Genomic DNA, 56832 nt, shown 5'->3' on the forward strand with positions numbered 1-56832 from the left:
GGTGTGGGGAGGGTGTGTCCGGCTCGCGGGGGTGGGGGGTTCGCGGGGGTGCCCGGCTCCCGGGGGTGGGAGTTCGCGGGGGTGCCCGGCTCGCGGGGGTGCCGGGTGGTTCGGGTGCGCCGGGTGGTTCGGGTGTGCCGTGGTGGGGGAGGGGCCGGGGTCAGGGGGCGAAGCGGTGGCGGTAGGCCGAAGGGGTCAGGCCGGTCTCGCGGCGGAGGCGGGCGCGAAGGTTGGCCGCCGTACCAAGGCCACTGCGGTGCGCGACAACATCGAGCCGCCCCTCACCACGCTCGATCAGCCGACAGGCCAACGCGGTGCGCTCCCCGTTCAACCACGCCAACGGCGTCGTACCGAGCTGCGCACGGAACCGCCGATGCAGCGTCGCCGGACTGACCGCCGCCCGCGCGGCGAGCCCCGCGACCGTGAGCGGCTCCCCGAGCCGCTCAAGCGCCCAGGCGAGCAGCGGCCCGAGCGACTCGTCCGGCACCTCGGGCACCGGGCGTTCCACGAACTGCCGCTGCCCGCCGTCCCGGTGCGCGGCGAACACAAGCCGCCGCGAGACCGAGTTGGCGACCTCCGCCCCGAAGTCACGGCGCACGATGTGCAGCCCGAGATCGAGCGCGGCAGCGCTCCCCGCGGCGGTGAGAATGTCACCGTCGTCGACGAAGAGGACGTCCGGCTCAAGGCGGACCGCGGGAAAGCGGCGCCGGAAGTCACCCGCCCACTGCCAGTGCGCGGTCGCCCTGCGCCCGTCGAGCACCCCCGCCTCTGCGAGCGTGAACGCACCGCTGCAGAAGCCGACGAGCCGGGCGTCGCGCGCATGGGCCCGGCGCACCGCGTCAAGCACGGCCCGGCGGCGCGGCACCTCCGTATCGGGCCGGTTCGGCACGATCAGTGTGTCCGCCGCCTCGGCCGCCGCCAGCGGCGCGACCCCGGTGAGGGTGAAGAAGCCGTCCCGCATCAGGGTGCGCGGCTCGGGCGAGCACAGCGTGAAGTCGTAGAGGTCCCGGCCGAGTTCGGGCCTGCGCAGGCCGAAGATCTCGATGGCGCAGCCGATCTCGAAGGGGTTGGAGTTCGCATCGACGAGGGCGACGACACGGTGGGGCCGCACCCCGTGCGAGTTTTCTTGCGCCATATGCGATTTCTAGCACTCGTGGCGCACCCGGCCAAGAACCACGATGAGCCCATGACCCACGACGACGATCAGCCCATGACCCACCACGACGATCAGCCCATGACCCGCCACGATCAGCCCACGACCCACCACGATGAACCCACGACCCCCAAGACCCCCGCCCACAGGCCCGCACCCATCGACCTGAGCGAGGCCCTCGCCTCCTTCGACGCCGTGTGGAGCCCTCGCATCGTCACCCACGTCAACGATTACGACGTCCGCGTCGCCAAGTTCAAGGGCGAGTACATCTGGCACGTCCACGACGACACCGACGAGTTCTTCCTCGTCCTGGACGGAGAGCTGGACATCGCCCTGCGCGACGCCTCGGGCGAACGCACCGTCACGCTGTCCAAAGGCTCCGTCTTCACGGTGCCGCGCGGCACCGAGCACAAGCCGGTCGCGCACTCCGGCGCCTCGGCCCTGCTCTTCGAGCCCACGGGAACACTGACGGTGGGGGACCGGCACGACGAGGTCCCGGACCGCGTGGACGCGACGACGGGCCACGCACTGGACCTCTGAGCCTCCGGCCCCCCAACCGGTCAGTGCAGGCAGAACTCGTTCCCCTCCGGGTCCGCAAGGACCACCCAGCCCGTGCCCGCCTCTTCCACATGGCGAAGGGCGGTCGCACCGAGCGCCTCCAGGCGGGCCAGTTCCTCGTCACGGGTGCCGGGCGTGGAGTGCACGTCGATGTGCAGCCGGTTCTTGCCGGACTTCGTCTCCGGGACGCGCTGGAAGAGCAGCCGCCGGCCGAGGCCCGTGCCGTTCTCCTCGTCGTACGGATCGTCGGGATGCCGTACGGCGATGAGATCGCGGAAGCTGCGCCGCCCCCGGAAGTCGACGGTCTCCGCCTCGCTCACGGCGCCGAAGCCGAGCAGCCGCTCGATCAGGGCGCTGTTGTCCTCGACCTCGTACCCCAGCGTCTCGCCCCAGAAGGCGGCCTGGGCATGCGGGTCCCGCGCGTCGATGACGAGTTTCCAGTGCAGGGTCATGATGTCATCGTAACCAGTTATAGTGGTTACGTGGCAACAGGAGGAGCGGACGGCGCGGCGAAAGCCGGTGCCGGTGCCGGTGCCGGTGCCGGTGCCGGTGCCGGTGCGGACACGGACGCGGGCGTGATCATGCGTCCGCCGGACGGGCAGGTCTACCGGTTCGACCCGGGAGCCCTGTGCCTGGAGCTGCTCGCCACGGGAGGCCCCGGCGCCTTCGCCCGCTTCGAGACGCTGCACGCTCCGGCGGACCTGCTGGCGTGGACGGCGCAGAGCCGCATCGGGCCCTGCCCCGGACTGACCGCCACCGAGCGGGAGCTGGCGGCCGTCCGGGAGCTGCGTGACGCCCTGTTCCTGTTCACGGCCGACCACGCCCACGGCCGCCCCTGGGACCCCCGGCACCTGGAACTGCTCAACGACGCGGCGGCCGCGCCCCCGCTCGCCGCCCGCATCGAGGCGGACGGCAGCCGCGCCTGGGCGCCGGGCGCCACCGCCACCGGGCTCCTCTCGACGGTCGCCCGCGACGCCGTCGACCTCTTCACCGGCCCGCACGCCTCCCGCGTACGCGAATGCGCCGCGCACGACTGCTTCCTGCTCTTCGTGGACACCTCGCGCCCCGGACGGCGGCGCTGGTGCGCGATGGAGCGCTGCGGGAACAGGGCGAAGGCCCGCACACACCGGGCCACCAAGGCGTAACCACCCCGGCCTCCCGCCCCCGGGTGCCTTACCCGGCCCTGTCCCCGCCTGCCCCTACGCCTGCGTGCCGGTGGCCGACTCCTCCGCGGCGACCCGCGCGTCGTACGCCGACCGTGCCGCCGCCACCTCGTACTGGTGCTCCTCCGTCCAGGTGACCAGGGCCCGGATGGTGTGGTGCAACGTGCCGCCGAGCGGCGTGAGTTCATAGTCGACGCGCGGCGGCACCACCGGATGCACCGTGCGCCGCACCAGGCCGTCGCGCTCCAGTTGGCGCAGCGTGACCGTCAGCATGCGCTGGCTGATGCCGTCGATCTCGCGCCGCAGCTCCGTGAAGCGCAGGCGGCGCCGCTCCAGGAGCGCGATGACGAGCAGTGACCACTTGTCGGCCACGCGGTCCAGGATCTGCCGCACCTGACAGTCCTCACGGGTGTCCCACTGAAAGGGATCGTTATCCCCGTAGCCCTGGGTCTCCCCATAGTCCTGGCCCTCCACGCTGCCCTGGCCCTCCACGGTGCCCTCGGTCTCCACGGTGCCCTCGCAGTGCCTCGGTGACTTCAAAGTGCCTTCTTCCACCTCTGTCGATGCTGCCGCAGGATGCCAATGGTTACAAGAAGGAACCGGCCGTCGTCGGAGTAACCACGACCCCGGCCCTCATCCCCATCGCCACCGCCGAAGGAGTCGTCATGGGCGCCCGCGCCAGGACATTGCTGCTGGTTCTCTGCGGAACGGTCTTCCTGGAGGGCGCCGACATCGCCATGCTCGCCGTGGCCGTTCCCAGCATCCGGTCCGACCTGGGCCTGTCGACCGGCACCTCGGCCTGGGTGATCAGCGCGTACGTCCTCGGGTACGCGGGCTTCACGCTGCTCGGCGGCCGCGCCGCCGACCTGCTCGGCAGGCGGCGGATGTTCCTCACCTGGCTCGGGGTCTTCATCGCCTTCTCCGGGCTCGGCGGGTTCGCCACCGAGGGCTGGATGCTGCTCGTGGCGCGGTTCGTGACGGGGGTGTCCGCGGCGTTCATGACACCGGCCGCGATGTCGATCATCACTACCTCGTACGCGGAGGGGCCCGAGCGCGACCGGGCGCTGCTGATCTTCGCCGGGACGTCCGCGGGCGGTTTCTCGCTCGGCCTGGTCGTCGGCGGGCTGCTCACCGAACTCGACTGGCGGTGGGTGTTCTTCGCACCGGTGCTCGTCGCGGCCGTGATCCTCGCGGGGGCGCTCCGCCTCATCCCGAAGGCGAAGGCGAAGGCGAAGGCGACGGCGACCGCGGCAGAGGCGACGCAGTCACCGCGGACACCGGAGACGAGCGTCCTCAAGGGCTTCGACCTGCCGGGCGCAACCGCGGCCGCTGGCGCCATGCTGCTCCTCGCCCTCGGCATCGTCCGGCTCGAACACGGCCTCGCCGACTGGCCGTTCACGGCCGCCGCCCTGACCGCGGGCCTGCTGCTCGTCGCCGCCTTCGTGGGGATCGAGCGGCGCGCGGCACAGCCACTCGTGCGGCTCGGGATATTCCGTACGGGGTCGGTGGTGCGGGCCGGGCTCGGGGCGCTGCTGTACCTCGGGGCCTTCATGGGCTTCCAGCTCGTCCTGACGCTCTACCTCCAGGACCTGCGGGGCTGGTCGTCCTGGCAGACCGCCGTCGCCATGGTCGTCCTTGGCTGCGACGTGTTCCTGTCGCCGACGCTCACACCGCGCCTGGTGCGGCGGTACGGCAACACACGCGTGATCCTCGGCGGCTTCGTACTGGCACTCCTGGCGTACGTCATGTTCCTGCCGGTCGGCATGGACTGGCCGTATCTGCTGATGTTCCCCACGCTGCTCCTGGCCGGGATCGGCTTCGCGCTCACGCTCGGGCCGCAGATGATCGCGGCGACGGACGGTGTGGCCGAGCATGAGCAGGGTCTGGCGAGCGGTCTTCTGCAGACGGCCACGCAGTTCGGCGCCGCGATCGGGATATCCGCGGTGACGGCCGTCATCGGCCTGGTCTCGGCGGGCTCGCACACGGGGGGCTCGCACACGGGCGCGGGGCCGGGCGCCGGAGCGGACCCGGCGGATCTGTCGGCGTTCCGCTGGGCCCTTGTCGTCCCGGTGGTCATGGCGGCCCTCGGCGTCATCGTCGCGGCGGTCGGCGTACGCGGGGGGACGGGCAGGGACGGAACGGGCGGGGGCGGTTCCGGCAGGGGTGGAACGGGCGCGGGCGGGGCGCGCACGGGCGGCAGGGGTTCCCTGCCGGTCGCGGGCGGCGCTCAGCCCACCGCCCCGAGCGAGCCGGTGGACGTACGCGCGGCGGCCAGCGAGGCGCGGTAGCCGCTCGGCGCGATGCCCCGGATCCGTTTGAAGGCGTCGCTGAAGCCGTACCCGTCGGCGTACCCCACCTGCCCCGCCACCGCGGCGACCGTCGCGCCCGGCTCGGCGAGCAGCTCGGCGGCGAGCGCCATGCGCCACTCGGTGAGGTACGCCATCGGGGGCCTGCCGACCAGTTCGCTGAAGTTCCTGGCGAACGCCGCGCGCGAGACCTGGGCGCGCGCGGCGAGCGTCGCCACCGTCCAGGGCCTGGCCGGCTCGTCGTGCATGGCCCGCAGGGCGGGACCCACCACCTCGTCACCGAGCGCGCGGTACCAGGCGGGCGGACGGGCGTCGGGCAGGTCGAACCACCCGCTCAGGGTGCAGGCCAGCATCCAGTCGAACATCCGGTCCCGCACGAACTGGCGCCCCGGTTTGCCGGAGGCCACCTCGGCGGCGATCAGCTCCACGACGGGCACGTTCTCCGCGCCGGTCGGTACGACGAGCAGCGGCGGCAGCGCGCCGATCAGGCGTCGGCCCACGGAGCCGTCCAGCCGGTAGGCCCCGGCGATCAGTTCGCTCTCGCCCGCGGCCGGATCCGCGGCGCACACCGTGAACGGCACGGTGGTGCAGACGACCGCGGCGTCACGCTCGCGCAGGACCCGCGATTCACCCGACGACATCACGATCCGCGCCGTGCCGCGCACCACCACCACCAGTTCGAGCGCCGCGCCACCTGCGCACGCCACCTCCCACGGGCCGACCTGGACGGCGCGTTCGAACAGCGCGCCGTCCGCGCGTACCCCTCGCAGCAGGTCCCCCAGAGCGTCCATCTCCCCACGGTAGACGGACACCCATCCGATGGAGACGGATTCCCATGTACTCCGTGCGACAGAGGAAGTTGGCTTGCCCCATGACGATCGCAGAGCAGACCGCAGAGCAGACCGCAGGACGCATCAGCGAGCAGACCGCAGGACGCATCAGCGAGCTGAACGCCGTCGGTCCCGTCCTCGTCCTCGGTGCCACCGGCAAGACGGGGCGCCGCGTCGTGGCCAGGCTCCGTGACGCGGGGCGCACCGTGCGCGCCGCCTCCCGCGGCGCCGAGACCCGCTTCGACTGGATGGACCGCGCCACGTGGGCGTCCGCCCTCGACGGCATGCGGGCCCTCTGTCTGGTCGCCCCGCCCGATCCGGAACCGATCGCCGACTTCGTCGCCGAGGCCAAGGCGGCGGGCGTGCGGCGCTTCGTGGTCCTTTCGGGCCGCGGCGTGCACCGGTACGGGATGGCCTTCGAGCCTTCCCTGGCCGAGGCGGAGCGCGCGGTCCGTGAGGCCGACGTCGACTGGACGCTGATCAGGCCCAACAGCTTCGCGCAGAACTTCGCCGAGGACCTCTACGCGGTGCCCCTGCGCGCGGGCCTGCTGGCCCTGCCGGTGGGTGCCGTCGCGGAGCCGTTCATCGACATGGAGGACGTCGCGGAGGTGGCGGTCGCCCTGCTCACCGAGGAGGGCCACTCGTACCGTACGTACGAACTCTCCGGGCCCCGCGCGCTCACCTTCGCCGAGGTGACGGCGGAGATCTCGGCGGTGTCCGGGCGGCCGATGCGCTTCGAGGCGGTCACGGCGGAGCGGTACGTGGCGGACCTGACCGCGCGCGGCATGACCGAGGAGGAAGCCCGCTCACTCGCCTACGTCCACGTCTTCCTCTCCGAGGGGCACAACACCGAGCCCACGACGGACGTCCGGTACATCCTCGGCCGTGAGCCCCGCGACTTCTCGGAGTACGTGAAGTCGGTGGCGGCAGCGGGCATCTGGACCTGAGCCGCCGGTCAGCCCACGCGACATGCCGGTCAGCCCACGCGTCACGCAGGTCAGCCCGCGCGTGACGCCGGTCACCCGCGCGTCAGGCCGCGGGTTCCCGCTTCGGGCGCGCGGGCGGCGCGGCGTCCTGCGTGGCGTCCTGCGTGGCGGCGGCCGCCGCCACCCGCGCGGCAGCCAGCTTCACCGCGTTCCGCCGTGCCGTCCGCAGCGCGTCCCAGGTGAGCAGCGCGAGCGCCAGCCACACGAGGGCGAAACCGGCCCACCGCTCGGGCGGCATCTCCTCGTGGAAGTACAGGATTCCGCACAGGAACTGGAAGACGGGCGCCAGGTACTGGAGCAGCCCCAGCGTCGACAGCGGCACCCGGATCGCGGCGGCACCGAAGCAGACCATCGGCGCCGCCGTCACCACGCCGGTCGCGGCGAGCAGCGCACCGTGCCCGAACCCCTCCGCGGCGAAGGTCCCCTGCCCCTGGGTGCCGAGCCACAGCAGAAAGCCGACCGCGGGCAGGAACTGCACGGCGGTCTCGGCGGCGAGCGACTCCAGGCCGCCGAGGTTGACCTTCTTCTTGACCAGGCCGTACGTCGCGAAGGAGAAGGCGAGGCAGAGGGAGATCCAGGGCGGGCGGCCGTAGCCGACGGTGAGGACGATGACGGAGGCGGCGCCGATGCCGACCGCGGCCCACTGCACGGGGCGCAGCCGCTCGCCGAGCAGCAGGACGCCGATCGCGATGGTGACCAGCGGGTTGACGAAGTAGCCGAGGGACGCCTCGACGACGTGGCCCGCGTTCACGGCCCAGATGTAGACGCCCCAGTTGATGGTGATCACCACGGCGGCGATCGTCACCAGGCCCAGCTTGCGCGGCTGGCGCAGCAGCTCGCCCGCCCACGCCCAGCGCCGCACGACGAGCAGCGCGATGCCGACCACCACGAGGGACCAGGCCATCCGGTGCGCCAGGATCTCGCCCGCGCTCGCCGGCTTGAGGAGCGGCCAGAACAGGGGGACGAGCCCCCACATGCCGTACGCCGCGAAGCCGTTCAGGAGTCCTGTGCGTGCCTCGGCCCTCGCCTGCGCTGGGGTCACGGCTCCTCCTTGGTACTGGGCTGCCCGACGCTGCCGAGCACGAAGGTAGCGCCCCCACACGACCGCTGTCATGTCCGTATCGCCATACGGTCATGACACCCGCTGGTCGCGGGGGCCCGGACACGCGGCGAGGCCCGGACATGCGGCGAGGCCCGGTCCTGACGGAGCAGGACCGGGCCTCGGACGTGGGGGCGGGCGGCCGGCGGCTAGCCGACGACCGTCCAGGTGTCGCCGCCCGCGAGGAGCGCCGCGAGGTCGCCCTTGCCGTGCTGCTCGATGGCCGTGTCGAGCTGGTCGGCCATCAGCGTGTCGTACACCGGCCGGTCCACGTCGCGGAAGACGCCGATGGGCGTGTGGTGCAGCGTGTCCGGGTCGGCGAGCCGGGACAGGGCGAAGGCCGTCGTCGGGGACGCGGCGCGGGAGTCGTGGATCAGGAGGTCCGCCTCGTTCTCCGGTGTGACCGCGACGACCTTCAGGTCGCCGGTGGCCGGATCGCGGACGACGCCCTTGGAGCCGTCGGTGCCGAAGCGGATCGGCGCGCCGTGCTCCAGGCGGATCACGGCCTCCTCCGCCTGCTGCTTGTCCTTGAGGACCTCGAAGGCGCCGTCGTTGAAGATGTTGCAGTTCTGGTAGATCTCCACCAGGGCCGTGCCGTTGTGGTCGGCGGCCTGGCGCAGGACCTCCGTGAGGTGCTTGCGGTCGGAGTCGACCGTGCGGGCCACGAACGAGGCCTCCGCGCCGATCGCGAGGGACACCGGGTTGAAGGGCGCGTCGAGGGAGCCCATCGGCGTCGACTTCGTGATCTTGCCGACCTCGGACGTCGGGGAGTACTGACCCTTGGTGAGGCCGTAGATCCGGTTGTTGAACAGCAGGATCTTCAGGTTCACATTGCGGCGCAGGGCGTGGATGAGGTGGTTGCCGCCGATGGAGAGCGCGTCGCCGTCGCCGGTGACGACCCAGACGCTCAGGTCGCGCCTGCTGGAGGCCAGGCCGGTGGCGATGGCCGGGGCGCGGCCGTGGATGGAGTGCATCCCGTACGTGTTCATGTAGTACGGGAAGCGCGATGAGCAGCCGATGCCGGAGACGAAGACGATGTTCTCCTTGGCCAGGCCGAGTTCGGGCATGAAGCCCTGCACGGCGGCCAGGACCGCGTAGTCGCCGCAGCCGGGGCACCAGCGCACTTCCTGGTCGGACTTGAAGTCCTTCATCGACTGCTTGCCCTCGGCCTTGGGCACGAGCTTCAGGAGCGTGTCGGAGCCGGTGGGCCCTTCGAGCGTGGTGTCAGCCATCGATGGCCTCCTTGAGAGCCGTGGCGAGCTGCTCGGCCTTGAACGGCATGCCGTTGACCTGGTTGTACGAGACCGCGTCCACGAGGTGTTCGGCGCGGATCAGCGTGGCGAGCTGACCGAGGTTCATCTCGGGGATCACCACCTTGTCGTAACGCTTCAGGACCTCACCCAGGTTCCGCGGGAACGGGTTGAGGTGGCGCAGATGCGCCTGCGCGATGCTCTGCCCGGCGGCCCGCAGCCGCCGCACCGCCGCCGTGATCGGCCCGTACGTCGAGCCCCAGCCGAGGACGAGCAGGCGGGCGTCGCCGTTCGCGTCGTCGACCTCCAGGTCGGGCACCTCGATGCCGTCGACCTTGGCCTGGCGGGTGCGGACCATGAAGTCGTGGTTGGCCGGGTCGTAGGAGATGTTGCCCGTGCCGTCCTGCTTCTCGATGCCGCCGATGCGGTGTTCCAGGCCCGGCGTGCCCGGGACCGCCCAGGGCCGGGCCAGGGTCCCCGGGTCACGCTTGAACGGCCAGAAAACCTCGGTGCCGTCATCGAGCGTGTGGTTGGTGCCGGAGGCGAACTGCGTGCGCAGGTCGGGAAGTTCGTCGGTCTCCGGGATCCGCCACGGCTCGGACCCGTTGGCCAGATAGCCGTCGGACAGCAGGAAGACCGGCGTGCGGTACGTGACCGCGATCCGGGCCGCCTCCAGGGCCACGTCGAAGCAGTCCGCCGGGGTGCGCGGCGCGACGATCGGCACCGGGGCCTCGCCGTTGCGCCCGTACATCGCCTGCAGCAGGTCCGCCTGCTCGGTCTTGGTCGGCAGGCCCGTGGAGGGGCCGCCGCGCTGGATGTCGACGATCAGGAGCGGCAGCTCCAGGGACACCGCGAGCCCGATGGTCTCGCTCTTGAGCGCCACGCCGGGGCCCGAGGTGGTCGTGACCGCCAGCGAACCGCCGAAAGCGGCGCCGAGGGCCGCGCCGATCCCGGCGATCTCGTCCTCGGCCTGGAAGGTGCGCACACCGAAGTTCTTGTGCTTGGACAGCTCGTGCAGGATGTCCGAGGCCGGCGTGATCGGGTACGAGCCCAGGTAGAGCGGCAGGTCCGCCTGGCGCGCGGCCGCGATCAGGCCGTACGACAGGGCGAGGTTGCCGGAGATGTTGCGGTACGTGCCTGGGGGGAACGCCGTGGCGGCCGGGGCCACCTCGTAGCTGACCGCGAAGTCCTCGGTGGTCTCGCCGAAGTTCCAGCCCGCCCGGAACGCCGCGATGTTCGCCGCCGCGATCTCCGGCTTCTTGGCGAACTTCGTCTTCAGGAACCGCTCGGTGCCCTCGGTCGGCCGGTGGTACATCCACGACAGGAGGCCGAGCGCGAACATGTTCTTCGAGCGGCCCGCGTCCTTGCGCGACAGGTCGAATTCCTTCAGCGCCTCGACTGTCAGCGTCGTCAGCGGCACCGGGTGCACCTGGAAGCCGTCCAGCGAACCGTCCTCCAGGGGCGAGGTCTCGTACCCCACCTTCTGCATGGCGCGCTTGGTGAACTCGTCCGTGTTGACGATCACCTCGGCGCCGCGCGGCACGTCCCCGATGTTCGCCTTCAGGGCCGCCGGGTTCATCGCGACGAGGACGCTCGGCGCGTCGCCCGGGGTCAGGATGTCGTGGTCGGCGAAGTGCAACTGGAAGGAGGAGACGCCCGGCAGGGTGCCGGCGGGCGCGCGGATCTCCGCGGGGAAGTTCGGCAGCGTCGACAGGTCGTTGCCGAAGGTCGCCGTCTCGGAGGTGAACCGGTCACCCGTGAGCTGCATGCCGTCACCGGAGTCACCCGCGAACCGGATGATCACCCGGTCGACGCGGCGCACATCCTTCCCGCCCGCCGCGGGCCTGCGCTGCCCTCCGACGACTGCTCCGTCGGCTTCGTCGTTCTGCTCGGCCGGGCTACTGACCTGGCTGGTCACTGAACTGGACCTCCCTCGAGGCGGCGACTCGGGAGCGGCAGGCCGCCCTGCGCTCCCAAGGCCCACCCTACGTCTGTAAGGGTCACGTTCTTAGGGCCGCTCGTATGGTGGACGTCCCTTTGAGACAGTGGGATGCCCCGATTTGTCATGTTGTGCCTCGCCCCCCGGCCTTCCATGAAGGCGCTCTCCGCTCATCCTTTAGTTCTAGGACTGAGTCCTCCTAGAACCTTGCTGCGGTGCGGTGTCGTGTCCCGGTGGCGGGACGGCGGCCGACGGGGTCCGGGTCGGCCGGGGCGGGCACGGCGCCGGGGCGGACCCGGCCGGGCCCGCCCGGTCCCGGTCAGGAATTGAGGTACCGCAGGACCGCGAGTACCCGTCGATGGTCCCCGTCGCTCGGCGAGAGACCGAGCTTGAGGAAGATGTTGCTGACGTGCTTCTCTACGGCGCCGTCGCTGACCACGAGCTGCCGCGCGATCGCCGAGTTCGTGCGCCCCTCGGCCATGAGCCCGAGGACCTCGCGCTCGCGCGGGGTGAGGTTCGCGAGGACGTCCTGCCTGCGGCTGCGCCCGAGCAACTGGGCCACGACCTCCGGGTCGAGCGCGGTGCCGCCCTGCGCGACCCGCACCACCGCGTCCACGAACTCCCGCACCTCGGCGACCCGGTCCTTCAGCAGATACCCCACACCCCGGCTGGACCCGGCGAGCAGCTCCGTCGCGTACTGCTCCTCCACATACTGGGACAGCACGAGCACCCCGAGCCCGGGATGCCGCGCCCGCAGCTTCACGGCCGCGCGCACTCCCTCGTCCGTGTGCGTCGGCGGCATCCGCACATCCGCGACCACCACGTCCGGCAGCATCTCCTGCGCCGCCAGCTCGGTGATCGTCTTCATCAGCGCCTCCGCGTCGCCCACCCCCGCGACGACATCATGCCCACGGTCGGTCAGCAGCCGGGTCAGGCCCTCCCTGAGCAGCACTGAATCCTCGGCGATGACCACCCGCACCTTGTCCTCCACGATGTTCCGGCCCCCATGCCCTGTTCCCGCCCCGTTGACAGGAACCAGCATCCCAGCATTCGGACGAGGCTGCGCCGTGGTGACGTGAACAGTGGTGTGCGCCTCGGGGCGCACGGGCATTTTCAGCCTGCGCGGCAGTCTTTCGGCCCATGGGGCGAGCTTCCAGCCCGTGCCGGTGCACTTTCTGCCCGTGCCGGCGGAGTTTCAGCCCGTGCCGGTGCAGTTTCAGCCCGTGCCGGTGCAGTTTCAGCCCGTCCGGCGCTTGAGGACGAGGCGCGGAGCGCCGATAAGGGGGGTCCAGGGGGGCACAGCCCCCTGGTTACGGTGAAGGGGCGGGCCTGGGGCGCCCCGCGAGGGCTCAACCCCGCCAGGGCAACTCCGCGGTGATCACCGTGGGCCCACCCACGGGCGACTCGACGACCAGGATCCCGTCCACCGCGTCCAGCCGCTCCGCGAGCCCCGCAAGCCCCGACCCGGACGACACATCGGCCCCACCCCGCCCATCGTCGATGACCTGAAGCATCAGCCGCCCGTCGACCTTCCACACATCCACGGAGGCCCGCCGCGCCCCACTGTGCTTGCTGATGTTCTGCAGCAGCTCGGACACGGTGAAGTAGGCGATCCCCTCGATGGCCGCCGCGGGCCGCGCGGGCAGGTCCACCTCGACGTCCACCGGCACCGTGCACCGCGCGGACAGCGCGGAGAGCGCGGCGTCGAGCCCGCGGTCGGTGAGCACCGCCGGATGGATGCCCCGTGCCAGGTCCCGCAGCTCCTGGAGGGCCACCTTCACCTCGCCGTGCGCCTCGTCGACCATGCGGGCCGCCGCCTCCGGGTCCTCGGCCAGCTTCTCCTTGGCGAGGCCGAGGTCCATGGCGAGGGCGACCAGCCGTGCCTGCGCGCCGTCGTGCAGGTCCCGCTCGATGCGCCGCAGGTCGGCCGCCGCGGTGTCCACGACCACGCCCCGGTCGGATTCCAGCTCGACGACACGTGACACAAGGCGGGAGGGGCCGAGCAGACCGAGGACCATGACCCGGTCGACGGTCGTCAGGGCGCGGATGATCCAGGGCGTGGCCAGCGTGACGAGCAGACCCGTGGCCGAGGTGAGCCCGATTTCGAAGGGGTTGTCCAGGTAGATCCGATGGCCTTCGTCGCCGTAGATCTGAATACCGTCCTGCCCCGCGTGCATCGGGAAGACCCAGAACCACAGCGGGTACGTCAGCATCGCCCAGCCGTACGTCCAGAAGACCACCGACACCGCGAACGAGAAGACCGCCCACGGCATGTGAAGGACCGCGTACACGACGTGCCGCCAGGAGACGCCGCTCTTGAGGACCGCCCCCATCCACGCCATGAAGCCGCCGCGGGCCTGCAACGGGTGCGGGTTCTTGACGTCCACACCGAGCAGCGTCCGCGCCCGGATCCGCTCCAGCGCACCGAATCCGCGCAGCGAGGCCAGGCCGAGGGCGAGCACCGGGACACCCACGAACGTGACCAGCAGGCCCGCGCCGAGCGACAGCATCGTCACCGCGAACACGAAGCCCGCGATGCTGAGCGGCAGCGAGAGGAGCACGTACAGGAACTCACACCACGTACGTCCCTCCAGGGGCGCCCGCAGCGCGGCAGGCAGGCGCCGCAATCCCCCGCGACCGCGCTCGGCGCCCCCGAGGGGGTATCCCTGTCCGTAATCCGTGGCCATCTGTGCCGTCCGTTTCTCCTCGTGCTGATCACCCTGTACGTCCAGGATGCGCGCCCCCGTCCACCGGAACCATGGAGCACGTCGGCCTCTTCGACCGGGGGTTTTCCCTACCTCGCGCATGGGCCTGACCGGCCCGGGAAGGGGCGCGGGGAACTGCGCGCTCAGCGCACGAAGAGCCGCAGACGCCTCTGCCGCGTTGCCCCGCGGACGCGTCTGCGGCCTTTACCTGGTTGCGCGCGCAGTTCCCCGCGCCCCTGGCGCGGGGCCCGGATCAGGACCCGGCTCGGGTCTGATCCGGCTCGCGGTCCCGCCACGGCAGCTCGGCCGTGATGGTCGTCGGCCCGCCCTGCGGGGAGTCGATGACGAACAGGCCGTCCACCGCGCCGAGCCGGTCCGCGAGGCCCGCCATGCCCGTGCCGCCGTCCAGGCTCGCGCCGCCGTGGCCGTCGTCCCACACCTGTATGAGCAGCCGCTGGTCGGAGCGCCACACCTCGACGCTCGCCGTCCGGGCACCGCTGTGCTTGCTCACGTTCTGCAGGAGCTCGGAGACGGTGAAGTAGGCGATGCCCTCGATCGCGGCCGCCGGGCGGGTCGCCAGGTCGGCGGTCACCTTCACCGGCACCGTGCAGCGCGAGGCGACCGACGAGAGCGCCGCGTCGAGCCCCCGGTCGGTGAGCACCGCCGGATGGATGCCGCGCGCCAGGTCCCGCAGCTCCTGAAGCGCCAGCTTCACCTCGCCGTGCGCCTCGTCGACCATCGCCGCCGCGGTGTCCGGATCCTCCAGGAGCTTCTCCTTGGCGAGGCCGAGGCCCATGGCGAGGGCGACCAGGCGGGCCTGCGCGCCGTCGTGCAGGTCCCGCTCGATGCGCCGCAGGTCGGCCGCCGCGGTGTCCACGACGATGCCCCGGTCCGACTCCAGTTCGGCGATGCGGCGCTCCAACTCGTCCGAGCGCGACAGCAGACCGCGCACCATCGCACGGTCGGCGTTGGCGAGGCCCCGCGCGATGAACGGAAGAACCGGCCACAGCACGAAAAGACCCACGGCCATCACCGTGAACGTCACTACGCCCCACGGCAGTCGGATGAAGAAGTAGAGCATCGTCCGCCAGCCGACGGGGTCCTTGAGGCTCGACCACAGCCAGGGGAGGAAGCTCCCGGACCGCTTCGACGGGCCCGGCATCGGGCTCGGCTCGTCGATCCGCACCCCGAGCAGCGCCCGCGCCCGCGCCCGCTCCCCCCTGCCGAGCAGCCGCGCCCCGAAAAGCCCGAGCGCGAGCAGCGGCAGACCGACCGCCGTGACGGACAGGAGCGTGCCGACGAACAGCGCCGTCACCACGTAGACGAACCCGACGAGGGCGATCGGCAGGTTCACCAGAAGGTGCGCGATCTCCTTCCAGGTGTGCGCGTCGAAGGCGAAACGGGCAGGCGGCGGGCCCTGCGGCGCGCCGTGAGCGCGCGTGGTGCTTGCGGTCATACGGGACAGAGTGCCCGGCGCGTCGACCCGGCGCCATGAGGGGGGCCGCCCGATCGCACTGGGGATAACCCCACCCGGCGCCTGCGGGATCCCGTCCGGCGGCCTGCGGGATCTCGTCCGGCGGCCTGCGGGGTCTCGTCCGGCGGCCTGCGAATCCCCGTCCGGCGCCTGCTCGGTCCCGCAGGCCACCGGGCCGAGCGGTCGGCCGACCCACGGTTGTGCGCCATCGTCCCCGCAGACTGCTTACCTCGCCTTTAGCAGGCCCTAGACTCCCGTGCGTACAGATCGTCCGCACAGAGCGTCGAACAGACGAGCCGGAAGCCGGGCGAGCCGGACGAGACGGCAACGCGAGTTTCGGAAGTTTCGGAAGTGAGGGGCCGACGTGCCAGTGACGAGCCAGTGACGACGTACCGTACGGACGTCGCGGCGAGCTACTTCGAGTCGTACTCCGTCGTCGGGCTGCTCGCCGTCGTAGGGGTCCTGTTCGTCGCCGTGGCCTTCGGCGCGAGCCGCCTGCTGCGGCCCGTCGTGCCGACCCCGGAGAAGCTGCTCACCTACGAGTGCGGCGTCGACCCGGTCGGCGAGGGCTGGGCACACACCCAGGTCCGCTACTACGTCTACGCGTTCCTCTACGTCATCTTCGCCGTCGACTCGATCTTCCTCTTCCCGTGGGCGACGGTCTTCGCCGCGCCGGGCTACGGCGCCGCGACCCTCGTCGAGATGTTCATCTTCCTCGGCTTCCTCGCCGTGGGCCTGCTGTACGCATACAAGAAGGGCGTCCTCACATGGGCGTGAACCAGGAGCCCGCGCCGGCGGCCGAGCCCGTGCTGCTGCCGGAGCCGAAGCGGCTCGGCGTCCTCTCCCGCCTCGCCCCCGAGCCGATGAAGGTCGTCCTCAACTGGGGCCGCCGCTACAGCCTGTGGGTCTTCAACTTCGGGCTCGCCTGCTGCGCCATCGAGTTCATCGCCGCCTCCATGGCGCGGCACGACTTCATCCGCCTCGGCGTGATCCCGTTCGCGCCGGGTCCGCGCCAGGCCGACCTGATGATCGTCTCCGGCACCGTCACCGACAAGATGGCGCCCGCCGTGAAGCGTCTCTACGAGCAGATGCCCGAGCCCAAGTACGTCATCTCGTTCGGCGCCTGCTCCAACTGCGGCGGCCCCTACTGGGACTCGTACTCCGTCACCAAGGGCGTGGACCAGATCATCCCCGTCGATGTGTACGTGCCCGGGTGCCCGCCGCGCCCCGAAGCCCTGCTCCAGGGCATCATCAAGCTCCAGGAGAAGATCGCGCGGGAGTCGCTCGGCGAGCGGTACGCGGGAGGCGGCTCGCGGCCGTCGACAGCGGCGCTGCGCAGCGGGCTCGTCGCGCCGCCCGCCCCGGGGGCCGCTGTAGCCCCGGGGGCCGCTGGAGGCCCGGAGGCCGCTGGAGGCCCGGGGGCGGCTGGAGGCCCGGGGGTCCCTGGAGTCTCTGGGACCTCTGGAGTTTCGGGGGTGGACGCCGGATGACCGGCTGGCTGCCCGCTCCCGCCGAGGAGTTGTTCGGCCCGGAGGCCACTGCCGAGGAGGCGTACGAGGTCCTGACGGTGGACGTCCCCGCGGCCTCCTGGCCCGACGCCCTGCGCACCGCCCGCGACACGCTCGGCTGCACCTACTTCGACTGGCTCAGCGCCGTCGACGAACCCGGCACCGGATTCCGGGTGTCCGCCCACGTCGTGGCCCTCGCCCCGGTGCGGCGCCTGCTCGTCCGCACGACGGTGCCGCACGACGCCCCGGCGCTGCCCACCGCCGTCGACGTGTACGCGGGCGCCGCCTGGCACGAGCGCGAGACCCACGAGATGTTCGGCGTCCGCTTCGACGGCCACCCCCACCTCGTACCGCTGCTCCTTCCCGAGGGCTTCGAAGGCCACCCGCTGCGCAAGGACTTCGTGCTCGCCGCGCGGGTCGCCAAGGCGTGGCCGGGCGCGAAGGAGCCGGGGGAATCCGAACACGGCGGCCCGAAGCGCCGCCAGATGCTCCCGCCCGGTGTGCCCGACCCGAACGAGTGGGGCCCCCTGAAGGGACAGCTCCCGGCTGCTCCGGCGCGGCCCGCACGGGGCGCCGGCCGCGCGGCGGGGGCTGGCCGTGCGGCGGGGGCTGGCCGTGCGGCGGGGGCTGGCCGTGCGGCGGGGGCCGGACGAGCTGCCGGTGCAGGTCCCGCGGCCGGGGAGCGCCCGGTCCGGCGTACCCGCTCCGCGAGCGAGGGGTCGGCCAGCCAGACAGGCTCCGCCCCTACGGGTCCGGCGCCCACGGAACCCGCCACCCCGGACGCCGCCCCCGAGACACCCGCCACCCCGGACGCTGCCCCCGAGACGCCCGCCGCCTCCGAGACGCCCGCCGCCCCGGCCAGGCCACGGCGTGCACGCAGCGCGAGCGCGGGTTCCGTCTCGCAGCGGGACGCGGGCGAGCCCTCCGCGACGGGCGGCCCGGCGGACACCCCGGCACCGGCCACCCCGCCGCCTGGCAAGCCGCAGCGCCCCTCCGGCAGCTCCGACGCCCCGTGGCACCACGCCCGCCCGGCCTTCGACGACACGACTGGCACGACGCCCGCCGCCCCCGGGCCCGGGACCGACCCTGAGCCCGCGGTCGATCCCGCCCCCGAGCCCGCAGCCGCCCCTGAGCCCGCGGGCGCGCCTGAACCCACAGTCGACTCCGCCCCCGAGCCGGAAGCCGCCGAGAACCCCGAAGCCGCCGAAAACCCGGAAGCCTCCGAAAACCGCCAAGGAGAAACGCAGTGAACGACGCCCTCGACGTCGCCCTGCGACTCCTCGTCGTCTTCGTCGTCTTCCTCGCCCTGCCCCTGGTCATCGGCCAGACCGAGCACAAGGTCATGGCACACATGCAGGGCCGTCTCGGCCCCATGTACGCGGGCGGCTTCCACGGCTGGGCCCAGCTCGTCGCCGACGGCGTCAAGTTCGCCCAGAAGGAAGACATCGTCCCGGCCGACGCCGACCGGCGGGTCTTCCAGCTCGCCCCGGCCGTGGCGCTCCTGCCGTACCTGCTCGTCCTGCTCGCCATCCCGATCGGCCCGGGCGAGGGCGCCGTCGGCGAGGTCGTCGACGCGGGCATCTTCTTCGTCCTCGCCGTCATGGGCGTCTCAGTACTCGGCTCCCTGATGGCGGGCTGGGCGTCGGCCAACAAGTTCTCCCTGCTCGGCGGCCTGCGCACGGCCGCGCAACTGCTCGCCTACGAACTCCCGATGCTCCTCGCCGCCGCCTCCGTGGCGATGGCCGCGGGCACGGTCTCGCTGCCCGGCATCGTGCACGCCTTCGAGTGGTGGTGGCTGCCCTGGCAGATCGTCGGCGCCCTCGTCTTCTTCGTCGCGGGCCTCGCCGAACTCCAGCGCCCTCCCTTCGACATGCCGGTCGCCGACTCCGAGATCATCTTCGGCGCGTACACCGAGTACACGGGCCTGCGCTTCGCCCTCTTCCTGCTCGCCGAGTACGCCGGGATCGTCGTCCTGTGCGGACTGACCACCGTCCTGTTCCTCGGCGGCTGGCACGGACCCTGGGGTGCCGACGGGCTCGGCTGGGTGTGGACCCTGCTGAAGACCGCCGTCCTCGCGTTCGTCGTCATCTGGCTGCGCGTCAGCTACCCCCGGCTCCGTGAGGACCAGTTGCAGAAGCTCGCCTGGACCCTCCTCGTCCCGCTCGCCCTCGCGCAGATCGCGCTCACCGGAATCGTGAAGGTGGCGATCAACTAGTGCCCCCGATCCCAGGAAGCGGCCTCGCCAAGGGCCTCGCCGTCACCCTGCGCACCATGACGAAGAAGACCGTCACCGAGCAGTACCCCGACGTCCAGCCCGAACTGCCGCCCCGCACCCGCGGCGTCATCGGCCTGTTCGAGGAGAACTGCACGGTCTGCATGCTCTGCGCCCGCGAGTGCCCGGACTGGTGCATCTACATCGACTCCCACAAGGAGACGGTCCCGGCCGCCGCGCCCGGCGGCCGCGAGCGCAGCCGCAACGTCCTCGACCGCTTCGCCATCGACTTCTCCCTGTGCATGTACTGCGGCATCTGCATCGAGGTGTGCCCCTTCGACGCCCTGTTCTGGTCCCCGGAGTTCGAGTACGCCGAGACCGACATCCGCGAACTCACCCACGAACGCGACAAGCTCCGCGACTGGATGTGGACCGTCCCCGCCCCGCCCGCCCTCGACCCCGCCGCCGAGGAACCCAAGGAACTCGCCGCCGCCCGCAAGGCCGCCGAGAAACTGGCCGCCGCGCAGGAGGCACCCGCGGCCCCCGGTCCGGCATCCGGGCCCGCACCCGAGGGGGACGCGTGAACGTCGCCGCAACCGCCCCCCAGGGCTTCCTCTCCCCGACGGGCGTCGAGATCGCCTTCGTCCTCGTCGGCCTCGTCACCCTCGGCGCAGCCGTCGTCACCGTCACCACCCGGCAACTCGTGCACGCCGCGCTCTGGCTGGTGGTGGCGCTCGGCGGACTCGCCGTCGAGTACCTGCTCCTGACCGCCGAGTTCATCGCCTGGGTCCAGGTCCTCATCTACGTGGGTTCCATCGTCGTCCTCCTCCTCTTCGGCCTGATGCTCACCCGGGCGCCCATCGGCCGCTCCCCGGACGCCGACTCGGGCAACCGGCCCGTCGCCGTCGCCGTGGCGCTCGCAGCGGCCGCCGCCCTGGTCTGGGTCGTCGTGGACGCCTTCCGCACCCAGTGGATCGACCTCGACCAACCGCAGGGCACCACCGACGTCACCGGCTCGATCCTCTTCCGGCACTGGGTCCTGCCCTTCGAGGCACTCTCGGTCCTGCTCCTGGCGGCACTGGTCGGCGCCATCGTCCTGTCCCGCAGGAACGCGACCCGCGGCACCGGATCCCCGGACGCCGGATCCCCGGACGCCGGATCCCCGGACGCCGGATCCCGCGGCACCGGACCCCGCGGCACCGGATCCCGCGGCGCCGACGACAAGGAGCAGCGCTGATGCACCTCGCCTATCCCGCCGTCCTCGCCGTCCTCCTGTTCTGCGTCGGCCTGTACGGAGTACTGGCCCGGCGCAACGCGATCCTGGTCCTGATGTCCGTCGAGCTGATGCTCAACGCCGTCAACCTCAACCTCGTCGCCTTCGACGTCTGGCTCCGCGACTCCCTGCACGCCGGACAGGCCCTGACCCTGTTCACCATCGCCATCGCCGCCGCCGAGATCGGCATCGGCCTCGCGATCGTCCTCGCCGTGTACCGCAACCGCGGCACCTCCGCCGTCGACGACCTCCGCGACACCGCCGAACGCCCCGGCGACGACACCGGTTCCGGCGACGGCAACGGTCCCGATGACGCATCCGGCCCCGGCGGCGCCACCGCCGACGAGCCCGCGCGGACCGACGCGTCGCAGAAGGCTGAGGCCACCGCGTGACCACGACCACCCTCGCCGTCCTCGTCCCCCTTCTGCCGTTCCTCGGCGCGGTCGCGGGCCTGCTCCTCGGCCGCACTGCCCCCGGCCTCGCCCGCCCCCTCGCGGTGCTGCCCGCGCTGACGTCCCTCGGGCTGGCCGCCGTCGTGGCCGCCCGCCAGGGCGGCGACGCCGCCGTCGACGCGGCCACCCAGCTCACGCCCACGGGCTCGGTCCCCATCGACCTCGCCCTGCACATCGACGGCTTCGCAGCCCTCGCCGCCGTCCTCGTCGGCCTCGTCGCGTCCTGCGTGCAGATCTACTCCACGGCCTACCTCCACGACGACCCGCGCTACCCCTCGTACGCCGCGCTCGTCTCGCTCTTCACCTCCGCGATGCTGCTCGTCGTCTACTCCGGCGACCTCATGGTGCTCCTGGTCGGCTGGGAGATCATGGGCATCTGCTCGTACTTCCTCGTCGGCCACTACTGGGAGACGCCCGAGGCGCGCGCCGCCTCCCTGAAGGCATTCCTGGTCACCAAGCTCGGCGACGTCCCCTTCCTGATCGGCCTGTTCGCCCTCGCCGCGGACGCGGGCTCGTTCCGGATCACCCGGATCCTCGCCACCGTCGCGGACGGCGGCCTGGACCACCCCACGCTGATCGCGCTGCTGCTCCTCGCCGGCGTCGCGGGCAAGTCCGCGCAGTTCCCGCTGCACACCTGGCTGCCCGACGCGATGGCAGGACCGACGCCCGTCTCCGCGCTCATCCACGCCGCGACGATGGTCGCCGCCGGTGTCTACTTCATCGCCCGGCTCCTCCCCGTCTTCGCCGCCTCCGCGGCGGCCCTGGTCGTCCTCGCCGTCATGGCCGCCGTGACCATGGCGGGCTCGGCGCTCGCCGCGCTCGCCCAGGACGACATCAAGCGCGTCCTCGCCTACTCGACGATCGGTCAGCTCGGCTACATGACCGGCGCCCTCGCCGTCGGCGACCGCGGTGCCGCCGTCTTCCACCTCCTCGCCCACGGCGCCTTCAAGGCGCTCCTGTTCCTCGCCGCGGGCGTGATCATCCACGCCGCGGGCACCAACTCGCTGGCCGCGATGTCCCGCATGAAGGACCTGCGCGCCCGCGTCCCCGACGCCTACTGGACGATGACCGTGGCGCTCCTCGCGCTCGCCGCCGTACCGCCCTTCAGTGGCTTCTTCTCCAAGGAGGCCGTCCTCGGCGCCGCCGAGCACACGGCCACCGGCCACAGCGGGACCGCCCCCGGCGCGGCAGGCTGGATCGTCCTGGTCGCCGGCCTGGTCACGGCCCTGCTCACCGCCGCCTACGCGACCCGCCTGTGGCTCCTCGCCTTCAACGGCAGGGGAACCGAGGCCCCCGACCACGGCAGGCAGCCCGTCGCCATGACCGCCGTGCTGTGGGTGCTCGCCGTGCCGTCGCTCGCCTTCGGCGTGACCGTGGGAGCCCTCCCGGACTGGTTCGACGGCCACAAGCTCGCCCCTACGCTCACCACCTCCGTCCTCGGCACCGGTTTCGCCCTCGTGGGCGCGCTGGTCACCTACGGCGCATGGCGGCAGACCACTTCGCTCGCCGCCCGGGTCCCGATCGGCGCCGTCGCCGCCCACCGGGACGGCGACGCCGGTCTGGTCGAGGCCGAGGCCATCGCCACCCGCACGCCCGCCTACGGAGACGTGGCCGCCGCGCCCGACCCGGCGGACCCCGGCCGGCTCCTGCTCGGCCCGCTGCACCGCCACGCCGCCGCCGGCTTCCGCCTCGACGCGGTCTACGCTGCCCTGTTCGTCCGTCCCGTCCAGGCGGGCGCCCGCCTGGTGCGTTTCCTCGACCGCGAGGTCGTCGAGACGTACGTCCGCGGCGCCGGCGCCGCACCCCGCTGGCTCGGCGTGGCCGTCCGCCGCGCGCAGACCGGCAACGTGCAGACCTATCTGAGCGCGCTGCTCGCGGGCACCGTCGTCCTGGCGGTCGCCGCCGTCCTCGTCGCCACCGCCGGAGCGTGAGCAGCCGTGATCGGTATCAGTGAGTCAGTGATGCAGTTCCTTCTCGCATTGATCGTCGTCGGCCCGCTGGCCGGCGCCGTGGCCGCTCTCCTGCCGGCTCCGCCCGGGCTGAAGGGGAAGTCCCCCGACCAGGCGGTGCTCCGCCACGGTGTGACCGTGACGGGCGCCGTCCTCGTCGCCGCGATCGTCCTCACGCTCGGCTTCGACCACGACCATCCATCGAAGATGCAGGCCACGACCGACATCAGTTGGATCCCCGCACTCGACGTGCGCATCCACCTCGGCATCGACGGCATCTCCCTCCCCCTGCTGGTCCTGACCGCGCTGCTCACCTTCCTCTGCGCGCTGTACTCCTACTTCAAGATGCCGAAGGGGCCGTCCCCCAAGGCATTCGTCGCGCTGATCCTCGTCCTGGAGTCCGGCACCCTCGCGACCTTCGCCGTCCTCGATCTGCTGCTGTTCTTCCTGGCGTTCGAGATGGTGCTCATCCCGATGTACTTCCTCATCGCCCGCTGGGGCGGCGCCGAACGCACGCAGGCTGCTTGGAAGTTCATCCTCTACACCCTCCTCGGCTCCGTCGTGATGCTGCTCGGCCTGCTCCTCATCGGGCTGCGGGCCGGCACATTCGACATGGTGGCACTCGCCACTGACAACGGCTCTGAGCTGAGTACGTCCGTGCAGGTCATCGCCGTTCTGGCGGTCGGGCTCGGGCTCGCGGTGAAGACCCCGATGTGGCCGCTGCACAGTTGGCTGCCGGACGCCCACACCGCCGCGCCGACCGTCGGTTCGGTCCTGCTCGCCGGTGTCCTGCTGAAGATGGGTACGTACGGGTTCGTCCGGATTCTGCTGCCGATCGCGCCGGAGGGCATGGAGACCTTCGCGCCCTACCTCGCCGCGTTCGCCGTCGTCGGGATCATCTACGGATCGCTGGCCTGCCTCGCCCTCGCCAGGCCCGGCGCGAAGGGCGACCTCAAGCGCCTCATCGCGTACTCGTCCGTGGGCCACATGGGCTTCGTGCTGCTCGGCATCTCCACGATGAGCCCGACCGGCGTGAACGGCGCGCTGTTCGCCAACATCGCCCACGGCCTCATCACCGGCCTGCTGTTCTTCCTCGTCGGCGCGCTCAAGGACCGTACGGGCACCAGCGACCTCGACACCCTCGCGCAGGGATCGGGCGCCGCCCTCTACGGCAAGGCCCCGCGCCTCGGCGGCCTGCTCGCCTTCGGTGCCGTCGCCTCGCTCGGCCTGCCGGGGCTCGCCGGGTTCTGGGGCGAGATGCTCGCGCTGTTCGGCGCGTTCAAACCCGCGAGCGACCTCAGCCGCCCCGCGTTCCTCACGTTCATGGCGATCGCCGCCTTCGGCACCCTGCTGACGGCCGCGTACATGCTCATCGTCGTACGCCGCGTCTGCATGGGCCCCGCGCCCGGGAGCGCGGAGGCGGCATCCGGGGGCGCGAGTCCGGCGACCGGGGGCGCGAATTCGGTGACCGGGGGCGCGGGTTCGGCGCCCGGAGGCACGGGAGCGGCGCCCGGAGCCGAGCGCACGCCCGGCCTCGCCGATGTCCACGGGTACGAGTTCGCCGCCTGGACCCCGCTCGTCGCCCTCACCGTCCTCGCCGGGCTCTGGCCCGCGGCCCTCCTCGGCCTCACCGACCCGGTCGTCCAGCAGCTCCTCGCAGGAGGCAAGTCGTGACCGCCGCAAGCACCGCGAGCGCGAGCACCGCGAGCGTCATTCAGTCCGTCGACTGGGTCGCGGTCGCGCCGCCGACGATCGTGGCGGTCGTCGGCCTCGCCGTGCTCGTGGCCGACCTGTTCCTGCACGAGCGCAACAAGCACCTGCTCGGCTGGTTCTCGCTTGTGGGCCTGGCCGCGGCGGGACTCTTCCTGCTGCCGCTGACCGACTCGCACAACTCGGCCCGCGCAGCCCGCTCTACGTTCTGCCTCAGCGGGCCGCGGGACACGGCATGCAGCTACACCGTCGACGAGTTCACGCTCGTCGTCCAGCTCCTGGTCATCGGCGGCGCACTGCTCACCGCCCTGCTGTCGATGACCACCCTCAAGGACGCGCGGAGCGCCGACAAGGGACTCCCCGAAGGGGAGTACTGGTTCCTGCTGCTCTCCTCGGCCGCGGGCGCCGCCCTGCTGCCCGCCTCCCGCGACCTGGCCACCCTCGTAGTCGCCCTGGAGGTCGCCTCCCTGCCCGCCTTCGCGCTCGTGGGCCTCAAACACGGTGACAAGCGCTCCTCCGAGGCGGCCCTGAAGTTCTTCCTCTCCTCAGTGACGGCGACGGCCGTCACCCTCCTGGGTATCAGCTTCGTGTACGCCGCGACCGGCACCATGCACCTCACCGAACTCGGCGCGAAGCTCGGGAACGTCGACGGACAACTGGACACCCTCGCGCGGACCGGAGTGGTCCTCACCCTCGTGGGCTTCGCCTTCAAGGTGGCCGCCGTCCCGTTCCACTTCTGGGTACCCGACACCTACGTAGGCGCGCCCCTGCCCGTCGCCGCGTACCTCTCGGTCGTCGGCAAGGCGGTCGGCTTCACCGGCCTGATCCTCGTCACCGTCGTCGCCTTCCCGGAGTACGCGGACGTCTGGGGCCCCGCACTCGCGGCCCTCGCCGCCCTCACGATGACGGCCGGCAACGTCGCCGCCCTGCGCCAGCGGTCCACGCGCGCGTACAGCGCGGTCCGGCTGCTCGCCTGGTCCTCGGTCGGGCAGGCGGGCTACCTCCTGGTGCCGATCGCGGCGGCCGGGTACGCCGACCGCCGAACCGACGTCCTGGAGAGCACCGGCGCCACCGTCGCGTACGCCTTGATGTACGCCGCCGTGAACCTCGGAGCGTTCGCCGTGGCCGCCCTGGTGGGCCGCACGAAGGCGCTGAACCGCGTCAGCGACTACCGCGGTCTGTACGCGAGGAGCCCGCTGTCGGCCCTGGTTCTCGCCTTCTTCCTGCTCTGCCTCGCCGGGCTGCCGCCGGGCATCATCGGCCTCTTCGCGAAGGTCACCGTCTTCTCGGCGGCGGTCGACGCGGGCCTCGGCTGGCTCGCCGTCGTCATGGCGGTGAACGTGGTGATCGCCCTCTACTACTACCTCCAGTGGACGGCGCTTCTCTTCCGCGCCCCCGAGGGCGAGCCCGTACGGCACCGCATCCCGGTCCCGATCACCGCGGCGATCGCCGTGACGGCCGTGCTCGGTGTCGCCCTCTCCGGAGCACCGCAGCTTGTGCTGCAGTTCGCGGAGCAGGGCGTGCGCTGACCCCGCGCACCGGGGCATCCGCCCACACGGAGCACGGCGTGTCGAGGCGCCGCACGGCGTACGGCGAGGCCGTCACCCGGGCGGCCCACACCGCTCCTGGGAGCACAAGGGAACTAGCACCTTCCGCCTGGCGTTGACCAGTAAGGGAGGGTCCACTGAACAGTGGAAGCACCAGCAAGCAGAGGGTTCCCCCGCGCACCACCAGGAGGGCGTACCGTGCACCGCCGGACCAACGGGCTGAAAACCGCCGTACTCCTCGGGGGACTGTCGGCACTCATCCTCCTCATCGGCAGCTTCTTCGGGCGTACGGGGCTGCTCATCGCGCTTGTCGTCGCCCTGGGCACCAACGCGTACGCGTACTGGAACAGCGACAAGCTGGCCCTGCGCGCGATGCGGGCCCGCCCGGTGAGCGAATTCGAGGCCCCCGAGCTCTACCGCATGGTGCGCGAGCTCTCCACCCAGGCCCGTCAGCCCATGCCCCGCCTCTACATCTCGCCGACCGAAGCCCCGAACGCCTTCGCGACCGGCCGCAACCCGCGCAACGCCGCGGTCTGCTGCACCGACGGCATCCTGCGCATCCTCACCCCGCGCGAACTGCGCGGTGTCATCGGCCACGAGCTGAGCCATGTCTACAACCGGGACATCCTGATCTCGTCGGTCGCCGGCGCGCTCGCCTCCGTCATCATGTTTCTGGTCAACTTCGCCTGGCTGATTCCGTTCGGCCGCTCGAACGACAACGAAGGCCCCGGCATCTTCGGCATGCTGTTGATCGTGCTGCTCGGCCCGCTCGCCGCCTCCGTCATCCAGCTCGCCATCAGCCGTTCCAGGGAGTACGAGGCCGATGCCTCCGGAGCGCAGCTCACCGGGGACCCGCTGGCCCTCGCCAGCGCCCTGCGCAAACTCGACGCCGGCACCAAGCAGTTGCCGCTGCCTCCCGAGCCACGCCTGGAGACGGCGAGCCACATGATGATTGCGAATCCCTTCCGGCCGGGCCAGGGTATGGCGAAGATGTTCTCAACCCACCCGCCGATGGCGGAGCGCATCGCCCGGCTCGAGCAGATGGCAGGTCGCCCGCAGTGAAGACAGTTCTGAACATCATCTGGCTCATCCTCAGCGGCCTCTGGATGTGCCTCTTCTACCTGTTCGCCGGGGTGTTGCTCTGCGTCACGATCATCGGCATCCCGTTCGGCCTCGCCGCGTTCCGTATCGGTCTGTTCGCGCTGTGGCCCTTCGGCCGCATGGCGGTCGAGCGCCGTGACGCGGGCGCCGCGTCGCTGATCGGCAACGTCCTGTGGGTGATCCTCGCGGGCTGGTGGCTGGCCCTCGCCCACGTCTTCACGGGCCTGCTGCTGTGCCTCACGATCATCGGCATTCCCCTGGGCCTCGCCAACTTCAAGATGATCCCCATCTCGCTGCTGCCGCTGGGCCGCGAAATCGTGCCCACGGACCAGCCGTTCACGGCGGGCCCGCTCGGCGCCCCCGCTCCCGCCGCGGGCGGCCCGGCACCTGCGCCCGGCGGCCCGGCACCCGCGCCCGGCGGCCCGGCACCCGCGCCGGGCGGCCCGGCTCCGCACGGGGGCCAGCAGCCGCCGCAGGGGCCCGCGGGGGACGGGCGGGGCTGGTAGGCCCGCACGCTCACGCCGGGGGGCAGTGCTTCCGGCTGGAGGAGGGCGGCGTCCCGCTGCCCCGCCTTCAGGCCGGAGGGCGGCGCCCCGCAGCCCCCTTCCGCACCCCGTACGCAGCGACGCCCACCACAAGCACCGCCCCTCCCGCCACCACCGAGGCCCCCGGCAGGGCGAACGCCAGCGTCACGCAGCCGGCGAGGCCCACGACGGGGCCCACGCGCGCGAGGGGCGCGGAACTGAGCGTCCACGCCGAAGCGTTGGCGACGGCGTAGTACACGAGGACGCCGAAGGACGAGAAGCCGATGGCGCCCCGCACATCCACCGTCGCAGCGAGCACCGCGACCACCGCGCCCACGGCCAGCTCCGCACGGTGCGGCACGCGGAACCGCGGGTGCACGGCGGCAAGCGCGCCCGGCAGATGCCGGTCCCGCGCCATCGCCAGGGTCGTCCGCGACACCCCCAGGATCAGCGCGAGCAGCGAGCCGAGCGCCGCCACCGCCGCGCCCACCCGCACCACGGGCACAAGGCCCGGCGCCCCGGCCGCCCGCACCGCGTCCGCCAGCGGAGCCGACGCCTCCGCCAGGCCGTCCGCCCCGAGCACCGAGAGCGCCGCCACCGCCACCGCCACGTACACGCACAGCGCGATGCCGAGCGCCAGCGGCACCGCCCGCGGAATGGTGCGCGCCGGGTCCCGTACCTCCTCGCCCAGCGTCGCCACGCGCGCGTACCCGGCGAAAGCGAAGAAGAGCAGCCCCGCGGCCTGGAGCACCCCGCCGATGCCACCGTCCGAAAGGCCCACCTCGAAGGGCCCGCCGCCGGCCCCGGAAGCCGCCGGACCACCGGCGCTCAGACAGACGGCGACGACCCCCGCCAGAACCACGAGCACCACCGCCACAATGCCCCGCGTCAGCCAGAGAGACTTCTGCACGCCTACGTAGTTCACGGCGGTGATTCCCAGGACGGCGGCCACGGCCACGGCATGCGCATGCTCCGGCCACGCGTACGTGCCCACGGTCAGCGCCATGGCCGCGCACGAGGCCGTCTTGCCGACGACGAAAGCCCACCCGGCCAGGTACCCCCAGAACTCCCCGAGGCGCTCACGCCCGTACACATACGTCCCGCCGGAGGCCGGATAGCGCGCCGCGAGGCGGGCCGACGCCAGGGCGTTGCAGTACGCGACGACGGCCGCGACACCCAGCCCGAGCAGCAACCCCGGACCGGCCGCTTCCGCAGCGGGCCCGAGCACGGCGAAGACCCCGGCGCCGACCATCGCGCCGAGCCCGATCACCACCGCGTCGAAGACCCCCAGAGTCCGCCGCAACCCGACCGCTCCAGCAGTGCCCCCGGACCCCTCCCGCTGCGTCATGCGCCGCACCCTACTGACGCCGGGGAACCGCCCGCGCCCCGCCCGTCGTCCTCCAGGACAACAGCACCCGAAAAGGTTCGACGAGGCAGGTCACATCCGACGGTGCGACCTGGACCGCGGCCAGCAGCAAGGGCGGGCACCCGTCCGGGTGCCCGCCCTCCGCGATGGTCCGCACGCGTACGTGCCCTTGCCGGCGCAAGCCCGGCCGGCGGCGTACCGATCGCCTACCGGTAGTTCACGAACTGCAGGGCGAAGTCGAAGTCCTGCCCCTTCAGGAGCGCCTGCACGGCCTGGAGGTCGTCACGGCTCTTCGAGCTGACGCGCAGCTCCTCGCCCTGGACCTGCGCCTTGACGCCCTTGGGACCCTCGTCACGGATGATCTTCGCGACCTTCTTCGCGTTCTCCTGGGAGATACCCTCCTCGATGGACGCGAAGATCTTGTACTCCTTGCCCGACAACTGCGGCTCGCCCGCGTCCAGCGCCTTCAGCGAGATGCCCCGCTTGATCAGCTTGGACTGGAAGACGTCGAGGATCGCGTTGACCCGGTCCTCCGAGTTCGCCTCCATCAAGATCTTCTCGCCCGACCAGGAGATCGAGGCGCCGACGTTCTTGAAGTCGTAGCGCTGCGAGATCTCCTTGGCCGTCTGGTTGAGCGCGTTGTCGACCTCCTGCCGCTCGACCTTCGAGACGATGTCGAAACTGGAGTCGGCCATGTCCTGTGGCTCCTTGTATCGGTGTCTGCGTACTCAGCGGGTACACGGCCTTCAGTCGCCGACCGCATCCGCAAAGCCTAGCCACTGCCCCCGCGCGGGGTGCGGGTCAATCGGGTGGCGAAGCACCCCCGGGCATCAGGTATCGTTTACGTCGTTGCCACGGAGCGCCGCGCAAGCGGAGCGAGGCAGCAAACCCGGCGGTGTGCCCGAGCGGCCAAAGGGAGCAGACTGTAAATCTGCCGGCTCAGCCTTCCCAGGTTCGAATCCTGGCGCCGCCACGCTGAGAGAGACCCCCTCCGACCTGCGATTACGCAGGAGCGGAGGGGGTCTTTGCGTATGCCTGAGGCGATCTTCATGCCTGAGGCGATCTTTCGATCGAATCGAAACCGGGTGACTTGACTCACTCTGTTCCGCCCGGATCCCGGAGCGGATCCCCGGGCTCAGCGAGGGACGCGGCCCAGGCCCCTCCGCAGCACGCGCACGCCAGTGCCGGAGGCGGCGGAAATGAGCCAAACGGCATGGTTCCGGCCGCCGCTCGCCGGGAGTTGTCCGTGAACGCTCCCGGAATTGTCCGTGATCTGTAACGGGCGGATCCCGTGGCCCGTGTGCCCCGTCCTGCCGGGTGGTCGTGACGCGGCCGGGGACGGGCGAGGGACAGCGTGAGAGGGGCGGACATGGCACGGCACGGTGGCGGGCGGGTCTGGTACGGCAAGGTGATCGGGGCGGCGCTCGGGGTGATGATGCTCGCCACCGGTGCCTCGGTGTGGACCGCGCAGGCCGGAGACGCGGACGACCCCTCGCCGGAGGCCACCGCGCCGGCCAGGCCGGGCAACGACACCAAGCCGGTCTCTGCGACCATCGCGCACGCCTCGGAGAAGGGGAAGCGCGGCGTCAACATCACCATCGACGACGGCCCCGACCCCAAGTGGACCCCTCAAATGCTCGACCTGCTGCGGGAGTACGAGGCGAAGGCCACCTTCTGCATGGTGGGGACGCAGGCCCAGGCCCACCCGGACATCGTGAAGAAGGTGGTCGCGGCCGGGCACCGGCTGTGCGACCACTCGGTGTCGCACAACACCGCCATGGACAAGGATTCCCAGGCCTACCAGTCCAAGCAGATACTCGACGCCGAACGCATGATCACCAAGGCGTCCGGGGGCGTCAGGCCGATGTACTACCGGGCACCCGGCGGAGCCTTCACCCCGTACAGCCGTGACCTCGCCGCTTCCCGCGGCATGCGCCCGCTCGGCTGGAACGTCGACACCAAGGACTTCGAGCGCCCGGGTACGGACGCCATCGTCGCCACCGTCGAGCGGGAGCTGCCCAACGGACCGACACTTCTCTTCCACGACGCGGGCGGTGACCGTACCCAGACCGTCGAGGCCCTGCGCCGGATCCTTCCCCGGCTCAAGCAGCAGGGGTACTCGTTCGGCTTCCCGGTGCGCTGAAAGCCGGCCCGGCCTCGGTACTCGGACTCGGCCTCGGTACTTGGACTCGGCCTCGGGACCCGGTGTCCCGGCCGGGAAACACCGAGCCGATCAGGGGCTCTTCGTGGCCGTACGCGGAGCGTGTGGGCACACTGGGCCCATGTCGTCCAGTTCAGCGCGTCGCAGGCACTGCCCGGTGTGCCGTCGTGAAATCGCGGTCGTGGGCGGGCGGTTCGCCCGGCACGATCCGCCCGGGCCCCGCGGCGCGGGCGACCTCGTCTCGTGCCCCGGATCCCGCCAGCATGCCCAGCTCAGCGGCGTCCAGCCCACGCTCGCCGGGTACGTGGTGCCGGAGTTCCCGGGGCAACTGCCGCTGTTCTGAGCGCCGTCCGGCGCCCTCCACACCGTGGGCGACCTCAGTTTCCGGCCACCGACTTCACCGCCACCGACACCGGCGTCGACCCGCTGACCAGCTCCAGGGTCAGGCCCGCCGTCGCCGGGGTCTCGATGAGCTCCGCGAGCACCGCCGCCACGTCGTCGCGCGGGATCGGGCCACGGCCGGTCGAGGCCTCCAGGCGTACGAGGCCCGTGCCCGCGTCGTCCGTCAGCATGCCGGGGCGCAGGATCGTCCAATCCAGGGCGGCCCGGCCGCGTACGTACGCGTCGGCCTCGCCCTTGGCACGCAGATAGGCGTCGAAGACCTCGTCGCCGGGGTGGGCCGGGTCCGAGCCCATCGACGACACCACGACATACCTGCGGACCCCGGCCCGCTCCGCGGCGTCCGCGAACAGGACGGCCGCGTCCCGGTCCACGGTGTTCTTGCGGTCGACCCCACTGCCGGGTCCCGCCCCCGCCGCGAACACGGCCGCGTCGGCTCCCTCCAGGTGCCGGGCCACCTCGTCCACGGACGCCGACTCGAGGTCGCACAGCACCGGTTCGGCGCCCGCGTCCCGCAGATCGGCCTCGTGCGCGGAATTGCGGATGATCCCGGCGGCTTCGTCACCGCGCGCGGCGAGCAGACGCTCGAGCCGCAGCGCGATCTGACCATGACCTCCAGCGATGACAATGCGCATGCTCCCGACCGTACGGCAGCCCGCGCGTGATCGCGGCCGGAACGCCCCGTACCAGGCCACATGCAGCAAACATCGGCGGTCGGGGGGGTATCGCTGCCCTCCGCAGTCGTCGAGCCCCGCATCCACCAGGCGCGTCCGCCTCCCCGGGGCGAGGGCAAACCTCCGGGCGCCCCCTGAGGGCGCCCGGCCGCACCCCTCAAGCGCCCCTCAAGCTCCCCTCCCCGGCTGCCGCCGCAGCGCCCCCTGCCGCGGCAGATCGAGAGCCACCGCCGCCGCGGAGTCGCAGTACTCCCGCACGGCGCTCGTCCGCGCCACCACGCGCCCCCGGTGTACGACGACGCGGGTGTACGCCAGGGACAGGGCACCGGCGAGTGTGTCGCCGCGCACCGCGAGGAGTTCGGCGGGGAAGCCCGCCTCCACCCTGACCTCCGGCAGGTGGAGCGCCGCCCGCGCCGCCGTGCTCACCGCCGCGTACGCCTCTTCGGGGCGCAGCCCATGACGGGACGCCAGCAGATACGCCGCCTCCAGCGGATCCCCCCGGCCCACCGGGTTCGCCACGTCCCGCAGCGCCCCGCTGCCCGCCGCGAGCCGTACCCCGGCCTGGTGCAGCAACCCCGCCGGTGCCGTCTCCCGGCCCTCCACGCCCCCGCAGCCGCCCTGCGGCAGGCACACCACGGTCACACCGGCCGCCGCGAGGCGTTCCGCCGTCCGCGCGGCCACGTCGGCCGGCAGCAGCCCGAGGCCGCCGCACGGCCCGACCGCCACCCGCCGCAACCCGCCCGCCATCGCCGCGAGCCGCGCCAGACGGGCCGGATCCCCGCCGTCCGTATGCAGATCCACCGCGCAGCCGTGTTCCGCGGCCAGATCGAGCACCGTCTCCACGTACCCCGTCGGATCGGGGTCCAGATCGGGACAACCGCCCACTACGGAGGAGCCCATTTTCACCGCGTCCCGCAGCAGCGCAAGACCGTCCGCGCCCGCCACCCCGGTCAGCAGCCGCGGCACCGCCACCACGGACAGGTCGACGAGCCCCCGCAGCGAACGCCGCGCCTGCAACACCGCCCGCAACGGGTCGAGACCCTGTACGCCGCCGATCCGCACATGCGAGCGCAGCGCCGTCGCGCCATGCCCGAGCTGCAGCAACGCGGCCTCGGTGGCGCGCCGCTGCACGTCCGCGACGTCGTACGGGACCGGGCCCTCAAAGAGCGCGGACAGCGCCGTGTCGCTGTGCGCGTGCGGCTCAGCCGGGGCCGGCAGCAGGAGGTAGCCGCTCAGGTCCACGCGCGCGGCCCGCGCTGTGAGGCTGCCTGTCGTGCCGACGGCCTCGATCCTGCCGTCACCGAGCCGCACGTCCACGGTCCTGCCGTCCGTCAGCCGCGCCCCACAGAGCAGCAGCGAGCCCGCCCCCGGGGAGCCCGCCACAGGGGAGCGCGCCCCCGAAGAGGCCGTACTCGGCGAGTCGGGCGAGTCGGGCGAGTCGGGAGAGTCGGGCGACGAAGGCTGCTCCGGCCGACTGTCAGGCATCGCGCTCCTGGGGCTCGGGGGCGGGGCGGGGTCGAGCCTAGGACGGCGGCAGGCCCGCTTCGCGGAGGAACGCAATAGTCGTACCGGTGTGGTGCGAGTGCCGGATGGCCGCTGGTGAGACGGGTGAGGCGGCCCGAACCGGGCCCGTGTGTTCCCCATGGAGGGCCCGGTCGAAACGGATTTGGGCGAACGGCGGGCAACCGTGTAATGTCTTCATCGCTCGCCCCAATAGCTCAGTCGGTAGAGCGTCTCCATGGTAAGGAGAAGGTCTGCGGTTCGATTCCGCATTGGGGCTCTGATGTGCCAGGTTCCTCGTCCTCGGGCGAGGAGCGGAAGTGCATCGCAGCGGTGTAGCTCAGTCGGTAGAGCAAGCGGCTCATAATCGCTGTGTCACCGGTTCAAGTCCGGTCACCGCTACCCTTAGTAGCCGATTGTGGGGTCGGTCCTCCGATCGGCTACTCTTTTATGCGTTCATCCGTCCACCCGTCCGTCAAGGAGCACTCACGTGGCTGCCACAGACGTCCGCCCGAAGATCACGCTGGCCTGCGTGGAGTGCAAGGAGCGGAACTACATCACCAAGAAGAACCGGCGTAACAACCCGGACCGTCTTGAGATGAAGAAGCACTGCCCGCGCTGCAACTCGCACACCGCGCACCGCGAAACGCGATAATAGGCTCGTACTCGAGGCCGTCCCCGTTCACTCGGGGGCGGCCTCGAGTCGTTTCTCCACCCTGTCCACCTAGCTGCCAGGAGGTGCTGATCCATGGCGCTCGACCAGTCCTTCGTGGGGCGGTCCTACCCGCCCACCGACCCCTATGAGGTCGGCCGCGAGAAGATCCGCGAGTTCGCGGTCGCGGTGGGCGACGCCAATCCCGCGTACACCGACCCGGAGGCCGCCAAGGCTCTCGGTCACCCCGACGTGGTCGCCCCGCCGACCTTTGTGTTCTCGATCACCTACCGGGCCGCGGGTCTCGTCATCTCCGACCCCCAGCTCGGCCTCGACTACAGCCGGGTCGTGCACGGCGACCAGAAGTTCGCCTACACGCGTCCCGTCCACGCGGGCGACCGGCTCACGGTGACGTCCACCATCGAGAACATCAAGTCCATGGCGGGCAACGACATCCTGGACATCCGCGGCGAGGTCCACGACGCCGCGGGCGAGCACGTCGTGACCGCCTGGACCAAGCTCGTCGCACGCGCGGCAGGCACCACCACGGCCAAGGCGGCCGACGCCACGGCCAAGACGTCCGACAACGCGGCAGAGGGAGCCTGAGACGATGGCGGCGAAGATCGCATACGACGACATCGAGATCGGCACCGAACTGCCGGCCAAGGCCTTCCCCGTGACGCGCGCGACCCTGGTGCAGTACGCGGGTGCCTCCGGCGACTTCAACCCGATCCACTGGAACGAGAAGTTCGCCCTTGAAGTCGGTCTGCCCGACGTCATCGCGCACGGCATGTTCACCATGGCCGAGGCGATCCGCGTGGTGACGGACTGGGCGGGCGACCCCGGCGCCGTCGTCGAGTACGGCGTGCGCTTCACCAAGCCGGTCGTCGTCCCGAACGACGACAAGGGCGCGACGATCGAGGTCAGCGCCAAGGTCGCGGCGAAGCTCGACGACAAGCAGGTCCGCGTCGACCTTCTCGCGAAGAGCAACGACCAGAAGGTGCTCGGCATGTCCCGGGCGGTCGTCCGCCTGACCTGAGAGTTCCGTGCGCCGGTGGCGGCCGGTAGGCAGTACCCGTAGCGGGCCGGTGCGTAGACCGCAGTAAGGGGCGTCCGCCATTGCGGACGCCCCTTACTCGGTCTTGACTTGGTTAGTGATTGGACACTAACTTATCCGCATGGTCAGGATGAGCGCAGAGGAGAGGCGTGAGAGCGTCATCCGCGCGGCGATGAGCGAGTTCGCCCGCGGTGGGTACTACGGGACGTCGACCGAGGCGATCGCCAAGCGCGTCGGAGTCTCGCAGCCCTATCTCTTCCGGCTCTTCCCCAGCAAGAAGGCGATCTTCCTGGCGGCGTCGGCGCGCTGCCTGGAGGACACCCGCAAGGTCTTCGAGAAGGCGAGTGAAGGGCTGGAGGGCGAAGCGGCCCTGCACGCCATGGCCACCGCGTACTCGCGGCTCATCGCGGACGACCCCGACAAGCTCCAGATGCAGCTCCAGACGTATGTCGCCGTGGCGGCCGCCGAGGCCGTCGGGGACCACGAGTTCGGCGAGATGGTGCGCGCCGGATGGCTGGAGATCTGGGAGGCCGCGCATCTGCCGCTCGGGGCCGACGCGAGGGAGACGACGACCTTCATGGCGTTCGGAATGCTGATCAACGTCCTGGCGGCCATGGGGTACCCCGCCGAGCACCGGGTCTGGGAGGGGCTGCAATTGCCCGCCCGGCCTCCGGAGGGGCCCGAGCCGACGCGGGCGTGAGTGCGGCACCGGCCGTATGGGCGGTGTCGGGCGCAAGGGCGGTGTCGGGCAGTTCGGCATGCCCAAGAAAGTTAGTCATCAATTACTAACCTGACAGTCAGTCTCTGGGGGAGCGATGTCACAACAAGCAGCACACCGCGGGGGAGTCGTCTGGGCCCTCGTCATCACCAGCGTCGCCGGTTTCATGGCGGCCCTCGACAACCTGGTCGTCACCACCGCGCTGCCCGCCATCCGCGAGGACCTGGGCGGTGGCCTGGAGGACCTGGAATGGACGGTGAGCGCCTACACCCTCACCTTCGCCGTACTGCTGATGTTCGGCGCGGCCCTCGGGGACAGGTTCGGACGGCGCAAGCTCTTCGGCGTCGGCCTTGCGATCTTCACCGTCTCCTCCGCCGCGGCGGCTCTCGCGCCCGGCATCGAGGAGCTGATCGCCGCCCGCGCGGCCCAGGGTGTCGGCGCCGCGATCATGATGCCGCTCACCCTGACCCTGCTCACCGCCGCCGTACCGGCCGACAAGCGCGGAATGGCGTACGGGATCTGGGGTGCCGTCAACGGCCTCGCCGTCGCCAGCGGGCCGCTCATCGGCGGCGCGCTCACCGAACACGTCTCCTGGCAGTGGATCTTCTGGCTGAACGTCCCGCTGGGCCTCGCCCTGCTGCCGCTCGCCCGGATACGTCTCAACGAGTCGTACGGCACGGGCGCCCGGCTCGACAGCACCGGCACGCTCCTCGCCAGCGGCGGTCTGTTCGGCATCGTCTACGCGCTGATCCGCGGCAACATCGACGGCTGGTCCAGCGCCCCCGTCCTCACCGGCCTGATCGCGGGCGGCGCGCTGCTCGTCGGCTTCGTGCTCCACGGCGTCCGCGGCAAGAACCCGATGCTCCCGATGCGGCTCTTCCGGAACCGGGCGTTCTCAGCGATCAACGCGGCCAGTCTGCTGATGTTCGCCGGGATGTTCGGCTCGATCTTCCTGCTCAGCCAGTTCCTGCAAGGGGTGCTCGGCTACTCGCCGACCGAGGCGGGGCTGCGCATGCTCCCGTGGACCGGGATGCCGATGATCGTCGCGCCGATCGCGGGCTACCTCTCCGACCGCGTCGGCAGCCGTCCGGTCGTCACCGTGGGGCTCGCGCTCCAGGCCGTGGGGCTCGGCTGGTTCGCGGTCGTCCTGTCGCCCGACGTGTCGTACGCCGCTCAGTTGCCCGCCCTGATCCTCAGCGGGATCGGTATGGCCCTGTACTTCGCGCCCGCCGCCAGCCTCGTCATGGCCAGCGTCCGGCCCGCCGAGCAGGGCATCGCATCCGGCGCCAACAACGCGCTGCGCGAGGTGGGCGGGGCGCTCGGCATCGCCGTCCTGGCCTCGGTCTTCTCCGCGCAGGGCGGGTACGGGTCGCCGCGGGCGTTCGTGGACGGGCTCGTGCCCGCGCTGTGGGTCGGCGCGGGGGTCGTCGGCCTGGCGGCCGTTGCTGCCTCGCTTCTGCCTGGGCGGGGCGCCGGTGGCCCGGTCGTCGAAGCCTCGGCCGAGGAGCGGGTGGCTGTCTCCGTGTGACGGGGGGTGACGGGGGTTCCTATGGGGGCTGCGCCCCCTTTCCCCCGCCTTTCGGCCCTTCGGGCCTCGTCCTCAAGCGCCGGACGGGCTGATTACAGCTCGTCCGGCGCTTGACGGGCTGGTTCCGGCTCGTCCGGCGCTTGACGTGCTGCTGGTGGGCCCGGGTGCTGTCCGCCCGGCCCGTACCCTTGTGCGTGTGCAGGTACTCCAAGACGCCCCCCTCGCCCCGCTGACCACCTTCCGGCTCGGTGGGCCCGCGACCCGCCTGGTCACCGCGACCACCGACGCCGAGGTGATCGCCGCGGTCCGCGACGCCGACGACACCGGCACCCCGCTGCTGATCATCGGCGGCGGGTCGAACCTGGTCATCGGGGACAAGGGATTCGACGGCACCGCGCTGCGCATCGCCACCACCGGCTTCGTGCTCGACGGCACGGAGCTGGAGCTCGCGGCCGGTGAGGTGTGGACGGACGCCGTGGCGCGGACCGTCGATGCGGGGCTCGCGGGCATCGAGTGCCTGGCCGGGATCCCGGGCTCCGCGGGCGCGACGCCCATCCAGAACGTGGGCGCCTACGGCCAGGAGGTCTCCTCGACGATCACCGAGGTGGTCGCGTATGACCGGAAGGCCGGAGAGACGGTCACGATTTTGAACGCCGAGTGCGACTTCTCGTACCGTCACAGTCGTTTCAAGGCCGATCCCGAGCGGTTCGTGGTCCTGAGGGTGCGGTTCCTGCTGGAGGACGCGGGCGGGATGAGTGCCCCCATCGCCTACCCGGAGACCGCGCGCACGCTCGGCGTCGAGGCCGGTGAGCGGGTGCCCGCCGCCGCGGCCAGGGAGACCGTCCTGAAGCTGCGTGCGGGCAAGGGCATGGTGCTCGACCCCGAGGACCACGACAGTTGGTCGGCGGGGTCGTTCTTCACCAACCCGATCCTCACGGCCGAGGAGTTCGCCGCCTTCCACGCGCGCGTGGCGGAGCGGCTCGGCCCGGACGCCGCCCCGCCCGCGTTCCCCGCGGGCGACGGCCGCGTGAAGACCTCCGCGGCCTGGCTCATCGACAAGGCGGGCTTCACCAAGGGCTACGGCCAGGGCCCGGCCCGTATCTCCACCAAGCACACGCTGGCCCTGACCAACCGCGGCGGCGCCACCACCGAGGACCTGCTCGCCCTGGCCCGCGAGGTCGTCGCGGGCGTGCGGGAGGCCTTCGGCGTCACGCTGGTCAACGAGCCGGTGACGGTGGGCGTCAGCCTCTAGAGCCTCCGTGCCGGGCCGTGCCCGGGCCGTGCCGGGCCGGTAGGGCGGGGCTCACCGGCGCGTGCCCGCTCAGGTGGCGGCCAGCCACTGGTCCACGCCCGCGAGCAGCTTCTCCCGCACATCGGTGGGCGCCGCCGAAGCGCGTACCGACTGCCGTGCGAGCTCGGCGAGCTCGAAGTCGTCGAAGCCGTGGTCGTGCCGCGCGATCTCGTACTGCGCGGCCAGGCGCGAACCGAAGAGCAGCGGGTCGTCGGCGCCGAGCGCCATCGGCACCCCGGCGTCGTACAGCGTCCGCAGGGGCACGTCCTCGGGCTTCTCGTAGACGCCGAGCGCCACGTTGGACGCCGGACACACCTCGCACGTCACACCCCGCTCCGCGAGCTGCTTGAGCAGCCGCGGGTCCTCTGCCGCCCGCACCCCGTGACCGATGCGCCGGGCGTGCAGGTCGTCGAGGCAGTCCCGCACCGAAGCGGGCCCGGTCAGCTCACCGCCGTGCGGGGCAGCGAGCAGGCCGCCCTCCCGCGCGATGGCGAAGGCGCGGTCGAAGTCCCGCGCCATGCCGCGCCGTTCGTCGTTGGAGAGCCCGAAGCCGACGACCCCGCGGTCGGCGTAGCGCACCGCGAGTCTGGCCAGCGTGCGCGCGTCCAGGGGGTGCTTCATGCGGTTCGCCGCGACCAGGACGCGCATCCCGAGGCCGGTCTCCCGCGAGGCGGTGTCCACGGCGTCCAGGATGATCTCCATGGCCGGGATGAGGCCCCCGAGCCGGGGCGCGTACGACGTCGGGTCGACCTGGATCTCCAGCCACCCCGAGCCGTCCCTGATGTCCTCCTCGGCCGCTTCCCGCACCAGACGCTGGATGTCCTCGGGCTCCCGCAGACAGGACCGTGCCATGTCGTAGAGCCGTTGGAAGCGGAACCAGCCCCGCTCGTCGGTGGCGCGCAGCTTCGGCGGCGTAGCGCCCGTCAGCGCCTCCGGCAGGTGGACCCCGTGCTTGTCGGCGAGCTCAAGCAGCGTCGAGGGCCGCATCGACCCGGTGAAGTGCAGGTGCAGATGGGCCTTCGGCAGCTCTCTTACGTCTCGTACACGCTCCATTCCAGGATCTTGCCGTACGGACGGGCCGTCCCGGTAGCCGCTTCTCCCCAAGAGGTCCTTGAAGGGGTACGTCCCCGAACGGACAAACGGGCACCTACGGAAAACCGTAGGTGCCCGTTCACGCGCGCGTGGAGCGCGGAAAACCAGCCGTGCGTCAGTCGCGGGCCTCGGCCAGCAGCAGCCGTGCGTCAGTCGCGGGCCTCGGCCAGCAGCTTCTGGATGCGCGAGACGCCCTCGACCAGGTCCTCGTCACCGAGTGCGTACGAGAGCCGCAGATAGCCCGGGGTGCCGAAGGCCTCGCCCGGGACCACCGCGACCTCGGCCTCCTCCAGGATGAGCGCGGCGAGCTCGACGGTGTTCTGCGGACGCTTGCCGCGGATCTCCTTGCCGACGAGGGCCTTCACCGAGGGGTAGGCGTAGAACGCGCCCTCGGGCTCCGGGCACAGGACGCCGTCGATCTCGTTCAGCATCCGTACGATCGTGCGCCGGCGCCGGTCGAAGGCCGCACGCATCGCGTCGACGGCCGTCAGGTCGCCGGAGACGGCGGCGACGGCGGCGGCCTGGGCGACGTTGGAGACGTTCGACGTGGCGTGCGACTGGAGGTTCGTCGCGGCCTTCACCACGTCCTTCGGGCCGATGATCCACCCGACCCGCCAGCCGGTCATGGCGTATGTCTTCGCGACGCCGTTGACCACGACGCACTTGTCGCGGAGCTCGGGCAGCAGGGCGGGCAGCGACGTGAACTCGGCGTCTCCGTAGACGAGGTGTTCATAGATCTCGTCCGTCATGACCCACAGGCCGTGCTCCAGGGCCCAGCGGCCGATGGCCTCCGCGTCCGCACGGCTGTAGACGGCGCCGGTCGGGTTGGACGGCGACACGAAGAGGACGACCTTGGTCTTCTCCGTGCGCGCGGCCTCGAGCTGCTCCACGGAGACGCGGTAGCCGGTGGTCTCGTCGGCGACGACCTCGACAGGGACACCGCCGGCGAGGCGGATCGACTCGGGGTACGTCGTCCAGTAAGGCGCCGGGACGATGACCTCGTCGCCCGGGTCGAGGATCGCGGCGAAGGCCTCGTAGATGGCCTGCTTGCCGCCGTTGGTCACCAGGATCTCGGAGACCTCGGGCTCGTACCCGGAGTCGCGCAGCGTCTTCGCGGCGATCGCGGCCTTCAGCTCGGGCAGGCCGCCCGCGGGCGTGTAGCGGTGGAACTTCGGGTTCTTGCAGGCCTCGACGGCGGCCTCGACGATGTAGTCCGGGGTCGGGAAGTCCGGCTCGCCCGCGCCGAAACCGATCACCGGGCGCCCGGCGGCCTTGAGGGCCTTGGCCTTGGCGTCGACGGCGAGGGTCGCGGACTCGGAGATCGCGCCGACTCGGGCGGAGACCCGGCGCTCGGTGGGAGGGGTGACAGCGCTCATGCGCCCATCGTTCCAGACCCCGGGCGCCCCCGGCACACGGGTTTGCAGGACCGCGGGACCGAGCACTGATCATCTTGGGGCCCCATCCTGTTCGACGGGGCGCCCAGGACCACGTACACTCACTCGTCGTTGGCCCTCAACGGCCGCTCCTGCCAAACGCACTCGGTGCACATGGTCGGATGCTGTAGGTTGGGGGAAATCAAAGGGTCGTAGCTCAATTGGTAGAGCACTGGTCTCCAAAACCAGCGGTTGGGGGTTCAAGTCCCTCCGGCCCTGCTACACACACCTTCGCCAGGATGTGTGCGCATGTACGTACTGCAATGCACCGCCGTGCGGCTCAACCGGGCGCGGCACGGCCACGACCCGGAATCAGGTGAGACGAGTGACGGACGCCGTGGGCTCCATCGACATGCCTGATGCCCAGGACGAGGCGCCGGACTCCAAGAAGAAGGCGCGCAAGGGCGGTAAGCGCGGCAAGAAGGGCCCTCTGGGCCGACTGGCACTGTTCTACCGCCAGATTGTCGCCGAGCTCCGCAAGGTCGTCTGGCCGACGCGCAGCCAGCTCACGACGTACACCACGGTCGTGATCATCTTCGTAGTCATCATGATTGGTCTCGTGACCGTGATTGACTATGGGTTCAGCAACCTCATCAAGTACATCTTCGGCTGAGCCGAGAGCGAAGGGCGCCGCACCCGGCGCCCCTTTCGCGTGTTCCACCCCTTGTATCCAGGAAGAAGCAGCCACCGTGTCTGACCCGAACCTGAACGACGCCGTTGAGCCTCGCGCGGAAAACGCGGAGTCCGTGGAGGATCAGCTCGACATCGTCGAGGCGGCGGACGCCGAGGAGCCGGACCAGGCCGAGGCTGCGGACGCCGCCGCGGGCGAGCCCGCCGAGGAGGCGGCTCTGCACGTGGAGTCCGACGAGGAGGCCGCCGCCGGTGGCGCCCCGGTCGCCGAGACCGACGAGGACGCCGAAGCGGCCGACGCCGTCGAAGCAGCCGACGCCGTCGAAGCAGCCGAGGACATCGAAGCAGCCGAGGACGCCGACGCCGTCGAAGCAGCCGAGGACGCCGAGGACGAGGCCCCCGCCGAGGAGGCCGAGCCCGTCGACCCGGTCGCGGCCCTGCGTGACGAGCTGCGCGGCCTGCCCGGTGAGTGGTACGTCATCCACACGTACGCCGGTTACGAGAACCGCGTGAAGACCAACCTCGAGCAGCGCGCCGTCTCGCTGAACGTCGAGGACTTCATCTTCCAGGCCGAGGTGCCGCAGGAAGAGGTCGCGCAGATCAAGAACGGCGAGCGCAAGACCATCCGCCAGAACAAGCTCCCCGGCTATGTCCTCGTGCGCATGGACCTGACGAACGAGTCCTGGGGCGTCGTCCGCAACACCCCGGGCGTCACCGGCTTCGTGGGCAACGCCTACGACCCGTACCCGCTGACCCTGGACGAGATCGTCAAGATGCTCGCCCCGGAGGCCGAGGAGAAGGCCGCCCGCGAGGCCGCCGAGGCCGAGGGCAAGCCGGCTCCGGCCCGCAAGGTCGAGGTCCAGGTCCTGGACTTCGAGGTGGGCGACTCGGTCACCGTCACCGACGGCCCGTTCGCCACGCTGCAGGCGACGATCAACGAGATCAACGCCGACTCGAAGAAGGTCAAGGGCCTGGTCGAGATCTTCGGCCGCGAGACCCCGGTCGAGCTGAGCTTCGACCAGATCCAGAAGAACTGATGTAGCGCATTCTTTGGCCAGAGCCCCTGAGCAGCGGGAAACCGCAGCTCAGGGGCTTTGTCGTGGGCAGGCCCAGTGGTTGTGTCGGTGAACGTGCCCGTGAATGTGCCCGTGATGTGTTCTGCGCCACAACCATCCGGGGCTCCGGGCTGTCTCACCTGTAGACGGAAACGCCCGATCCCTTATTTCACACCACTTCAGCCCGCTTATGGAGATCTCTGTCGCCATGCGTGGCGATTTGTGGTGCTCTGCGGCGGTACGGGGCGGGCGCACTCACCAATGAGCAAGGGGGACCACTGATGCGTGCCCGTAAAACCGCGATAGCTGCCTCTGCCTGCGCCTTCGTCCTGTTCGGGGCCGGCTCCGCCCTGGCGGGAACCGGCCCCGCGCCCGCGCCCGACGCCAGAAGGGCGGCACCCCAGTCGACCGCCCCCTCGGCCGAGGGCAACCCGAAGAGCGTCAGGGCCCAGGCGGCGGGGGTCTGTTCCGACGCCTACCAGATCGGGGCCACGGCCTACATCGACCGGGCCGGTGCCCACGCCGCGTCGGTGAAGCAGTTCTACTCGCCGACGTGCAAGACGAACTACGGCTACGTCTGGGTGTGGAAGAGCTTCCGCGACAAGGTCAAGGACTACGACGTCAGCACCGGCGTGTACAGCTTCGCGCGGGACGAGATCGTCGGCCAGGACTGGTGGAACCAGACCAACGGCCAGGAGTTCTGGTCACTGCCCGCCAAGACGGCGGCCGAGTGCACCTCGGCCATCGGCCGGCTCCGTGCGCCCGGTGACGCGCTCACGGGCCAGGCGATGACGTCCAAGCGCTGCTGACGGCGGCCTCCGGAAGGCGCGGGCCCCGGTCCTTGGGAGGCCGGGGCCCGCGGCCTGTGCAGTTATCGGTTTGGGCCCCGCCGAGATACCCGTTATCGTAGTGCGGTATGCCTCCATCCGAATGATCGCGACTATCGACGACGATCATCGTCACGGATGGGGCTCAACACTCTCACTAGGACCCGGAGAGAGCTATGCCTCCCAAGAAGAAGAAGGTCACGGGGCTTATCAAGCTCCAGATCCAGGCCGGCGCAGCCAACCCGGCCCCGCCGGTCGGCCCCGCGCTGGGCCAGCACGGCGTGAACATCATGGAGTTCTGCAAGGCGTACAACGCCGCGACCGAGTCGCAGCGTGGCTGGGTGATCCCGGTGGAGATCACGGTCTACGAGGACCGTTCCTTCACCTTCATCACCAAGACGCCGCCGGCCGCCAAGATGATCCTCAAGGCCGCGGGCGTGGAGAAGGGCTCCGGCGAGCCGCACAAGACCAAGGTCGCCAAGATCACCGAGGCGCAGGTCCGCGAGATCGCCACCACCAAGATGCCCGACCTCAACGCGAACGACCTGGACGCCGCGTCGAAGATCATCGCCGGCACCGCCCGTTCCATGGGCATCACGGTCGAGGGCTGATCCCAGCTCCCGACGGAGCCGCGCAGTCGGCACCGTGACCTGAAGTGGCAGGGCCAGGCGCTGGTCCGGACCACGAACTCCAAACCTGAACCTCAGGAGTAGAAGTGAAGCGCAGCAAGACTCTCCGCGCTGCGGACGCCAAGATCGACCGGGACAAGCTCTACGCCCCGCTCGAGGCCGTCCGTCTCGCCAAGGAGACCTCCGCGACCAAGTTCGACGGCACCGTCGAGGTCGCCATGCGTCTGGGTGTCGACCCGCGCAAGGCCGACCAGATGGTCCGTGGCACCGTGAACCTCCCGCACGGCACCGGCAAGACCGCCCGGGTCCTGGTCTTCGCGACCGGTGACCGTGCTGCGGCCGCGGAAGCCGCTGGAGCCGACATCGTCGGCGCCGACGAGCTCATCGACGAGGTCGCGAAGGGCCGCCTGGACTTCGACGCCGTCGTCGCCACCCCGGACCTCATGGGCAAGGTCGGCCGCCTCGGCCGCGTGCTCGGTCCGCGTGGTCTGATGCCGAACCCGAAGACCGGCACCGTCACCCCCGACGTCGTGAAGGCTGTCAACGACATCAAGGGCGGCAAGATCGAGTTCCGCGTCGACAAGCACTCGAACCTGCACTTCATCATCGGCAAGGCGTCCTTCGACGACACCAAGCTGGTGGAGAACTACGCCGCGGCCCTGGAGGAGATCCTCCGTCTGAAGCCGTCGGCCGCCAAGGGTCGCTACATCAAGAAGGCCGCCATCACCACCACGATGGGCCCCGGCATTCCGCTGGACTCCAACCGCACCCGCAACCTCCTCGTCGAGGAGGACCCGGCCGCCGTCTGACACTGACGACAGCCGCGCCTGGCGCGTATGTGACGGGTCCCGCAACCATTCTGGGTGCGGGGCCCGTCCCGTTTTTCGGGTACATGCTCGAAGATACGTAAGGGCTGTGCCCGTACAGCGTTGGATACACGCGGGATACGCGGACGAGCGGACGCCTTCGGTGCGGCCGGCTCGCATGGACGCAAGGGGTGGGACGACATGAACGGCACGACTGTGCGACGCATGGTGCTGGCGATCGCGACCGCGGCGGCCCTGACCGGGGGAGTGACAGCCTGCGGTTCGTCGGACGACTCCGGCGGCTCCAAGGGCTCAGGCGACGGCAAGGCGGGCCTGAACGCCGACCCGATAGCCGCGCTGCGCACCATCGAGAACTCCACCGACAAGGCGGACTCCGCCAAGGTCCGGTCCGAGACCACCATGGGCTCGGTGATGTCCATGAAGGCCGAGGGCGCCCTCGGCTGGGCCGACGGCCTCTCCGGCAACATGACCATCACGTACACCGGCGGCCAGATGGCCGAGACGATGCGCCAGGCCGGCAGCACCACCATGCAGGCCCGCTATCTGCCCGACGCCTACTACGCGAAGATGGGCGAGCAGTTCGCCGCCCAGGCAGGCGGCAAGCACTGGGTGAAGTACGCGTACGACGACCTGGAGAAGATCGGCGGCGGCTCCGGCGCGTACATGAAGGACGCGATGCAGAACAGCACGCCGCACCAGTCGGTGAAGATGCTGCTCGCCTCCGGTGACGTGAAGAAGGTCGGCGAGGAGAAGGTGCGGGGCGTGAACACCACGCACTACTCGGGCACCGTCGACGTGGCCAAGCTGGCGGAGCGCAGCTCGGGCCTCAGCACTTCTCAACTCGCCGACATGAAGAAGCAGTTGGAGCAGGCCGGGGTCACCACCGAGACCATCGACATCTGGGTCGACGACGAGAACCTGCTCGTGAAGAAGACCGAGCGCGGCGAGACCAAGACCGGCACGCTCTCCGCCACCGCGCACTACAGCGACTACGGCACCGAGGTCTCCGCCGAGGAGCCGCCCGCCGACGACACCGCGGACTTCCGGGACCTCATGAACCAGCAGCCCGGCACCGGCAACCAGCAGCCCGGCACCGGCAACCAGCAGCCCGGCACCGGTAGCTGACGCGGACCCCGCCCGGCGGGCCCCGGACCCGCCCCCGGGGCCCGCCGGGCGAGCGCACAACGAGGAAGAAGGCACCGCCTACCTTCAGGTAATGTCAGCGCACCGCAATAAGTGGATCAAATGTTCCTAGGGGTGGGGTCATGAGCATTTCCGTACGTACGGGACACAAGAGAACCGCAGGCGCCGCGCTGGCCGCTCTGCTGCTCGCCGGGGGCGCCGTCGGCTGTGGTTCGGAGAAGTCCGACAAGGCGGACAAGGCCGGGGGTGACATGGCGCCCGCGGCGGCCGTGAAGAAGGCCGCGGACAAGACCGAGGACCTGACCTCGTTCACCTTCCGTATGAAGGGCAGCGTCCCGGGTGACGGGCGGGTCCAGGCCGAGGCGGCGATGAGCACCGAGCCGCTCGCCATGAGCATGAAGATGAGTTCGCCCGAGCAGGGCCTGGAGAAGACGGAGATCCGTCTCGTCGACGGGGCCATCTACCTCGGCGGCGGCAAGGAGGCCGCCAAGGAGATGGACGGCAAGCGCTGGGTCAAGTTCGCCCACACCAAGGGCAAGGGCGCCGCCAAGCAGGAGGGCAGCTCGCTCTCCGCCCAGGCGGACAACAACCCTGCCGACCAGTCCACGCTCCTGACCGGCTCCGACGACCTGAAGAAGGTCGGCACCGAGAAGGTCGAGGGCGTCGAGACCACCCACTACAAGGGCACGGTCTCGCTGGACCGGATGCGTGACCTCCTGAAGGACGAGGACGCGGCCACCAAGAAGCGCCGCGAGAAGAGCCTCAAGGAGTACGAGGACATGGGCGTCGAGAAGCTCACGATGGACATGTGGATCGACGGCGAGGACCACACCAAGCAGTTCCGCGCCCAGGGCAAGGCCAACAAGGGCCTCCTCGACATGACCATCACGTTCCTCGGCTACAACGAGCCGGTGAAGGTCTCCGCGCCGCCGAAGAGCCAGGTCATGGACCTCGCGGCGGAGATGGAGAAGGCCGGTAGCTGACCCGATTTGCCTGTCGCGACCGTGTTCGCGTAGTCTTCCGAAGAAGCCAAAGACCGCTGGTCGTTACCGTGCGCTCGCAAGAGGGCGCGGTGGCCGAAGGATCCGCTGAAGCTGCGGACGACCCGCGTAGGTGACTGTGGAAGTGCTCCCGGATGACTGTGTCGTCAGGTCGAGCTCACGCCCCGTGCGCCTGCGCCGGGGCGTTTCGTTTTGTGCAGAACCCCTTCCCCGTGTGCCTGATTCAGGCGGTCCGGCAGTACGCGGCTGATCGCAAGGTCAGTCGAGGATCATCACCCCGGAAGGAGGCCGAGGCTCATGGCGACGTCCGACAAGGTCGCAGCCGTCGAGGAGATCGCGCAGAAGCTGCGCGACTCCAACGCTGCTGTTGTCACTTCTTACACCGGACTGTCCGTGGCGCAGCTCAAGGAGCTTCGCCGTTCTCTCGGCGAGAACGCTCAGTACCGTGTGGTGAAGAACACGCTGACCAAGATCGCGGCCAACGAGGCCGGGATCGAGCTGGACGAGCACCTCAAGGGCTCGACCGCTGTTGCCTTCGTGACCGGTGACCCGGTCACGGCGGCGAAGGGTCTTCGTGACTTCGCCAAGGACAACCCCGCTCTCGTCATCAAGGGCGGTGTCCTTGATGGCAAGGCGCTGTCCGCCGACGAGATCAAGAAGCTTGCGGACCTCGAGTCCCGCGAGGTTCTGCTCGCCAAGCTGGCGGGTGCCATGAAGGGCAAGCAGACTCAGGCTGCTCAGGTCTTCCAGGCGCTCCCGTCGAAGCTCGTCCGCACCGTGGACGCGCTTCGCGCCAAGCAGGGCGAGCAGGGCGGTGCCGAGTAATTCGGCTCGCACCATGACCGCCGTCTGAGGCGACGGTCATAGCGGGCCCTTTGTACGCCCGCCTCTCATGTACATCCGGCACCAGCCGAATTAGTGGAAGGACCGCCATCATGGCGAAGCTCAGCCAGGACGACCTGCTCGCGCAGTTCGAGGACATGACCCTCATCGAGCTCTCCGGCTTCGTGAAGGCCTTCGAGGAGAAGTTCGACGTCACCGCCGCCGCGGCCGTCGCCGTCGCCGCCCCCGGCGCCCCCGGTGCCCCGGCCGAGGCCGTCGAGGAGCAGGACGAGTTCGACGTCATCCTCACCGGCGCCGGCGACAAGAAGATCCAGGTCATCAAGGTCGTGCGTGAGCTGACCTCCCTGGGTCTGAAGGAGGCCAAGGACCTCGTCGACGGCACCCCGAAGCCGGTCCTCGAGAAGGTCGCCAAGGACGCCGCGGAGAAGGCCGCCGAGGCCCTCAAGGGCGCCGGCGCCTCCGTCGAGGTCAAGTAAGACCTTGCCGGGAGTCCTGTGACTCCTCGGGCCCCGGGGCCCCCTGGCGGGTCCCGGCGGCCCACGCGCCGCACGGCGTGAGAAATCGCGCTGTAACGCATACGTACCGAAGGGCGATCACCCAGTTGGGTGGTCGCCCTTCGGCGTTGCCGTGACGGGTGCCTTGCACTGTCGGCACCGGCGAGTATGGTGATCTTCGTTGTGCCTCCGGACGGCCCCCGGTGGCTCCCGATCCGGAGCCTGTCGGGGCATGGGGGGCCTTGACGAACCGCACGCAGCGCGCAATTCTCAGGACGCGTCGCCACAACGATCCGGATCCGAGGCATGGATCGGCGGCGAAGAGGGCAGTATCGATGTGCATCGAGATCGAGGGCGTGGCTTGCAGCAGGGGTTGAGAACAACGAGGGTCTTCAAAAACCCGCACTGGACATCAGTGAGCCGAGTGGCTACACTGACCCTTTGCGCTGCCTGTTAGCTGCCTCCTGCCCGTCACCAGGGGCATGCCCATGCTTGAGCACTGTGGACAGAATCGGCCCTGACCTGGCCCTCTTCGGGTAAGTCGGGGAACGCCTCCCACTGTGTCCAGCTTGGGACCGGTACGCGCGTAGTGAGTCCGAGCCCTCGGAAGGACCCCCTCTTGGCCGCCTCGCGCACTGCCTCGACCGCGAATACGAACAACGGCGCCAGCACCGCCCCGCTGCGCATTTCCTTTGCAAAGATCAAGGAGCCCCTCGAGGTTCCGAACCTTCTTGCGCTGCAGACCGAGAGCTTTGACTGGCTGCTCGGCAACGACGCGTGGAAGGCTCGCGTCGAGTCGGCTCTGGAAAGTGGACAGGACGTCCCCACCAAGTCCGGTCTTGAGGAGATCTTCGAGGAGATCTCCCCGATCGAGGACTTCTCCGGGTCGATGTCGCTGACCTTCCGCGACCACCGCTTCGAGCCTCCGAAGAACTCGATCGACGAGTGCAAGGAGCGCGACTTCACCTTCGCCGCCCCGCTCTTCGTCACCGCCGAATTCACCAACAACGAGACCGGTGAGATTAAGTCTCAGACGGTCTTCATGGGCGACTTCCCGCTCATGACGAACAAGGGCACGTTCGTCATCAACGGCACCGAGCGTGTCGTGGTGTCGCAGCTCGTCCGTTCGCCCGGTGTCTACTTCGACTCCTCCATCGACAAGACGTCCGACAAGGACATCTTCTCCGCCAAGATCATCCCGTCCCGGGGTGCCTGGCTGGAGATGGAGATCGACAAGCGCGACATGGTCGGTGTCCGCATCGACCGCAAGCGCAAGCAGTCGGTCACCGTGCTCCTGAAGGCTCTCGGGTGGACCACCGAGCAGATCCTCGAGGAGTTCGGCGAGTACGAGTCCATGCGCGCCACCCTGGAGAAGGACCACACCCAGGGCCAGGACGACGCGCTGCTCGACATCTACCGCAAGCTGCGCCCGGGCGAGCCGCCGACCCGTGAGGCCGCCCAGACGCTGCTCGAGAACCTCTACTTCAACCCCAAGCGCTACGACCTCGCGAAGGTCGGCCGCTACAAGGTCAACAAGAAGCTGGGTGCGGACGCGCCGCTCGACGCGGGCGTCCTCACGGTCGAGGACATCATCGCCTCGATCAAGTACCTGGTGAAGCTGCACGCCGGTGAGACCGAGACCGTGGGCGACAGCGGCGTGGACATCGTCGTCGAGACCGACGACATCGACCACTTCGGCAACCGCCGCCTGCGCAACGTCGGCGAGCTCATCCAGAACCAGGTCCGCACGGGTCTGGCTCGTATGGAGCGCGTCGTGCGCGAGCGCATGACGACGCAGGACGTCGAGGCCATCACGCCGCAGACGCTGATCAACATCCGGCCGGTCGTCGCCTCCATCAAGGAGTTCTTCGGCACCAGCCAGTTGTCGCAGTTCATGGACCAGAACAACCCGCTGTCGGGTCTGACGCACAAGCGTCGTCTCTCGGCGCTGGGTCCCGGTGGTCTCTCGCGTGAGCGGGCGGGCTTCGAGGTCCGAGACGTGCACCCGTCCCACTACGGACGCATGTGCCCGATCGAGACCCCCGAAGGCCCGAACATCGGTCTGATCGGTTCGCTCGCCTCCTACGGCCGCGTCAACGCGTTCGGCTTCGTCGAGACGCCGTACCGCAAGGTCGTCGAGGGTGTCGTCACCGACGACGTCGACTACCTCACGGCCGATGAAGAGGACCGCTTCGTCATCGCACAGGCGAACGCGCCGCTCACCGAGGAGTTCCGCTTCGAGGAGTCCCGCGTGCTCGTCCGCCGCCGTGGCGGCGAGGTCGACTACGTCCCCGGTGACGACGTCGACTACATGGACGTCTCGCCGCGCCAGATGGTGTCGGTCGCGACCGCCATGATCCCCTTCCTCGAGCACGACGACGCCAACCGCGCGCTCATGGGCGCGAACATGATGCGTCAGGCCGTGCCGCTGATCACCGCCGAGGCCCCCCTCGTCGGCACCGGCATGGAGTACCGCTGCGCGGTCGACGCCGGTGACGTGATCAAGGCCGAGAAGGCCGGTGTGGTCCAGGAGGTCTCCGCGGACTACGTCACGGTCACCAACGACGACGGCACGTACACCACGTACCGAGTCGCCAAGTTCTCCCGCTCCAACCAGGGCACCTCGGTGAACCAGAAGGTTGTGGTGGAAGAGGGTGCCCGCGTCATCGAGGGCCAGGTCCTCGCCGACGGTCCGGCCACCGAAGAGGGCGAGATGGCCCTCGGCAAGAACCTCCTCGTGGCGTTCATGCCGTGGGAGGGCCACAACTACGAGGACGCGATCATCCTGTCGCAGCGCCTCGTGCAGGACGACGTCCTCTCCTCGATCCACATCGAGGAGCACGAGGTCGACGCCCGTGACACCAAGCTCGGCCCCGAGGAGATCACCCGGGACATCCCGAACGTCTCCGAGGAGGTCCTCGCCGACCTCGACGAGCGCGGCATCATCCGGATCGGTGCCGAGGTCGTCGCCGGTGACATCCTCGTCGGCAAGGTCACGCCCAAGGGCGAGACCGAGCTGACGCCGGAGGAGCGCCTGCTGCGCGCGATCTTCGGTGAGAAGGCCCGCGAGGTCCGTGACACCTCCCTGAAGGTCCCGCACGGCGAGATCGGCAAGGTCATCGGCGTCCGCGTCTTCGACCGCGAGGAGGGCGACGAGCTTCCCCCGGGTGTGAACCAGCTTGTGCGCGTGTACGTGGCGCAGAAGCGCAAGATCACCGACGGTGACAAGCTCGCCGGACGCCACGGCAACAAGGGCGTCATCTCCAAGATCCTCCCCATCGAGGACATGCCGTTCCTCGAGGACGGCACGCCGGTCGACATCATCCTGAACCCGCTGGGTGTCCCGTCCCGAATGAACCCGGGACAGGTCCTCGAGATCCACCTCGGCTGGCTCGCCAGCCGCGGCTGGGACGTCTCCGGCCTCGGCGAGGACTGGGCGCAGCGCCTGCAGGCGATCGGCGCCGACTCGGTCCAGCCGGGCACCAACGTCGCGACCCCGGTCTTCGACGGTGCCCGCGAGGACGAGCTGGCCGGCCTCCTTGAGCACACGATCCCGAACCGCGACGGCGAGCGCATGGTGCTTCCGTCCGGCAAGGCCCCGCTGTTCGACGGCCGCTCCGGCGAGCCGTTCCCGGAGCCGATCTCGGTCGGCTACATGTACATCCTCAAGCTGCACCACCTGGTCGACGACAAGCTGCACGCCCGTTCGACAGGTCCGTACTCGATGATCACCCAGCAGCCGCTGGGTGGTAAGGCTCAGTTCGGTGGTCAGCGCTTCGGCGAGATGGAGGTGTGGGCGCTGGAGGCTTATGGCGCCGCGTACGCCCTCCAGGAGCTGCTGACGATCAAGTCCGACGACGTGACCGGCCGCGTGAAGGTCTACGAGGCCATCGTCAAGGGCGAGAACATCCCCGAGCCCGGCATCCCCGAGTCCTTCAAGGTGCTCATCAAGGAAATGCAGTCGCTCTGCCTCAACGTGGAGGTGCTGTCCTCGGACGGCATGTCCATCGAGATGCGCGACACCGACGAGGATGTCTTCCGCGCCGCGGAGGAGCTCGGCATCGACCTGTCCCGGCGCGAGCCGAGCAGCGTCGAAGAGGTCTGACGGGTCCGGTCGGGACCTCACTCGTGAGGTCCCGGCCTTGCCCCGGACCCGTACAGACCATGATGAAGCGCCTTTTTACTCGCTAACGCGAGGGGCACAACCCCGAAAGAGGGATTGACGACAAAGTGCTCGACGTCAACTTCTTCGACGAGCTGCGGATCGGCCTTGCCACCGCGGACGACATCCGACAGTGGTCCCACGGCGAGGTCAAGAAGCCGGAGACCATCAACTACCGCACCCTGAAGCCCGAGAAGGACGGACTCTTCTGCGAGAAGATCTTCGGTCCGACCCGGGACTGGGAGTGCTACTGCGGCAAGTACAAGCGTGTCCGATTCAAGGGCATCATCTGTGAGCGCTGCGGCGTCGAGGTCACTCGCGCCAAGGTGCGCCGTGAGCGGATGGGCCACATCGAGCTTGCCGCGCCCGTCACGCACATCTGGTACTTCAAGGGCGTCCCGTCGCGCCTCGGCTACCTCCTCGACCTCGCGCCGAAGGACCTCGAGAAGGTCATCTACTTCGCCGCGTACATGATCACGTTCGTGGACGAGGAGCGCCGCACCCGCGACCTGCCCTCCCTGGAGGCGCACGTCTCCGTGGAGCGCCAGCAGATCGAGAACCGCCGCGACGCCGACCTCGAAGGCCGCGCCAAGAAGCTCGAGACCGACCTGGCCGAGCTGGAGGCCGAGGGCGCCAAGGCCGACGTACGCCGCAAGGTGCGCGAAGGCGCCGAGCGCGAGATGAAGCAGTTGCGCGACCGTGCGCAGCGCGAGATCGACCGTCTCGACGAGGTGTGGAGCCGCTTCAAGAACCTCAAGGTCCAGGACCTTGAGGGCGACGAGTTGCTCTACCGCGAGCTGCGTGACCGCTTCGGCACGTACTTCGACGGCTCGATGGGTGCCGCGGCGCTGCAGAAGCGCCTGGAGTCCTTCGACCTCGACGAGGAGGCCGAGCGCCTCCGCGAGATCATCCGCACCGGCAAGGGCCAGAAGAAGACCCGTGCGCTCAAGCGCCTCAAGGTCGTCTCCGCGTTCCTGCAGACGTCCAACAGCCCCAAGGGCATGGTGCTCGACTGCGTGCCGGTCATCCCGCCGGACCTGCGTCCGATGGTGCAGCTCGACGGTGGCCGCTTCGCGACCTCCGACCTCAACGACCTGTACCGCCGCGTCATCAACCGCAACAACCGCCTGAAGCGGCTTCTCGACCTCGGCGCGCCCGAGATCATCGTGAACAACGAGAAGCGCATGCTCCAGGAGGCCGTCGACGCGCTCTTCGACAACGGCCGTCGTGGTCGCCCGGTCACGGGCCCCGGCAACCGTCCGCTGAAGTCGCTGTCCGACATGCTCAAGGGCAAGCAGGGCCGCTTCCGTCAGAACCTCCTCGGCAAGCGTGTGGACTACTCCGCGCGTTCCGTGATCGTCGTCGGTCCGCAGCTCAAGCTGCACCAGTGCGGTCTGCCGAAGGCGATGGCGCTTGAGCTGTTCAAGCCGTTCGTGATGAAGCGCCTGGTCGACCTGAACCACGCGCAGAACATCAAGTCGGCCAAGCGGATGGTCGAGCGCGGCCGCACGGTCGTGTACGACGTCCTCGAAGAGGTCATCGCCGAGCACCCGGTTCTCCTGAACCGTGCGCCCACGCTGCACCGCCTCGGCATCCAGGCCTTCGAGCCGCAGTTGGTCGAGGGCAAGGCCATCCAGATCCACCCGCTCGTGTGCACCGCGTTCAACGCGGACTTCGACGGTGACCAGATGGCCGTGCACCTGCCGCTCTCCGCGGAGGCGCAGGCCGAGGCCCGCATCCTGATGCTGTCCTCGAACAACATCCTCAAGCCCGCCGACGGCCGCCCCGTCACCATGCCCACCCAGGACATGGTGCTCGGCCTCTTCTTCCTCACCACGGACGAGGAGGAGCGCGAGGTCATCGGCGAGGGCCGGTCCTTCGGCTCCACGGCCGAGGCGATCATGGCGTTCGACGCCAAGGAGCTCTCGCTCCAGGCGAAGGTCGACATCCGCTTCCCGGTCGGCACCTTCCCGCCCCGCGGCTGGACGCCGCCGGTCAGCGAGGAGGGCGACGACCTCAGCGGCGAGCGGGCCTACCAGCAGGGCGACAGCTTCCGGCTGCGGACGACCCTGGGCCGCGCGCTCTTCAACGAGCTGCTGCCCGAGGACTACCCGTTCGTCGACTACTCGGTGGGCAAGAAGCAGCTCTCCGAGATCGTCAACGACCTGGCCGAGCGCTACCCCAAGGTCATCGTGGCGGCGACGCTCGACAACCTGAAGGCGGCGGGCTTCTACTGGGCGACCCGTTCCGGTGTCACCGTGGCCATCTCCGACATCGTCGTCCCTGAGGCGAAGGTGGAGATCGTCAAGGGTTACGAGGCCCAGGACGAGAAGGTCCAGAAGCAGTACGAGCGCGGTCTGATCACCAAGGAAGAGCGCACGCAGGAGCTCATCGCGATCTGGACCAAGGCGACCAACGAGGTCGCCGAGGCGATGAACGCGAACTTCCCCAAGACCAACCCCATCTTCATGATGGTTGACTCGGGTGCCCGAGGAAACATGATGCAGATGCGGCAGATCGCCGGTATGCGTGGTCTGGTGTCGAACGCGAAGAACGAGACCATCCCGCGTCCGATCAAGGCCTCGTTCCGTGAGGGCCTCTCCGTCCTCGAGTACTTCATCTCCACCCACGGTGCCCGTAAGGGTCTGGCGGACACCGCTCTGCGTACCGCCGACTCCGGTTACCTCACCCGTCGTCTGGTCGACGTCTCCCAGGACGTCATCATTCGCGAGGAGGACTGTGGCACCGAGCGCGGTCTGAAGCTGAAGATCGCGGTCCGTGGCGAGGACGGCGTGCTCCGCAAGACGGAGAACGTCGAGACGTCGGTGTACGCCCGCATGCTGGCCGAGGACGTCGTCATCGACGGCAAGGTCATCGCGCCGGCCAACGTCGACCTCGGTGACGTGCTCATCGACGCCCTGGTCACCAACGGCGTCGAGGAGGTCAAGACCCGCTCGGTCCTGACCTGCGAGTCCGCGGTCGGCACCTGTGCCTTCTGCTACGGCCGCTCGCTGGCCACCGGCAAGCTGGTCGACATCGGTGAGGCGGTCGGCATCATCGCCGCCCAGTCCATCGGTGAGCCCGGTACCCAGCTCACGATGCGTACCTTCCACACCGGTGGTGTGGCCGGTGACGACATCACCCAGGGTCTGCCCCGAGTCGTCGAGCTCTTCGAAGCCCGTACGCCGAAGGGTGTCGCCCCGATCTCGGAGGCGAAGGGCCGCGTCCGGATCGAGGAGACCGAGAAGACCAAGAAGCTCGTCGTCACCCCGGACGACGGCAGCGACGAGACGGCGTTCCCGATCTCGAAGCGTGCCCGTCTCCTGGTGGGCGAGGGCGACGCGGTCGAGGTGGGCCAGAAGCTCACCGTCGGTGCCACCAACCCGCACGACGTGCTCCGGATCCTCGGCCAGCGCGCCGTCCAGGTCCACCTGGTCGGAGAGGTCCAGAAGGTCTACAACTCGCAGGGCGTGTCGATCCACGACAAGCACATCGAGATCATCATCCGGCAGATGCTGCGCCGTGTGACGATCATCGAGTCCGGCGACGCGGAGCTGCTTCCTGGCGAGCTCGTCGAGCGCTCGAAGTTCGAGACCGAGAACCGTCGGGTG

At 70.3% G+C, this 56832-nt stretch carries 50 protein-coding genes, 4 tRNA genes and 1 pseudogene (1 of these 55 only partly in view); 39 read left to right on the plus strand and 16 right to left on the minus strand.

The features are described from left to right. Window positions 1-160: 160 nt before the first annotated feature. Window positions 161-1135, minus strand: coding sequence for a helix-turn-helix domain-containing protein (locus IG78_RS0125495; RefSeq protein WP_030567166.1), 975 nt, complete (start codon window positions 1133-1135; stop codon window positions 161-163). A 99-nt stretch (window positions 1136-1234) separates the two neighbouring features. Here IG78_RS0125495 and IG78_RS0125500 point away from each other — a divergent pair, with 99 nt between their 5' ends. Continuing rightward, entirely contained in the window at window positions 1235-1693 is a 459-nt protein-coding gene (locus IG78_RS0125500) for a cupin domain-containing protein (RefSeq protein WP_078965532.1), read from the plus strand. A 20-nt stretch (window positions 1694-1713) separates the two neighbouring features. Here the strand turns inward: IG78_RS0125500 and IG78_RS0125505 are convergent, their stop codons facing one another. Then, entirely contained in the window at window positions 1714-2163 is a 450-nt protein-coding gene (locus tag IG78_RS0125505; RefSeq protein WP_030567169.1) for a VOC family protein, read from the minus strand. A gap of 129 nt (window positions 2164-2292) precedes the next feature. Here IG78_RS0125505 and IG78_RS0125510 point away from each other — a divergent pair, with 129 nt between their 5' ends. Next, window positions 2293-2856: a CGNR zinc finger domain-containing protein gene (locus tag IG78_RS0125510; protein WP_030567170.1), complete on the plus strand. Its 564-nt coding sequence runs from the start codon at window positions 2293-2295 to the stop codon at window positions 2854-2856. A 54-nt stretch (window positions 2857-2910) separates the two neighbouring features. On the opposite strand, the gene IG78_RS0125515 is transcribed toward IG78_RS0125510, so the two are convergent. After that, window positions 2911-3414, minus strand: a complete 504-nt coding sequence (locus IG78_RS0125515) for a winged helix-turn-helix transcriptional regulator (protein ID WP_404827733.1) — start codon at window positions 3412-3414, stop codon at window positions 2911-2913. Window positions 3415-3539: 125 nt separating this feature from the next. Here IG78_RS0125515 and IG78_RS0125520 point away from each other — a divergent pair, with 125 nt between their 5' ends. After that, window positions 3540-5162 carry an MFS transporter gene (locus tag IG78_RS0125520; protein ID WP_078965534.1) on the plus strand — a complete coding sequence of 541 codons (1623 nt, stop codon included), beginning with the start codon at window positions 3540-3542 and terminating at the stop codon, window positions 5160-5162. On the opposite strand, the gene IG78_RS0125525 is transcribed toward IG78_RS0125520, so the two are convergent. Next, window positions 5102-5971, minus strand: a complete 870-nt coding sequence (locus IG78_RS0125525) for an AraC family transcriptional regulator (protein WP_030567173.1) — start codon at window positions 5969-5971, stop codon at window positions 5102-5104. The genes IG78_RS0125520 and IG78_RS0125525 overlap by 61 nt on opposite strands. An 80-nt stretch (window positions 5972-6051) precedes the next feature. Here IG78_RS0125525 and IG78_RS0125530 point away from each other — a divergent pair, with 80 nt between their 5' ends. Beyond that, window positions 6052-6957, plus strand: a complete 906-nt coding sequence (locus IG78_RS0125530; protein ID WP_078965526.1) for an NAD(P)H-binding protein — start codon at window positions 6052-6054, stop codon at window positions 6955-6957. A gap of 82 nt (window positions 6958-7039) precedes the next feature. Here IG78_RS0125530 and rarD read toward each other — a convergent pair whose 3' ends face one another. The 6 genes from rarD to IG78_RS0125565 all read right to left on the minus strand — a co-directional run bounded on the left by rarD (window position 7040) and on the right by IG78_RS0125565 (window position 15445). Then, entirely contained in the window at window positions 7040-7972 is a 933-nt protein-coding gene (rarD, locus tag IG78_RS0125535; protein WP_249926138.1) for an EamA family transporter RarD, read from the minus strand. Between the two features lie 272 nt (window positions 7973-8244). Further along, window positions 8245-9327, minus strand: a complete 1083-nt coding sequence (locus IG78_RS0125540) for a 2-oxoacid:ferredoxin oxidoreductase subunit beta (protein ID WP_030567177.1) — start codon at window positions 9325-9327, stop codon at window positions 8245-8247. After that, complete coding sequence (locus IG78_RS0125545; RefSeq protein WP_030567178.1) at window positions 9320-11263, minus strand: 2-oxoacid:acceptor oxidoreductase subunit alpha; 1944 nt, start codon at window positions 11261-11263, stop codon at window positions 9320-9322. The genes IG78_RS0125540 and IG78_RS0125545 overlap by 8 nt, the downstream gene beginning before the upstream one ends. A gap of 340 nt (window positions 11264-11603) precedes the next feature. After that, window positions 11604-12263, minus strand: a complete 660-nt coding sequence (locus tag IG78_RS0125550; RefSeq protein ID WP_283936547.1) for a response regulator transcription factor — start codon at window positions 12261-12263, stop codon at window positions 11604-11606. A gap of 370 nt (window positions 12264-12633) precedes the next feature. Next, the gene (locus IG78_RS0125560; RefSeq protein ID WP_030567184.1) at window positions 12634-13971 is read right to left on the minus strand and encodes a sensor histidine kinase; all 1338 of its coding nucleotides are present in this window, start codon (window positions 13969-13971) and stop codon (window positions 12634-12636) included. Between the two features lie 271 nt (window positions 13972-14242). Further along, entirely contained in the window at window positions 14243-15445 is a 1203-nt protein-coding gene (locus IG78_RS0125565) for a sensor histidine kinase (protein ID WP_030567187.1), read from the minus strand. Window positions 15446-15844: 399 nt separating this feature from the next. Between IG78_RS0125565 and IG78_RS0125570 the strand changes: the two genes are divergently transcribed. The 12 genes and pseudogenes from IG78_RS0125570 to IG78_RS0125625 all read left to right on the plus strand — a co-directional run. Continuing rightward, window positions 15845-16240, plus strand: coding sequence for an NADH-quinone oxidoreductase subunit A (locus IG78_RS0125570; RefSeq protein WP_030567189.1), 396 nt, complete (start codon window positions 15845-15847; stop codon window positions 16238-16240). Further along, window positions 16231-16953 carry an NADH-quinone oxidoreductase subunit B gene (locus tag IG78_RS0125575; protein ID WP_037686252.1) on the plus strand — a complete coding sequence of 241 codons (723 nt, stop codon included), beginning with the start codon at window positions 16231-16233 and terminating at the stop codon, window positions 16951-16953. Before IG78_RS0125570 ends, IG78_RS0125575 begins: the two co-directional genes overlap by 10 nt. Further along, window positions 16950-18221 (plus strand): NADH-quinone oxidoreductase subunit C, encoded by a 1272-nt coding sequence (locus IG78_RS0125580; RefSeq protein WP_030567193.1) that lies wholly within the window; start codon window positions 16950-16952, stop codon window positions 18219-18221. The genes IG78_RS0125575 and IG78_RS0125580 overlap by 4 nt, the downstream gene beginning before the upstream one ends. Continuing rightward, the gene (locus tag IG78_RS0125585) at window positions 18218-19186 is read left to right on the plus strand and encodes a complex I subunit 1/NuoH family protein (protein ID WP_030567195.1); all 969 of its coding nucleotides are present in this window, start codon (window positions 18218-18220) and stop codon (window positions 19184-19186) included. The genes IG78_RS0125580 and IG78_RS0125585 overlap by 4 nt, the downstream gene beginning before the upstream one ends. Continuing rightward, the gene (locus tag IG78_RS0125590; RefSeq protein WP_030567197.1) at window positions 19186-19767 is read left to right on the plus strand and encodes a NuoI/complex I 23 kDa subunit family protein; all 582 of its coding nucleotides are present in this window, start codon (window positions 19186-19188) and stop codon (window positions 19765-19767) included. Before IG78_RS0125585 ends, IG78_RS0125590 begins: the two co-directional genes overlap by 1 nt. Then, on the plus strand, window positions 19764-20420 hold the full coding sequence (locus IG78_RS0125595; protein WP_030567199.1) for an NADH-quinone oxidoreductase subunit J family protein: 657 nt from the start codon (window positions 19764-19766) through the stop codon (window positions 20418-20420). The genes IG78_RS0125590 and IG78_RS0125595 overlap by 4 nt, the downstream gene beginning before the upstream one ends. Further along, window positions 20420-20848, plus strand: coding sequence for an NADH-quinone oxidoreductase subunit NuoK (gene nuoK / locus IG78_RS0125600; RefSeq protein WP_030567202.1), 429 nt, complete (start codon window positions 20420-20422; stop codon window positions 20846-20848). Before IG78_RS0125595 ends, nuoK begins: the two co-directional genes overlap by 1 nt. After that, window positions 20845-22839, plus strand: coding sequence for an NADH-quinone oxidoreductase subunit 5 family protein (locus IG78_RS0125605; RefSeq protein WP_030567204.1), 1995 nt, complete (start codon window positions 20845-20847; stop codon window positions 22837-22839). The genes nuoK and IG78_RS0125605 overlap by 4 nt, the downstream gene beginning before the upstream one ends. Before the next feature lie 6 nt (window positions 22840-22845). Further along, window positions 22846-24531 carry an NADH-quinone oxidoreductase subunit M gene (locus IG78_RS0125610; protein WP_030567205.1) on the plus strand — a complete coding sequence of 562 codons (1686 nt, stop codon included), beginning with the start codon at window positions 22846-22848 and terminating at the stop codon, window positions 24529-24531. Continuing rightward, the gene (locus IG78_RS0125615; RefSeq protein ID WP_030567207.1) at window positions 24528-26096 is read left to right on the plus strand and encodes an NADH-quinone oxidoreductase subunit N; all 1569 of its coding nucleotides are present in this window, start codon (window positions 24528-24530) and stop codon (window positions 26094-26096) included. The genes IG78_RS0125610 and IG78_RS0125615 overlap by 4 nt, the downstream gene beginning before the upstream one ends. A 216-nt stretch (window positions 26097-26312) precedes the next feature. Next, window positions 26313-27176, plus strand: a complete 864-nt coding sequence (htpX, locus tag IG78_RS0125620) for a zinc metalloprotease HtpX (protein ID WP_030567208.1) — start codon at window positions 26313-26315, stop codon at window positions 27174-27176. Beyond that, window positions 27173-27553 (plus strand): annotated as a pseudogene (locus tag IG78_RS0125625) (YccF domain-containing protein); the annotation flags it as partial. The gene htpX and the pseudogene IG78_RS0125625, both read left to right, overlap by 4 nt. Before the next feature lie 235 nt (window positions 27554-27788). On the opposite strand, the gene IG78_RS0125630 reads toward IG78_RS0125625, so the two are convergent. Both IG78_RS0125630 and IG78_RS0125635 read right to left on the minus strand, forming a co-directional pair. After that, window positions 27789-29087, minus strand: a complete 1299-nt coding sequence (locus IG78_RS0125630; protein ID WP_037686254.1) for an APC family permease — start codon at window positions 29085-29087, stop codon at window positions 27789-27791. A gap of 224 nt (window positions 29088-29311) precedes the next feature. Continuing rightward, on the minus strand, window positions 29312-29800 hold the full coding sequence (locus IG78_RS0125635; protein ID WP_030567211.1) for a YajQ family cyclic di-GMP-binding protein: 489 nt from the start codon (window positions 29798-29800) through the stop codon (window positions 29312-29314). Window positions 29801-29996: 196 nt separating this feature from the next. Here IG78_RS0125635 and IG78_RS0125640 point away from each other — a divergent pair. The 3 genes from IG78_RS0125640 (at window position 29997) to IG78_RS42675 (ending at window position 31609) form a co-directional block, all read left to right on the plus strand. After that, window positions 29997-30078, plus strand: a tRNA-Tyr gene (locus IG78_RS0125640). A 396-nt stretch (window positions 30079-30474) separates the two neighbouring features. Further along, a complete protein-coding gene (locus IG78_RS0125645; RefSeq protein ID WP_030567212.1) occupies window positions 30475-31248 on the plus strand; it encodes a polysaccharide deacetylase family protein in 774 nt (257 codons plus the stop codon). A 139-nt stretch (window positions 31249-31387) separates the two neighbouring features. Then, entirely contained in the window at window positions 31388-31609 is a 222-nt protein-coding gene (locus tag IG78_RS42675) for a hypothetical protein (protein WP_037686257.1), read from the plus strand. Between the two features lie 34 nt (window positions 31610-31643). On the opposite strand, the gene IG78_RS0125655 is transcribed toward IG78_RS42675, so the two are convergent. After that, window positions 31644-32300: an SDR family oxidoreductase gene (locus IG78_RS0125655; RefSeq protein WP_030567213.1), complete on the minus strand. Its 657-nt coding sequence runs from the start codon at window positions 32298-32300 to the stop codon at window positions 31644-31646. Window positions 32301-32507: 207 nt separating this feature from the next. Further along, window positions 32508-33824, minus strand: a complete 1317-nt coding sequence (locus IG78_RS0125660) for an amidohydrolase family protein (protein WP_078965529.1) — start codon at window positions 33822-33824, stop codon at window positions 32508-32510. 222 nt (window positions 33825-34046) lie between these two features. Between IG78_RS0125660 and IG78_RS0125665 the strand changes: the two genes are divergently transcribed. From IG78_RS0125665 to IG78_RS0125700, 8 genes are all read left to right on the plus strand, one after another. Beyond that, window positions 34047-34119 (plus strand) — tRNA-Thr (locus IG78_RS0125665). Window positions 34120-34168: 49 nt separating this feature from the next. Continuing rightward, window positions 34169-34241: transfer RNA gene (locus IG78_RS0125670), tRNA-Met, on the plus strand. Between the two features lie 88 nt (window positions 34242-34329). Next, a complete protein-coding gene (gene rpmG / locus IG78_RS0125675; RefSeq protein ID WP_003956487.1) occupies window positions 34330-34494 on the plus strand; it encodes a 50S ribosomal protein L33 in 165 nt (54 codons plus the stop codon). A 93-nt stretch (window positions 34495-34587) separates the two neighbouring features. Then, window positions 34588-35097 carry a MaoC family dehydratase N-terminal domain-containing protein gene (locus tag IG78_RS0125680; protein WP_051852958.1) on the plus strand — a complete coding sequence of 170 codons (510 nt, stop codon included), beginning with the start codon at window positions 34588-34590 and terminating at the stop codon, window positions 35095-35097. Between the two features lie 4 nt (window positions 35098-35101). Then, window positions 35102-35530 (plus strand): MaoC family dehydratase, encoded by a 429-nt coding sequence (locus IG78_RS0125685; RefSeq protein ID WP_030567216.1) that lies wholly within the window; start codon window positions 35102-35104, stop codon window positions 35528-35530. Window positions 35531-35669: 139 nt separating this feature from the next. Then, window positions 35670-36248 carry a TetR/AcrR family transcriptional regulator gene (locus IG78_RS0125690; RefSeq protein ID WP_030567217.1) on the plus strand — a complete coding sequence of 193 codons (579 nt, stop codon included), beginning with the start codon at window positions 35670-35672 and terminating at the stop codon, window positions 36246-36248. A 115-nt stretch (window positions 36249-36363) separates the two neighbouring features. Then, window positions 36364-37794, plus strand: a complete 1431-nt coding sequence (locus IG78_RS0125695) for an MFS transporter (protein ID WP_030567218.1) — start codon at window positions 36364-36366, stop codon at window positions 37792-37794. Window positions 37795-37990: 196 nt separating this feature from the next. Continuing rightward, window positions 37991-39046, plus strand: a complete 1056-nt coding sequence (locus IG78_RS0125700; RefSeq protein WP_030567219.1) for a UDP-N-acetylmuramate dehydrogenase — start codon at window positions 37991-37993, stop codon at window positions 39044-39046. A 69-nt stretch (window positions 39047-39115) separates the two neighbouring features. On the opposite strand, the gene IG78_RS0125705 is transcribed toward IG78_RS0125700, so the two are convergent. Further along, window positions 39116-40138: an adenosine deaminase gene (locus IG78_RS0125705; protein WP_030567220.1), complete on the minus strand. Its 1023-nt coding sequence runs from the start codon at window positions 40136-40138 to the stop codon at window positions 39116-39118. Between the two features lie 188 nt (window positions 40139-40326). Then, the gene (locus tag IG78_RS0125710) at window positions 40327-41553 is read right to left on the minus strand and encodes a pyridoxal phosphate-dependent aminotransferase (protein WP_030567221.1); all 1227 of its coding nucleotides are present in this window, start codon (window positions 41551-41553) and stop codon (window positions 40327-40329) included. Window positions 41554-41756: 203 nt separating this feature from the next. Here IG78_RS0125710 and IG78_RS0125715 point away from each other — a divergent pair. From IG78_RS0125715 to IG78_RS0125770, 12 genes are all read left to right on the plus strand, one after another. Further along, window positions 41757-41829 (plus strand) — tRNA-Trp (locus IG78_RS0125715). A gap of 106 nt (window positions 41830-41935) precedes the next feature. Then, window positions 41936-42223, plus strand: a complete 288-nt coding sequence (gene secE / locus IG78_RS0125720) for a preprotein translocase subunit SecE (RefSeq protein WP_030567222.1) — start codon at window positions 41936-41938, stop codon at window positions 42221-42223. Window positions 42224-42299: 76 nt separating this feature from the next. Next, window positions 42300-43277, plus strand: coding sequence for a transcription termination/antitermination protein NusG (gene nusG, locus IG78_RS0125725; RefSeq protein WP_030567223.1), 978 nt, complete (start codon window positions 42300-42302; stop codon window positions 43275-43277). A 299-nt stretch (window positions 43278-43576) separates the two neighbouring features. Further along, a complete protein-coding gene (locus tag IG78_RS0125730) occupies window positions 43577-44104 on the plus strand; it encodes a hypothetical protein (RefSeq protein ID WP_030567224.1) in 528 nt (175 codons plus the stop codon). A 194-nt stretch (window positions 44105-44298) separates the two neighbouring features. After that, window positions 44299-44733: a 50S ribosomal protein L11 gene (rplK, locus tag IG78_RS0125735; RefSeq protein ID WP_016645192.1), complete on the plus strand. Its 435-nt coding sequence runs from the start codon at window positions 44299-44301 to the stop codon at window positions 44731-44733. A gap of 104 nt (window positions 44734-44837) precedes the next feature. Beyond that, a complete protein-coding gene (rplA, locus tag IG78_RS0125740; RefSeq protein ID WP_030567229.1) occupies window positions 44838-45560 on the plus strand; it encodes a 50S ribosomal protein L1 in 723 nt (240 codons plus the stop codon). A 198-nt stretch (window positions 45561-45758) separates the two neighbouring features. Further along, entirely contained in the window at window positions 45759-46703 is a 945-nt protein-coding gene (locus IG78_RS0125745; RefSeq protein ID WP_030567230.1) for an SCO4651 family lipoprotein, read from the plus strand. A gap of 140 nt (window positions 46704-46843) precedes the next feature. Next, on the plus strand, window positions 46844-47704 hold the full coding sequence (locus tag IG78_RS0125750; RefSeq protein WP_030567232.1) for an SCO4651 family lipoprotein: 861 nt from the start codon (window positions 46844-46846) through the stop codon (window positions 47702-47704). A 315-nt stretch (window positions 47705-48019) separates the two neighbouring features. After that, window positions 48020-48547 (plus strand): 50S ribosomal protein L10, encoded by a 528-nt coding sequence (rplJ, locus tag IG78_RS0125755; RefSeq protein ID WP_030567234.1) that lies wholly within the window; start codon window positions 48020-48022, stop codon window positions 48545-48547. Between the two features lie 110 nt (window positions 48548-48657). Beyond that, the gene (rplL, locus tag IG78_RS0125760; protein ID WP_030567235.1) at window positions 48658-49041 is read left to right on the plus strand and encodes a 50S ribosomal protein L7/L12; all 384 of its coding nucleotides are present in this window, start codon (window positions 48658-48660) and stop codon (window positions 49039-49041) included. A gap of 637 nt (window positions 49042-49678) precedes the next feature. After that, complete coding sequence (gene rpoB / locus IG78_RS0125765) at window positions 49679-53164, plus strand: DNA-directed RNA polymerase subunit beta (protein WP_030567237.1); 3486 nt, start codon at window positions 49679-49681, stop codon at window positions 53162-53164. Between the two features lie 125 nt (window positions 53165-53289). Next, window positions 53290-56832, plus strand: the 5' portion of a protein-coding gene (locus IG78_RS0125770; RefSeq protein WP_030567239.1) for a DNA-directed RNA polymerase subunit beta'. The gene runs 372 nt beyond the window's last position; 3543 of the gene's 3915 nt are visible here — the first part of the coding sequence; it begins with the start codon at window positions 53290-53292; its stop codon lies off the right edge, out of view.

The sequence above is a fragment of the Streptomyces aureocirculatus genome, from assembly GCF_000720475.1.
GTDB classification, from domain to species: domain Bacteria; phylum Actinomycetota; class Actinomycetes; order Streptomycetales; family Streptomycetaceae; genus Streptomyces; species Streptomyces aureocirculatus.

What these genes read in the sequence shown, in the direction of transcription:
- IG78_RS0125750 (WP_030567232.1), top strand. Translation starts at nt 46,844, where the DNA reads ATGAGCATTTCCGTACGTACGGGACACAAGAGAACCGCAGGCGCCGCG.
- rplK (WP_016645192.1), top strand. Translation starts at nt 44,299, where the DNA reads ATGCCTCCCAAGAAGAAGAAGGTCACGGGGCTTATCAAGCTCCAGATC.
- rplJ (WP_030567234.1), top strand. Translation starts at nt 48,020, where the DNA reads ATGGCGACGTCCGACAAGGTCGCAGCCGTCGAGGAGATCGCGCAGAAG.
- IG78_RS0125695 (WP_030567218.1), top strand. Translation starts at nt 36,364, where the DNA reads ATGTCACAACAAGCAGCACACCGCGGGGGAGTCGTCTGGGCCCTCGTC.
- IG78_RS0125525 (WP_030567173.1), bottom strand. Translation starts at nt 5,971, where the DNA reads ATGGACGCTCTGGGGGACCTGCTGCGAGGGGTACGCGCGGACGGCGCG.
- nuoK (WP_030567202.1), top strand. Translation starts at nt 20,420, where the DNA reads ATGCACCTCGCCTATCCCGCCGTCCTCGCCGTCCTCCTGTTCTGCGTC.
- IG78_RS0125510 (WP_030567170.1), top strand. Translation starts at nt 2,293, where the DNA reads ATGCGTCCGCCGGACGGGCAGGTCTACCGGTTCGACCCGGGAGCCCTG.
- IG78_RS42675 (WP_037686257.1), top strand. Translation starts at nt 31,388, where the DNA reads ATGTCGTCCAGTTCAGCGCGTCGCAGGCACTGCCCGGTGTGCCGTCGT.
- IG78_RS0125655 (WP_030567213.1), bottom strand. Translation starts at nt 32,300, where the DNA reads ATGCGCATTGTCATCGCTGGAGGTCATGGTCAGATCGCGCTGCGGCTC.
- IG78_RS0125730 (WP_030567224.1), top strand. Translation starts at nt 43,577, where the DNA reads ATGCGTGCCCGTAAAACCGCGATAGCTGCCTCTGCCTGCGCCTTCGTC.
- rarD (WP_249926138.1), bottom strand. Translation starts at nt 7,972, where the DNA reads ATGTGGGGGCTCGTCCCCCTGTTCTGGCCGCTCCTCAAGCCGGCGAGC.
- IG78_RS0125565 (WP_030567187.1), bottom strand. Translation starts at nt 15,445, where the DNA reads ATGACCGCAAGCACCACGCGCGCTCACGGCGCGCCGCAGGGCCCGCCG.
- IG78_RS0125690 (WP_030567217.1), top strand. Translation starts at nt 35,670, where the DNA reads ATGGTCAGGATGAGCGCAGAGGAGAGGCGTGAGAGCGTCATCCGCGCG.
- IG78_RS0125520 (WP_078965534.1), top strand. Translation starts at nt 3,540, where the DNA reads ATGGGCGCCCGCGCCAGGACATTGCTGCTGGTTCTCTGCGGAACGGTC.
- IG78_RS0125540 (WP_030567177.1), bottom strand. Translation starts at nt 9,327, where the DNA reads ATGGCTGACACCACGCTCGAAGGGCCCACCGGCTCCGACACGCTCCTG.
- rplL (WP_030567235.1), top strand. Translation starts at nt 48,658, where the DNA reads ATGGCGAAGCTCAGCCAGGACGACCTGCTCGCGCAGTTCGAGGACATG.
- IG78_RS0125500 (WP_078965532.1), top strand. Translation starts at nt 1,235, where the DNA reads ATGACCCGCCACGATCAGCCCACGACCCACCACGATGAACCCACGACC.
- IG78_RS0125660 (WP_078965529.1), bottom strand. Translation starts at nt 33,824, where the DNA reads ATGCCTGACAGTCGGCCGGAGCAGCCTTCGTCGCCCGACTCTCCCGAC.
- IG78_RS0125645 (WP_030567212.1), top strand. Translation starts at nt 30,475, where the DNA reads ATGGCACGGCACGGTGGCGGGCGGGTCTGGTACGGCAAGGTGATCGGG.
- IG78_RS0125705 (WP_030567220.1), bottom strand. Translation starts at nt 40,138, where the DNA reads ATGGAGCGTGTACGAGACGTAAGAGAGCTGCCGAAGGCCCATCTGCAC.
- IG78_RS0125495 (WP_030567166.1), bottom strand. Translation starts at nt 1,135, where the DNA reads ATGGCGCAAGAAAACTCGCACGGGGTGCGGCCCCACCGTGTCGTCGCC.
- IG78_RS0125505 (WP_030567169.1), bottom strand. Translation starts at nt 2,163, where the DNA reads ATGACCCTGCACTGGAAACTCGTCATCGACGCGCGGGACCCGCATGCC.
- IG78_RS0125560 (WP_030567184.1), bottom strand. Translation starts at nt 13,971, where the DNA reads ATGGCCACGGATTACGGACAGGGATACCCCCTCGGGGGCGCCGAGCGC.
- IG78_RS0125630 (WP_037686254.1), bottom strand. Translation starts at nt 29,087, where the DNA reads ATGACGCAGCGGGAGGGGTCCGGGGGCACTGCTGGAGCGGTCGGGTTG.
- IG78_RS0125710 (WP_030567221.1), bottom strand. Translation starts at nt 41,553, where the DNA reads ATGAGCGCTGTCACCCCTCCCACCGAGCGCCGGGTCTCCGCCCGAGTC.
- IG78_RS0125635 (WP_030567211.1), bottom strand. Translation starts at nt 29,800, where the DNA reads ATGGCCGACTCCAGTTTCGACATCGTCTCGAAGGTCGAGCGGCAGGAG.
- IG78_RS0125680 (WP_051852958.1), top strand. Translation starts at nt 34,588, where the DNA reads ATGGCGCTCGACCAGTCCTTCGTGGGGCGGTCCTACCCGCCCACCGAC.
- IG78_RS0125685 (WP_030567216.1), top strand. Translation starts at nt 35,102, where the DNA reads ATGGCGGCGAAGATCGCATACGACGACATCGAGATCGGCACCGAACTG.
- IG78_RS0125745 (WP_030567230.1), top strand. Translation starts at nt 45,759, where the DNA reads ATGAACGGCACGACTGTGCGACGCATGGTGCTGGCGATCGCGACCGCG.
- IG78_RS0125575 (WP_037686252.1), top strand. Translation starts at nt 16,231, where the DNA reads ATGGGCGTGAACCAGGAGCCCGCGCCGGCGGCCGAGCCCGTGCTGCTG.
- IG78_RS0125580 (WP_030567193.1), top strand. Translation starts at nt 16,950, where the DNA reads ATGACCGGCTGGCTGCCCGCTCCCGCCGAGGAGTTGTTCGGCCCGGAG.
- IG78_RS0125530 (WP_078965526.1), top strand. Translation starts at nt 6,052, where the DNA reads ATGACGATCGCAGAGCAGACCGCAGAGCAGACCGCAGGACGCATCAGC.